Below are 56917 nucleotides of genomic sequence, written 5' to 3'. Positions count from 1 at the left end.
GCGAAACGGTTATCTTCGCTGACGAACCGGCCCAGAGTGGGGAGATAGCCCTGGTTGGGGTGGATCAGCAGGCACCCGCCTAAGGCGGGCCAAACCAGGCAAACCCGTTGTTCGTCTTGCCGGCGTCCCTCAGCGGGACGTCGGCAAGCGTCGTCCAGACGATGCCTGGCATCGCGCTAGATCGGGTAATGCCGCTCTCCCTGTTGAATGGTCACCCAGCGCACCTGGGTGAAGGCATCAATGGCCGTATTACTGCCGAAACTCCCATAACCACTGGCTTTTACGCCACCGAAAGGCATTTGCGCTTCATCGTGCACGGTAGGCCCGTTGATGTGGCAGATCCCTGATTCAAGACGCTGCGCCAGGGCCAGGGCCCGAGCGGTGTCGCGGCTGAAGATGGCGGAACTGAGGCCAAACTCCGAATCGTTGGCCAGCGCCAGCAAGGCTTCGTCGCCACGGGCGCGCAGCACGACCGCCACCGGCCCGAACGATTCTTCCCGGTAAAGCTTCATCTGGGAGGTGACCCTGTCGAGCAACACAGGCTGCATCAGGCTGCCGTGGCGATCACCGCCAGCCAGCAGTACGGCTCCCTTGGCGAGGGCATCGTCCACCAGGGCCTGGATGCGTTCGCCTGACGCGGCGTCGATCAGCGAGCCCAACGGTGCCTGAGCGTCGTCAGGGTCGGCGGCTCGCAAGGTTTTTACCTTTTCCGCCAACCTGGCAACGAACGCGTCGGCCACGGTCTCGTCCACGATCAGCCGCTCGGTGGACATACACACCTGGCCTTGGTTGAAGTAAGCGCCAAAAGCCGCCGCGGCCACCGCTGCACCCAGGTCGGCGTCCTCGAGCACGAGGAACGGCGCCTTGCCACCCAGCTCCAGCACGGCGGGTTTAAGGTGACGCGCCGCCAGTTGGCCAACGATGCGCCCGACATGGGTAGACCCGGTGAAATTCACCCGCCGCACCGCCGGATGAGCGATCAGGCGCTCCACCACAGCCGGGGCATCTTCGGGGGCATTATGGATAACGTTGACCACACCCTCGCCCAAGCCCGCTTCCTGCAGCACCTGGCCGAGCAAACCGTGCACCGCGGGACAGGCTTCGGAAGCCTTCAGTACCACGGTATTGCCACAGGCCAGGGGCATGGCCAGGGCGCGGGTGGCCAGGATCACCGGCGCGTTCCAGGGGGCGATACCCAGCACCACGCCACACGGCTGGCGAAGGGCCATGGCGAAGTTGCCAGGCACATCGGATGGGATAACGCTGCCCTGAACCTGGGTGGTCATTGAGGCAGCCTCGCGCAGGATATTGGCCGCCAGGCTCACGTTGAAGCCATACCAATCTGCCTTGGCGCCGGTTTCCCGGGCCAGGGCGAAGAACTCGTCGCGACGGGCCTCCAATGCAGCGGCGGCTTTCAACAAGCGCCCGCGCCGTTCGCCAGGGCCAAGGGCGGACCAGGCGGGAAAGGCCGCCCAGGCCGCATCCACGGCTGCGTCGACGTCAGCCAGGCTGGCCGCGGCGGCTACCGACACTACCGCGCCGGATACCGGATTCTTACGCTCGAAGGTGCGGCCATCACTGGCCTGGCGGGCCAATCCGCCGATAAGCAAGGGAACCTGAACAATGGATGGCTCGGTCATGTGCGTACCTGTTTTGGGGGGAGTCTGCAGCTTGGACAACCTTTTTCAAAATTGGGCTAAAGCAAACCACGATCAGGACGATAACAATTTCGAAGGTTCTCTCGGCCACGCCTGAACAAGCCAGGGTCGGATAGCCAAGTGAACAAACGCCACCCCTGAGGAATTCATCATGTCGTTGACCGTTAATACCAACATCGCTTCCCTGACCGTTCAAAACAACCTGAACAAGGCTTCGTCCGCCACCAGCACCTCGATGACCCGTCTGTCCTCGGGCCTGAAGATCAACAGCGCCAAAGACGACGCCGCTGGCCTGCAGATCGCTACCCGTCTGACCACCCAGATCAAGGGCCTGACCGTAGCCACCAAGAACGCCAACGACGCCACCTCGATCGCCCAGACCGCTGAAGGCGCGCTGCAAGAAACCACCAGCATCCTGCAGCGTATGCGTGAACTGGCTGTCCAGTCCCGCAACGACTCCAACAGCACCGCTGACCGTACCGCTCTGCAGTCCGAATTCAGCCAGATGAGCGAAGAACTGACCCGTATCTCCACGTCGACTACCTTCGGTACCGGCATGAAGCTTCTGGACGGTTCCGCTTCCGGCCTGCAGTTCCAGGTTGGCGCCATGACCGGTGACGACCAGCACATCGACCTGGGCATCAGCCTGAACGCTTCGGCTTCCGGCCTGGGCGTGGCTTCGGTCGCCATCACTGGCGGCAGCGTAAGCGCGGCCCACACCGCGATCGACTCGGCCATCAGCGCCATCGACGCTGCACTGAACACCGTGAACACCACCCGTGCCGACCTGGGTGCCAAGCAGAACCGTCTGGAAAGCACCATCAGCAACATCAGCAACATCATCGAGAACGCTACCGCTTCTCGCTCTACCATCCAGGATGTGGACTTCGCTGCTGAAACCGCTGAGCTGACCAAGCAACAAACCCTGCAGCAGGCTTCCACCGCGATCCTGTCTCAGGCCAACCAGATCCCGTCCGCTGTTCTGAAGCTGCTTCAGTAATATCGGCCGAAGGTCAACGAACGAAAGGGTGCGCGCAAGCGCGCCCTTTTGTCGTTTCAAGCTGCCGTTTCTCGGATGGGGATCAAAGGCCACCACGGGAACACAGGCTTGCTGAAACGCTTCACCCGCGCTATACAGGGCCTATAACACTAACAAAGGCTATGCGCATGAAACCTCTCCGCCTACTGGTCGCCCTCAGTGGCCTGGCCGCGACCTCCCCCGCCCTGGCTTGGGATTACGTCCTTCTCGATAGCGATAAACCCGCCCAAGCGTTCGAGCTGACCAGCGCCGAACTAGGCATCCACCCGGATGTGCCCTTCAAGATCAGCATGCGCTTGCTCCATGGTGGTCGCCAGGAGGGGGTAAGCCTGGTGGATATCGACAACGGCACGATGAAGATGACAGTAATACCTACCCGAGGCATGAATGTCCTCCAGGCATCGGTCGGGCCGGTACGGCTGGGCTGGGATTCACCGGTCAAGGAGGTGGTCAACCCGGCCTTCATAGAGCTCAACGGCCGCGCGGGCCTGGGCTGGCTGGAAGGTTTCAACGAGCTGGTGACCCGCTGCGGCTACGAGTGGGTGGGCCATCCGGGCATCGACAACGGCGAGCTGCTCACCCTTCATGGCCGCGCCGCCAATATTCCTGCCAGCAAGGTGGTGCTGCATATCGATGAGCAGCCTCCGTACGCCATCCATCTGCGTGGCGAACTCAAGGAACAGGCGTTCAAGAAGGTGGACTTCAGCGTAGTCACCGAGCTGGTCACCCTGCCAGGCAGCACCCGCTTCGAACTCCAGGATGTGCTGACCAACCAAGGCGACTACTCCAAGGAATACCAGGCGCTCTATCACAGCAACTTCAGCACGCCCTTGCTGGAAGAAGGCGCCCGTTTCGTCGCGCCGGTGAAACAGGTGTCGCCGTTCAATGACAAGGCCAGGGCTGATCTTCCCACTTGGGACAGCTACCGGGCCCCGACCAGGGACTACGACGAGACCGTCTACAACCTGGTGCCCTATGCGGACGCCCAGGGCTATTCCCTGGCCGTACTGCACAACAAGGCAGGTAGCCTGGGTGTCGCGGTGGGCTTCGATACCCGTACGCTTCCAGTATTTTCCCTTTGGAAGAACACCGATACCCATGGCCAGGGCTACGTGACTGGCCTGGAGCCCGGGACCAGTTTCTCCTACAACCGCCGTTACCAGCGCCCGCTGAATTTGGTACCGCAAATCGGACCTGGGGAAACCCGTCGCTTCGCCATCAGCTATGAACTGCTGCGCGACAGGGCTGGCGTAGACCAGGCCTTGGCCCAGGTCAGGCAGATCCAGGCCGGACGTCCTACCGAGGTGCGAGAGACTCCGCTGGTCAAGCTCGATCAATGAAAGCGTTCGCCGCGACACCCGCGCGCCGTTGGTCACGCAAGCGGCACTCCGCCGCTGCGTAAGCCTCTGAAGTCATGTGCGTAAGATCCACGCGCGTGATCGCAAAAGGAGAACGACCATGGTGAAAGACGACAACGGTCCGGCCAACCCTTATCCAGGCCCGGCTGGCGCGGATAGCGATGATGAGCTGATGTCCGATAACGGTGCCGCTGGCGGTGCTCAATCCCAAGACGAGCAGCCGAACAACCCTTCGGTGGACGAATCCGAGGAGCCTTCGCCGGGCAGCAGCGCCTGACCCCCACCGTTCCATGGCCCCGCCAACGGCGGGGTCTTTACCTAGGTCGTCGTGTGAACTCGCTGATGCCGATAACCGATTACAGGGCCCTGTTCGCCATCGTGCCGGCCCCCATGCTGGTCATCCTTCCTGACCCACCTCGTTTCACCATAGCCTTGGCCAATGAAGCCTATCTGGCTGCCACCTTGCGAACACCCGAAGCGCTTATCGGCAAGCCCTTGTTCGAAGCCATGCCGGACAATCCCGCCGATCCCCAGGCCAGCGGAGTCGCCAATCTGCGCGCGTCGATCGAAACGGTGATCACAACGGGCCGGGCGCATGCCATGGCCGTGCAGAAGTATGACATTCCCCATCCGGCCGGTGGCTTCGAGGCCCGCTGGTGGGCGCCGGTGAACACGCCGGTCCTGGAGGAAGGCCGGGTGGTGGCGGTAATCCATCATGTGGACGATGTCACCGCGCAAGTACGGGCCGACGAAGCACTGCGTCGGCACAATGAGACGCTGGAAAACGAGATCGCAAGGCGCACGGCCGAACGTGACCGCATTTGGGAACTGTCCCCTGACCTACTACTGGTGGCCCGGCTCGACGGCACCATCCTCAACGCGAATCCAGCCTGGGGAAGAATCCTTGGTTGGTCCCCCAACTGGCTGGCCGGGCGCAAGACCGAAGAATTCAAGCACCCGAGCGAACTGGCCAATGCGGCTGCGACCCTCGCCCAGATCGCCGCTGGTGGAGCGCCCCCCACCCACTATGAGGATCGTTACCGACACCGGGACGGCAGCTGGCGCTGGATCGCCTGGACGGTCAAGCCCGAGGGCGACCTTATCTATTGCAACGGCCGCGACGTGACCGCGGAGAAAACCCAGGCCCGTGTGCTACTGGAAGCACAGGAAGCCCTGCGCCACGCGCAGAAGATGGATGCCGTGGGCCAGCTCACCGGCGGCCTGGCCCACGATTTCAACAACCTGCTCGGCGGCATTTCCGGAAGCCTTGAGCTGATGCAAACCCGGCTGCTGCCCGAGGACGGTCGGAACCTGGGCAAATACCTGGCCGCCAGCCTGGGTGCCACCCGACGCGCCGCGGCACTGACCCAACGCCTGCTGGCGTTCGCCCGGCGCCAGCAACTCGACCCTCAGCCAACCGATGTTCCTATGCTGGTAGCCGACCTGCGGGAGCTGATCCAGCGAACCGTCGGGCCGGCGATCCGGGTGCAGGCCATAGCCCCCACCGAAGCCGCGGTGGCTTCCGTGGACGCCCCTCAGCTGGAAAACGCCTTGCTCAACCTGTGCATCAATGCACGGGACGCCATGCCTGGAGGCGGCGCAATCACCATAGAAACGCGGCGTCAGAGGCTATTGGCATCCGCGGCGGACGCGATGGCTCTGCCCGCGGGTGAGTATGTGGTATTGGAGGTAACCGATACAGGCCAGGGTATGACGCCGGAGGTCGCGGCCCGGGTGTTCGAGCCGTTCTTTACCACCAAGCCCATCGGCAAAGGGACGGGGCTCGGCCTGTCCATGGTCTACGGATTCGCCCAGCAATCCGGCGGCCAGGTGCAACTGCGCTCCGAGCCAGGCCAGGGAACCACGGTCACACTTTACATACCGTCTTGCGGTACCCTGCCCGCCCAGCAGCAGCTCGAGGGCCCTCCCGGGGGGCAACCGCCTGTCTTTCACGAACTGCTCAGGGTACTGATCGTGGACGACGAGCCCAGCATACGGCTGATGGTGAGCGATCATCTCAAGGATCAGGGCCACACGGTGCTTGAAGCCGAGGATAGCGGCAAAGGCCTGGCCCTGTTGCAGTCAGCCGCCAGCATTGACGTGCTCATTACCGATCTTGGCCTGCCAGGGGGCCTGACGGGCCAACAGCTGGCGAAAATAGCGCGTATCGTTCGCCCACGATTGAAGGTGCTTTTCATCACCGGATACACTGACCAGGCGGCCCCGTCATCGGCGCCGGGCACAGACGCACCCGTGGTGTTGAGCAAGCCGTTTTCGCTTCAGGCGCTGTCCGTCGCCTTGCAGACTGTAATCGCCCGCGCCAGTTAGCCCTCAGTCTCCGGCGTCGAGCCGCACATAGTGCCGCCTTACAATCTGGGCTCGATCCGAGTGCTGGAGCGTAATGGGTTCCAGGCCTTTGGCAGATCTCGAAGGAGCTTCTGGCAGGGTGACCAGTGGCACGACCTGTTGTATTTCGAAGTACATGCTCGGCAACCCTGAGCTACCCTCCACTCAGCGCCAGGGTCGACGTGCGGGGCCGAAACAGCCCCTCTGCGGTCGGAAGCAGCGAAAAGCCGCGTCGGCCACGAGTGCGTTTTAGTGCCGCGTCCAATTGCCTATGAGGGGTGACCGATGCTCGATAAAGACCTGGCCCAGGCTCGTGGCCAGTGCCACTGCGGCGCGGTGCGCTTCGAGGTCAAGCTTCGTAACGGCTTGCACAGTGCGCGGCGCTGCACCTGTTCCTATTGTCGTATGCGCGGTGCAATCGCGGTGAGTGCGGTCCTGGCCGACATCCGTTTCATCGCCGGGCAAGACAAACTCACCCTCTATCAATTCAACACCGGCACCGCCAAACACTACTTCTGCTCGACATGCGGCATCTACACACATCATCAACGCCGCTCCAGGCCAGACGAGTACGGTATCAACGTTGCCTGCCTGGAAGGCATCAGCCCCTTCGACTTCGAAGAGGTTCCAGTGCTCGACGGGGTCGCCCATCCGGCCGACCAGGCCAAGGGAACAGGGCCGCGTCGTGTCGGCACCTTGAAGCTCATTCCCTGGACAGAATGAACGGGTAACACGGGCCCAGCTGGGCTGGCCCCGCATAAACCCAGCCTGAATTCGATGGCGCTGGGGCAGGACGGGACAGTACGCGCATGAAAAGGACGAATCGCGCCGGCATTTGCCGGCGATTCTAATCTGTAATATTTCGTTTTCGACAAACACAGATAGTAGCCAGCCCGACCTGTATCCATGGAGGCTACACAGTGTTTCCCCGAATCCTGCACGCGATGTCCGCGCTGACCCTATCCATTAGCGCAGCCCATGCCGCCGACACCTACACCCTGGACACACCACGCCTGACCGGCATCGACAACTTCCGGGACGTTGCCGGAACCACCACCGCCTATACCACCGCGATGGATGGCACCTTGCGTTCCGGGGTGTTCTATAGGTCCAACGCTATTACCCCGTCCGCCGCGGATCTGGCCACGCTCAACGGATTGGGCATCAGCGCGGTCTATGATCTGCGCACGGCCAGCGAAATCGCCGCCACGCCGGATACGTTGCTGACCGGGGCTACCTATACCAACATCGACATCATTGGTAACGCGGCGTCAGGGTCGAACCTGGCGAGCATTTCCGTCGACAGCGCGGCCAGCGCCGTGGCGATGATGCAGGAGGCGAACCGCAGCTTCGTCAGCGATGCCGGCATGCGCAGCCAATTCGCCACGCTTTTCAATGAACTGGCCACGGTCGACGGCGCCGCCATCTTTCATTGTACCGCTGGCAAGGACCGCACCGGCTGGACCGCTGCCGTGCTGCTGAGCCTCGCCGGGGTGGACAGCAGTACCATCATGGCAGACTACCTGGCTACCAATGACTATACGGCAGCCCGGATCGCCGCGACCCTCGCCGCCATGCCGGCGAGCATGGCGTCAATCTATGCCCCGTTGCTGGGGGTAGAGGCCAGCTATCTGCAGGCGGGGCTGGACCAGGTCACGGCCGAATACGGCAGCATGGACAACTACCTCAAGCAAGGCCTGGGACTTTCGCAGGAAACAATCTACGTGTTGCGAGCCAAGCTGGTGTATTACAACAGCCTGCCCGGGCAGGCCGGCCTGGCGGGCAATAGCGCGGAAGGCGCGGCGCTGCTGCAACGGCTGCAGAATACGGACCTTTCCGGTCACTACACCGCCTACAACTATTATCTGCAGTCTGCATTGGACGCCGGCAGCCTGGGCGGCGTGGAGAGCACGATAGGTGGGCAAGCCCACGCCGATGCCGCCAGCTACCTGCTGCGCCAGCCCGTGATGATCGAGCAGGCCGCGGGTGGCTATGCCAGCGGCATTGAGCTCAAGGCAGGGCAGCGGCAACTCTGGGCCACGGGCCTTGCGGGTTACCTGGGCACGGACGGCTCCAGCCACGCTGCCAGCAGCAACGAGCATACCCAGGGTTCCTTGGTGGGCCTGAGCCAACGCTTTTCTGAGCGCCTGAGCGGTTATGCGGCATTCGGCTATAGCCGAGGTAGCATTGGCGGTGCGGGCGGTGAGGTCGACACCGACCTTACCCTAGGCACCCTGGGCCTGCGCTACGCGCCGGGAGGCCTGGAGCGGGGCCTGTTCCTGGCTGCCGACGCCAGCGCCGGCTGGGTGGACTACCATAGCAAGCGGGAACTGGGCGGCGGGTTAGGCACTGCAAAAGGTGATACCCACGGCAACCTGGCCAGCGCCGGCCTGGCCCTGGGCTATCGCTTGCCCAGCGCGGGCCTGACCCTGGAGCCAAGCCTCGGCGTACGGGTGAGCCGCCTGGAGCTTGCCGACTTCGACGAAAAAGGCAGCGAGATGGCGCTGGACGTAGACAGCCTGCGGCAGGTTCGGCGCAGTGCCTTCACTCGTGTGAAGGCAAGCTTCGCCCCTACCCTGCTCAGTGGCGGCTGGCAGTTGCTGCCGGGGTTGGAGCTGGGCTATGAGCATGTGCTTGGGGAGCGCAAGGTGGATAGCCAGGGGCAACTGTTCGGCCTGAGCGTCGAACAGCGCGCGGCCTACGCCAGTGGTGACCAATTCAGCGGCGCGGCAAACCTCACCGCCCGCCTGGGGCTTTTGAGCGTGACCGGGGAGATAGGCGCCAGCGGCGGTGGCGACAGCCATGGCTTCAACGGTGGGCTGAAGGTCAGCTATCCCTTCTGACACGCTACCCGGGCCGCTTGGTCGGCCCGGGTCGTACTCTCAAGGCCGCCCCAGCCCCTTGTAGACGTCCTGGGGCCTGACACCGTAGGCGTTCTGGAAGTACTGGCTGAAGCGGCCCGGGTTGGTAAAGCCGAACCTGAGGGCCACTTCGCTCACCGAGGCCGCGCTGCCCTGGCGCAACGCCTGGTAGGCGCGCTCGAGCCGCACCTGTCGCTGATAGGCGGAAATGGAAGTCCCTGCAAAGCGTCGGAAGCCCTCTTGCAAAGCCCGCAGGCTTACACGGCTGACAGCGGCCAATTCGGCTCCGCTGACGAACGTCTCTGGATGGGCCTGTAGATAGTCCATTGCTTGCCTGACGTGCCGCGGAGCCAGCCCGGGGCCGGGTTGCCGCAGCGCCTGGGTATAGCTGTGGGGCCATAGGTCGAGCACCGCATCCACCAGCATGTCTTGCAAGCGCTCGGGCATCAGGGCGCTGGCGTTGATCAGGGTGTCTGCTTCGGCGCTGGTGGCAAAGCCGATCAGGGCCTTGAGACCGTCGAAAACGCTGCCGCTCAGGTCCACCTGGGTTTGAAAGCGGATAGGACGCATCGCTGGCCTTCCCAGCAGCAAGGCCAGGCGTTCGGCAAACAGGCTTCGGCGGATCGACGCGCCATAATGGCTATGCTGATCCACCAGGCTGATGGAGCGTACGTGAGCCTTCTCCACCGCCAAGCCCAGGCGTGGCGTGCCCACCGCCGGGCTATCCAGATCGAAGGACACGCGCCCGGCGGTGGGTAGCACGAAGCTGATTTCGTCATCCATCCCCGGACTGAGGAAGCGCAGGTTGCCGGCATAGGTCATGCGCCTGAAGCTCACACCCTGATGGCGGCCATAGACTCCTGCGATGCGAACCGGGGTATCGGTTTTGGGGAAATGAGAGTAAAGGCTGCCGAACGCCTGGGTGAACAGCTCACCGAAGTCATCGGACCCCATGTTGTCGGAACGAATGATGATGGGCATGCGCGACGCGCGCGGTGGCATGGCTGGGTCGTCCTTGGAAAGAAGTACGCTGGGGGACTCGGCGATTGCCGGGCACGCTAACACCGCGAGGTGACAGGCCGGTGACACCTGTCGCAGACCGAGCCTACAGTCGGTGGTGTTCAACCAGAAAGTCCACGAATACCCTCACTCGGGCCGGCATGGCCGCGCCCCCTGCGAAGACCGCATGAATAGGCTCGCGATCGCCGGGGTTGTACGCTTCCAGCAAGGGCACGAGCTCACCTTGGGCAATGGCCTCGTTGACCGTGAAGGCTCCGATGCGGGCAATGCCGGCCCCGAGCAGAGCGAGTTGAGCCAGCGCCTCGCCGCTGCTGCATTCGATGCTGCCCTTCACTTTCAAGGAAAACACTTCACCGTCACGACGAAACGGCCAGTCCGGGGCGGCCCGGCGGAAGTTGAAACGCAGGCAGTTGTGCCTGGCCAGGTCCTCGGGTTGGCGCGGTGTACCGTGGCGGGCCAGGTATCGGGGCGAGGCGACCACCACCTGGCCGGTGTCGCCGATGTGGCGCGCGCTCAGGGGGCTGTCGGCCAACGGACCGAAGCGCAGGGCCACGTCTGCCTGGCCGCCAAGGATGTCCACGACCTCGTCGCCCAGGGAAAGGTCCACCAGCACCTGCGGGTAGCGCTCACTGAAGGCTACCACCAATGGCAGCACGGTCAGGCGGCCATGGCCCAGCGCGGCGCTGACGCGTAGCCGCCCCCGCGGCACACCACGGTCAGCGATGCCCTGCTCGACTTCGGTCATGTCCGCCAGGATTCGACGCGCGCCACGCAGATAGGCCTGGCCCTCGGACGTCAGGGCGATGGCGCGGGTGGTGCGCAGCAGCAAGCGAGTACCGAAGCGTTGTTCGATGCGGGCGATCACCCGGCTGACCGCAGAGGGGGTAAGCCCAATGCGCGGGCGGCGGCCGAGAGGCTTCCAGCTTCGATGACCTTGACGAACACTTCCATCTCCCCGGATCTACCGCCAAGGTCCATCTGTGCCTCCAGCGCAAAGGTGATTGCCACTTACACGGGCTACCGCATTCAAACCCGGGATCGTAGCATTCGCAGCACAGATGAGGAGATTTTCCATGCGTATCAACCCACCCCTTGCCGCACTTTCGATCGGGGCCTTCGGCATTGGGGTTACCGAATTCGCCCCAATGGGTATGCTCCCCAGCATCGCAGCGGACCTGGGCGTCTCCATTCCCGCGGCGGGCTTGCTGGTCAGCGCCTATGCCCTTGGTGTGCTCATAGGCGCCCCGCTGATGACCCTGGCTACGGCCAGGGTCCAGCGCCGCCACCTGTTGATCGGCCTGATGGCCATCTTCTCGCTGGGCAACCTGCTGTCCGCTCTGGCAACCAGTTATGAAAGCTTGCTGATCGCCCGGATCGTGACCTCGCTCAACCACGGCGCGTTCTTTGGCGTCGGGTCCATAGTCGCGGCCAGCCTGGTGCCGCCGGACAAACGCGCCGGCGCCGTGGCGGCCATGTTCATGGGGTTGACGGTCGCAACCATCGGCGGCGTGCCGCTGGCGACCTGGTTCGGTGAGATGCTGGGCTGGCGAATGGCATTCTGGGGCATCGCGGGCCTGGGCATCCTGGCGATGGTCGCCCTATGGTTCGCCTTGCCTGATGTGCCTTTGCCCGAAAACGAGGGGGTGCTGGCCGAGATCCGAGTGCTCGGTCGCGGCCCGGTCCTGGCGGCATTGGCGCTGACCGTAGTAGGGTCCGCGGCCATGTTCACCGTCTTCACCTATATCGCGCCCATTCTGCATAGCCAGGCCCATGCCTCCACAGCTTTCATCACCGCGATGCTGGTGCTCTTCGGCATAGGCCTGACCCTGGGCAATCTCTGGGGTGGCAAAGCGGCGGACCGCTCCATCGACCGCACCCTTGTGGTGTCCTTGGCCTCGTTGATCGCCGTGCTGCTGGTATTCACCGTGACCATGCGTTGGCCGGTGCTGGCTGCCCCGTCCATCCTGCTCTGGGGCATCGCCAGCTTCGCTCTGGTTCCTCCGCTGCAAATGCGTGTGATGGAGGCTGCCAAGGAGGCTCCGAACCTGGCTTCGGCGGTGAACATAGGGGCCTTCAACCTGGGTAATGCCATAGGCGCTGCCCTGGGCGGCGCGGTGATCTCTGCCAACCTGGGCTACCCTGCCATTTCCCTGGCCGGCGCGCTGATGGCAGCGCTGGGTCTGCTGATGGTGCTGGGGTTCATCCGGTCGGCCCGCAACGGTACGAAGATACGCGCGGCCTGATGGCAGGCCAGAGGTGAACCGGGCCACCGCCGCGGGGTATGATGCGCCCCCTCTTTCTGCTCCAGCGTGGCCATGTTCAAGCTCAGCCTGCACCTTCGTTCCCCTTCCGACGCTCTTGCCAGCCAGGTGCAACGGCTGGCGATGGACAACCTCACCACCCTGAGCAGTGTCGCCCTGGCACCCAGCAACCCTCTATACCCGCTGTACCAGTACGTGTTCGGCCTGGAAATCCATCATTATCTACAGGGCATGGCTGGTGCCGGTGACCAGGCCGTGGAACTGATGGTCGCCATGGATGAGCAGACCCCGGAGCGGATGTTGGGCTTCGCACTTTACTTGCCCGCCCAGGGCGCGCCCCAGGCCTGCACGCTGTTGTACTTGGCGGTCAGCCCTGGCCATCGTCGCCAAGGCCTGGGCGCAGCCCTGTTGGAAGAACTGACCGCTCGCTATCCTCACGCCGAGGCTGCCTGTGCTGTTGCCAGCTTTGACTGGTTCGCCGCCCAAGGCTGGCATGCGCTCGGCGCCAGCGGGCCCCAGCTAATGATCGGCACCCGGCACGACCGGGTTCCCGGTACGGTGCAGCGGCTGGACCTCGCTCCCTTGTTCGCGACCGTGGAGGTACGGCAGATCCACGCCTACCTGCTCAAGCAGCATGGCCGCAAGGCCATGGTCCAGGCAGAGAAACAACGGGATTACCGGCTGGACCAACTGACCTGGCAGGCTTCGCAACTGCTCAGGTTGCGGCAGGGGTAGGCCCGGCAGGCCTCCGGCGCTGTCTTACCCATGCCCAGCAAGCCACTGGTAAACCGACGCCTACGCTCTGTATGCTGCCGCTAAAGGAGGTGCCTGATTGAAGAGCTTCAACAACAGTATGCTGGCCCTTGGGCTGCTGGCGCTGGCCGCCTGCAGCCACCAGCCTCAAACCCAGGGGCCCACGCCGGAACAGGTGCGCAGCGCGATCGTCAAGCTCCTGCCACCCTCGGCCAGTGACCGCCAGGGCTGGGCGCAGGATATCCAGGCAGCCTTCGATACCCAGGCATTGACACCAACTGCCGACAACCTTTGCTCAGTGATTGCAGTGATCGAGCAAGAGTCCAATTTCCAGGTGGACCCTCAGGTGCCCGGCCTAGGCCGCATCGCTCGCCAGGAAATCGACCGACGCGCCGGCAGCGCCCATGTTCCGGGTTTCCTGGTCGATGCTGCCCTGGGCATCAAGTCCCCTACCGGGCGCACCTATGCCCAGCGCATCGCCAGCGCCCGATCCGAGCGGGAGCTGAGCGAGACATTCGATGATTTCATTGGCATGGTGCCCCTGGGACAACAATTGTTCGGCAACTTCAATCCGGTCAAGACCGCCGGCCCGATGCAGGTGGCGGTAGCCTTCGCCGAAGCCAACGCACGGGGCTACCCCTACCCTTACAAGGGCTCGCTGCGCCAGCAGGTATTCACCCGTCGTGGCGGCGTGTACTACGGCACCGCGCACCTGCTCGGGTATCCAGCGCCCTACACCGAGCCCCTGTATCGCTTCGCCGATTTCAACGCTGGCCACTATGCCAGCCGTAACGCCGCTTTCCAGGCGGCCCTGAATCGCCTGGTCAAGGCGCGCCTGGCACTGGACGGAGACCTGATCAACTTCAGCAGCGCCACCCCTGGCCAGACTGAACTGGCCGTACGCTCCCTTGGCACGCGCCTGAACCTGAGCGACAGCGAGATCCGGCGCAGCTTGGAGAAGGGTGACAAGCCGGACTTCGAGCAAACCTATCTGTATCGCCGGGTATTCGACCTCGCCGATCAGGTCACCGGCCGTCCGGTACCCCGCGCCATCTTGCCGGGCATCACCCTGGAAAGCCCGAAGATTACCCGCCATCTCACCACCGCCTGGTTCGCCAAGCGCGTGGATGAGCGCAGAGCGAGGTGCGTCGGGCGAGAGTGACGCAGCCCGCGGCCCGAATGCCCTACTCGGCGCGTTGTCAGCGGTTTTGATTGAAAGGGCTATTTGGTCAACGGTTTCGCGTGAAAACAGGCTTTTGCTGACGTTTTCGTGGGGTCGTCAACGTTTTCGCGTAGAACCCTTGCTATCATCCGTTCTCTGAAGGAAAACGGCTGGGAAGCAACACGCCATCATTCCTGAGCTTTTTGACACAATCGGCAACCCTGCCTATACCTGAGGCTTCCACCTCAGCATGCAGGGTAGCCCCATGGATAGCCGCAACCCTGGTCAGCCTCGGCAGTCGACCACCCTCCCCTTTTCCAGTGCAAGCCCCAGGTTCCGTCCCTCGCGCCTGGGCCTGGCCGTGGTCGCGGCGATCGGCCTGATGGCCGCTCAACAGGCGGAAGCCGGCGGTAGCTGCAGTGGCTCGCGCACCACCATCAGCGGCCCCATCAGCCAGGGCTGTACCTTGGGCCGGAATCAGTCGGTGACCCTTACCCAGAGCGGCGCCATCGAGGTGCAGGAAGGCGCGGCCGTGACTATCCAGCATGCCGCCGTCGGCACAAACCGCGTCATCAATAACGGGACTCTCAAGGGCGAACGCGGCATCCAGGTGGTCGAGACCCTGTTCACCGGGAAGCTGCAAAACACGGCCACTGGTGTGATCGAGAGCCGCGGCGACGGCATCGGCCTTTCTGGCAGCACGCTGACCGGAGACATCATCAATGCCGGGCAGGTCAGCACCACCCAAGCCGCTGCGCTGAGCATAGTCAATAGCACAGTCCAAGGCTCCGTCCGCAACAGCGGCACCCTGGCGGCTGAACGCGATAATGCCTACGGTCAGTATGGGTTGCAAATCCACGACAGCGTCATCACCGGTGACCTGCGCAACAGCGGTGAGATCTTCAGTGGTTCGACCCAGGTCAGCCTGCGCAACAGCACCCTTGGCGGTAGTTTTATCAACTCTGGCAACATTGGCGGGGCTACAAGCCCGCTGATGATCGATCAGCTAACGATCAAAGGGGATTTCATCAACTACGGTTCCATCCATGCGTTGGACGATGGCAGCAGCATGAACCGGCTCACCCTGGAAGGACGCTGGATCAACCAAGGCAACATCAGCGCCGGTATCACTGGGCTGGCCATGGCCAACAGTGATCTGCGCGGCGGCATGGTGAACGCCGGAACCCTGTCCGGCGGCTCCAATACCATCATCCGCAACAACACTATGGCCAGCTTCGAAAACAGCGGCACCATCGACAGCTACACCGGGGCGCTGGACTTCACTGGCAACCGGATCACCGGGAATTTCCTCAACAGCGGCACTATCAAGACCAACAACACTGGCTACGCCGCGATTATTCTGAGCGGGTCCACCATCGGCGGCAGTTTCGTCAATACAGGGACTCTCTATGCCGGGCGCCACGGCGGCCGGGCATTGCTAGCTCAGGGTGGCGGCGTGGAAGGTGATTTCGTCAATGCCGGCGTCATCGAAGGCAGCAACGGGCTGGTGCTGGATGGTTTCCGTATTGGCGGCGATCTGCTGAACCACGGCTCTGTCACCACGGGTGAGTTCAACGATAACGAAGGCGACAACCTCAATCTCAACAAGGTGTCCATCGAAGGCAGCTTCATCAACACGGGCCGCCTGGAAGCGGACCGGGACGCCATGTTCATCACCCAGAGCCAGATCGGCAAGGATTGGCTCAACACCGCAAGCATCCGCGGCGAAAACGGACTTTACCTGGCCCAGAGCCATATCCATGGCAGCGTCCTCAACCAAGGCACCGTGCAAGGCCAGGACAGGGGGCTTGCCGTAGTGAGCTCGCAGATCGACGGCCGGCTGGTCAATGAAGGCAGCGTGCAAGGAGGCGTGGACTCATTGACCGTATTCGAAAGCACCCTGGGCGGCGACCTGGTCAACCGAGGTCAGATCATGGGTGGCTCTGGCATGGCCATCAGTGGTAGCAGGGTCAGAGGCAGCTTCATCAACCAGGGCAGCATCCTGAGCAATCTCTCACCCACGGGCATCTACCGCAGCACCATCGAAGGCCGTACCAGCAATTACGGCGTGATCGGCAGTCAGTACAACGGTCCATACGACTACAGCGGCCTGTCTGTCAGCGGCAGCACGCTGATCGGCGAATTCACCAATGCCGGTGAGATTTTCGGCGCAGGCACCAGTACCTCCTTGGATATTCGCGATTCCACCTTGAGCGCGCGCCTGAGCAACCGCGGCACTATTTCCGGGGAAAGCGCCCTGGTCATTCGTGATAGCCAGCTGAACACCATCGTAAATACAGGCGCGCTCAACGGCCAGGCGCAGGGACTGCGCATCGAAGGAAACAGCAGCATCAATGGTGGGCTGGTAAATGCTGGCCTTATCGCCGGTAGCCGCTACGCGCTGTACGTAGCCCCGGAAAGCCGTCTGTCTGACTTGTATCTGGCAGGCAACGACACCGCCCGCTTCGCCGGAGCCGTATACGCGCCCGCTACAACCGCCACGCTCTATAGCAATGCCACCTATACCTTGCAGGCCCAGGACAGCTGGACGCTGGACACCTTCGTGAACCGCGGCACTTTGAACCTGGCGTCCCCCAGTGCCCGCGGGGCCAGCCCGGCCACCCTGACCGGGGACTACACTCAACGCGGCGGGTCCATCCTGCGCACGGAAGTATTGGACCAGACTCACTACGGCAAGCTGGTGGTAAGCGGCACCGCCACCTTGCCCAGCGATGCCCGGATCGACGTGGACGTGGCCAACGCCAGCCAACCCTTCAAGGTCCAGCAACTGGCGGACGTGCTCAGCGCTGGCACCCTGCGCTCGGACGGAACCTTCCGGGTAAGCACCAACTCGGCGTTGTTCGACTTCGCTGCGGTGAAGGATGGCAATACCGTGGACCTCGCCCTCGCGCCCAAATCGGCCAACGGCATAAGTGCCGCGGTAGCCAGCACAGGCCTGACCCAGGCCGCGGGCGCTGCCCAGGCGCTTGACAGCGCCTTGGGCCAAGGCAGCACCAGCGCCCTGGCGCCTTATTTCGTATCCGCCACCAGTAGCAGCGAAGTGGCCAGCGCAACACTCCAGACACTTCCGCTGGGTAATGCCAGCCTGCGGGCCAGCCAGGCCGCGCTGGGCGAGATCAGCCAAGCGTTGCAGGACCGCCTGGTACCGGCCAGCCCAGAGCGCCTGACTCTCGCACCCACCGCAAGCCTTTGGGCCAAACCCTTCCGCAGCCAGGCAAGCAGCGCTTCTGGCCGCAGCGGCGGCAGCTGTCAGGTGCTAGGCCTGGATACCCGAGCCTCTGCTACTCAACGCGTAGGTTTGGCGTTTGCCTACGCGGCCGGTGACACCCAGGACAACGCCTGGGGCGGCAGCCGGGGCAGTCGCGTAGACCTGTGGCAGTTCACAGGCTACAGTGCACATACTCTGGCACCGGCTACCGAACTGTTGTTGTATGCGGGCGCGGGCCGTGGCAGCGCTACAGGCCAACGCAGCATCAGCCTGGCCGGGGCCAGCGGCAAGGCCCGGGCCGAATACGCCAGCCTGGCGGCCACCTTCGGCGCCAGCCTGGGCCACGCCTACGCCCTGGGAAGCGGCACGCGAGTGGTGCCTTCGCTGCGGCTGGACTACAGCCATCTACGTGACGAGGCCTACCGCGAGCGCGGCGGGAGTGCCGTGTCGCCCTTGTTGCTGAGTGTGGACGCGCGTGAAACGGACCAGCTCATCATCGGGCTGGACGGGCGCCTGGAACATCACTTCGCTGAGCAAGGCGGCAGATTGCAGATTGACCTGGGCCTAGGCTACGACCTGATCAACGATCCGGGCACGGTGACTGCCCGCTTCGCTGGCGCCCCGGGCCAGCCCTTCGAGACGCACGGTAGCGACGCCAGCCCATGGGTAACTCGGGTGGGGCTCGCTTGGGTGACTCCCTTGACAGCGAGCGGCGCCGAGCTGTCGGTCAACTACAGTACCCAGCGGCGCAGCGATTACGAAGATTCGGCCGCGACCGTCAAGGTAGCGATGCCCTTCTGACGGCCCAAGTGTCGGCTTTCAAGCCTGCGGCATAGCGCCGCAGGCGCCGAAACATTATCGGACCGAATCGGCATAGGCAACGTCAACAAGGGGTGGTAGATTCCCCGGCCATGATTGTTGCCCGCTCATCCCTCGCCCAGACCGCCCGCTGGCTATGCCTGCTGGTGCTGGTCAACGGCTGGGTGTGTGCCCTGGGCCATGGCCAGATGCTTGCAAGTCTGTATGGTCAAGTAGAGCCGGCAACTCATCACGGCGCTGGCCTGCACATGGAAATGGCCGCCCTGCATGACACCGTGAAGGGCGCCACGCATAGCGAAATGCACGCCATGGTCGACAACGCAGCCATGGCCGACCTGCCCGGCCCGGCGGGCTCGCCGCCCGCCTCGATGGGCACCCTGCATGGTCTGTTCAGCGAATGTTTCTTCGCCGGCTCCCTGCCACTGGCGCTATTGCTGTTCACCGTGCTCGGCTGGCTGGCGCGAGACCGTCGTCCGCGTCCACCGGCTACTCGCCAGGCCTGGCGCCAGCCGCCCCGCTCGTTCTTCCCTGCGCTCAATCCACAGGCGCCTTGATCGTCCTCAGTCGTTCCCCGAACCGCGCTCCGTTCGCCTGGCATCGCTGACCGCGAGGTCAGAAGACGCGCACGATTTGATCGGCTTGCCGCCCATTCGCGGCAGAGCAGGCCACTGCTGAGCTGAAGCTTATGACCGCTTTACGTGTTACCCCCCTATTCCCGCAGGCAAGGCGCCTGCACCGGGCTGTAGTGCTTACCCTGGGCGCGGTTGCCGCCCTTCCTGCCCTGGCGCAGGGGCAAGTCGTTGAGACCGCCGAAGGTAGAAAAGAGAAAGCCGTACTGCTCGATACCACCGTGGTGACTGCGGTGCAGCAGCGCTCCCCGCTGACCGTGGTCACCCAGCCCAAGGAGCCTCGCCAGCCGGTGCCGGCCAGCGACGGCACGGATTATCTCAAGACCATCCCGGGCTTCGCGGCCATCCGCAATGGCGGCACCAATGGCGACCCGGTATTGCGAGGCATGTTCGGCTCCCGCCTCAATATTCGCACCGATGGCGGCCTCATGCTCGGGGCCTGCCCTGCGCGGATGGATGCGCCCAGCTCCTACATCGCGCCGGAAACCTTCGACCGGCTGACGGTGATCAAAGGCCCGCAAACCGTGCTCTGGGGCCCTGGCGCGTCGGCGGGAACCGTGCTGTTCGAGCGTGAGCCGGAGCAATTCGCTGCCCTGGGGAGCCGACTCGATGGCAGCGTGTTGATAGGCTCCAACGGCCGACTCGACCGCGTGCTCGACGGGGCGCTGGGCGGACCTGAGGGCTACCTGCGCTTCGTGGGCAACAAGGCCCAGGCCGATGACTATCTTGATGGCAGCGGCACCACCGTGCCGTCGCGCTGGGCCAAATGGAATGGTGAAATGGCCGCGGGCTGGACCCCCGACGCCGATACCCTGCTCGAATTCACCGCTGGCAAGGGCGACGGCCTGGCTCGCTATGCCGGGCGCGGCATGGACGGTACCCGGTTCCAGCGTGAAAGCCTTGGCCTGCGCTTCGAGAAGCGGCACCTGGGCCAGGTGCTGGAGAAGGTCGACGCCCGTCTGTACTACAACTATGCCGATCATGTGATGGACAACTTCCGCCTGCGTACGCCTTCACCCAGCAGCATGATGCCCATGCCCATGGCCTCCGAGGTGGACCGTCGCACGATGGGCGGCCGCCTGGCGGCTACGCTGGCGTGGTCCGACTTCCAGCTGGAGACCGGCGTCGATGCCATGCGCAGCGAGCACCGCAAGCGAAGCTCCACTTACAACATGATGACTGGGCAATACACTGACACCGACGCGTTCGCCTGGGAGCGGGACGCTACCATGCACGACTACGGCGTCTTCGGCGAGTTGACCTGGTACGCCAGCGAGCAGGGGCGAGTGATCGGCGGCCTGCGGCTCGATCGTGCCGACGCCACGGACTATCGCAGCTCGGTGAAGAGAATGGGCATGAGCATGGCGAACCCTACCGATGGCGAACGGCGTAGCGACACCCTGCCCAGCGGCTTCGCCCGTTATGAGTATGACCTGGCCAATTCCCCTACTACCCTTTACGCCGGACTGGGTCACGTGCAGCGCTTTGCCGACTACTGGGAGCTGTACTCGGCCACCCGTGGGCCGACGGGCTCGACCAATGCCTTCGAAGGGCTCAAACCGGAGAAGACCACGCAGCTGGACATAGGTGCGCAATACCATGGCGATGCTCTGGAGGCCTGGGTTTCTGCCTATGCCGGGGTGGTGCAGGATTACATGCTCTTCGACTACAGCACCGCCATGGGTATGAGTACCAGCCAGGTCCGCAATGTACAGGCGCGCATTCTGGGTGGGGAGCTGGGGGGCGGCTATCAGCTGGACGATCATTGGAAAGGCACGGCCAGCCTGGCCTACGCCTGGGGCGAGAACAGCACCGACCATCGCGCCCTGCCGCAGATTCCACCGCTGGAGGCACGCTTGGGCCTGACCTACAGCCATGATCGATGGAGCGCGGGCGCGCTCTGGCGCCTGGTCAGCGCGCAGCACCGCGTGGCCGTAGGGAGTGGTAATGTGGTGGGCCAGGACTTTGGCAGCTCGACGGGGTTCGGCGTGTTCTCCTTCAAAGGGACCTACCGGTTCAACAGCCACTGGAAAGTCAGCGCCGGGGTGGACAACCTCTTCGGCAAGACTTACACCGAGCACTTGAACCTGGCCGGCGACGCCGGCTTCGGCTACCCCGGCGACAAGGCCATCAATGAGCCTGGCCGAACGCTGTGGAGCAAGCTCGACTTCAGTTTCTAACCATTTACTCACGCGCGGGCCGGCTGAAGGCCGGAGCCCGCGCTTCATTGGCGGACGGACGCCCTAGACAATGACATTTCTGACACGACGCCAACTGCTTACCGGCAGTGGTGTACTGACCCTAGGCGCCCTGGCGGGGTGCGACGCGGGCAATAGCTTGAATTTCAAGTATGGCAAGAACCTGAGCAATGAAGTGATGGGCCGCACCTTCAAGCTGCAGGACCCCCAGGGCAACCCCAAGTCCATCTCCAGTTACTGGGGCCAGATGCCCATGGTGTTCTTCGGCTTTACCCAATGCCCAGCGGTTTGCCCCACCACCCTGGCCCGGGCGGCCCAGGCCAGGCGCCTCATGGGTCGTGATGGTCCGCGCCTGCAAGTGGTGTTCATCACCCTGGATCCGGAGCGGGATACGCCCGAGGTGCTCGACCACTACGTGAAAGCCTTCGACCCCAGCTTCGAAGCGCTCACCGGTACACCGGAGCAGATCGCCGCCACGGCCAAGGAATTCAAGGTGTTCTACGAGAAGGTACCGGTAGGCGACAGCTACACCATTTCCCATACCGCCACCTGCTACGTGTATGACTCTCGCGGCAACCTGCGCCTTGGCCTGCCGGCCTCCCTTAACGCACAGGAATGCGCTGAAGACCTGCTTACTTTGATGGAGTTGTGCTGATGACCCTGTTCAAACCTGCCCGCCTGCTCGCCTTGATTGCCCTGTTGTCGGCAACCCCCGCCTTCGCTCAGACCCAGGTCAGCGATGCCTGGGTACGCGCGGCGGTATCTGGCCAACCGGCCAGCGGTGCCTTCCTCACCCTGACCGCCGATACCCCCTCCCGCTTGCTGGACGTACAGTCGCCTATCGCTCGGGAGGCACAAATCCATGAAATGCATATGGAAGGGGATGTGATGCGCATGCAACGGGTACCTTCCGTGGCGCTTCCCGCCCATCAGCCGGTGGCCTTCACGCCTGAGGGTTACCACATCATGCTCATGGGCCTGACCGGCGCGGTGAAGGTCGGCGGCAGCGTGCCCCTGACCCTTACGGTGGAAGACGACAAGGGCGTACGGCAAACGCTCACTGTCCAGGCCCCGGTAAGGCCCCTGGACGCAAGTGGCGGCATGCATTCGATGCATTGAGCGGCTAACCGCCAGGTGGGTAGCCTCCTGCCAGTGGGAGCTAGCGATAGCTAGCGAACCTCGTGGAAGCAGCGGCAGTTGTCGAATCAGCGCAATTGTTCGACAGCGGTTCCCCAGCTGGCGCTGGGTCCCACAGTGTCCCGGTTCATGGGCGCCTTTAGCATACCGGGACAAAGCAGGCTCGCCCTGGAGGCGAAGCCTCAGGGCGCTACGGTAAACCCATACTGGCCGCTATGGTGGGTATCTACTGAGACCGCCCGCCACTCGCCAGGTGGGTAGCCTCCTGCCAGTGGGAGCTAGCGATAGCTAGCGAACCTCGTGGAAGCAGCGGCAGTTGTCGAATCAGCGCAATTGTTCGACAGCGGTTCCCCAGCTGGCGCTGGGTCCCACAGTGTCCCGGTTCATGGGCGCCTTCAGCATACCGGGACAAAGCAGGCTCGCCCTGTAGGCGAAGCCTCAGGGCGCTACGGTAAACCCATACTGGCCTTCGCTATGGTGGGTATCTACTGAGACCGCCCGCCACTTTACCTGATAGCGTCCCGGTGCCAGGGGTTTGTCCGGCGTCACCACTAGTTCCGTATTGTCACCCGGCGCGGTGGCGAGGGTCTTCACCGTTACCGGTTCGCCCTCAAGGCTCAGGGTAACGGTGGTGAAGGCGGGCTCCACCCCTTCCGAAAACTTCAGGCGCAAGACGGCCGGCGTCTGGGCGGTGCTGTCCGCGGCCGGAGTTTGCCCGGTCAAGTGCGCGTGTGCCAGGGCGGTTTGGCTAGCAAGGGCCAGCGCCACGGCAGCCACGCCAACGAGGCTTTTGAGCATCGAGAAATACCTCAGGGGTCAGGATGAAAGACCAGGCAACGGGGGTTGGCCTGGATACGGTTCCGTCAGTTGGAGCCGCCAGCGGCCATAATGACTCAACCGGATTCGCGCCAAAGGCTGCACATCGATCGAGTGGAATGCCCTTGGCGGCGCGCCGAGCACATGCAGCATCGCAGCGCGGATCACCATCGGATGAGTGACCGCCACCCAATGCCCGGGCCGGTCGAAACCGTCCAGCCAATCCCCCATGCGCTGGCACAACCGTGCAATCGATTCGCCGCCATGGGGAGCGGCCTGAGCGTCGCTAAGCCAGGCCGCGAGCTCGGCGGGCGATTCTCGCTGCAACGTCTTGAGCGACTTCCCCGCCCACTGGCCCAGGTCACAATCTCTCAAGGCATTGTCCACCTCGCCCAGCAACCCCAGCCTTTCTGTCGTTTGCAGCGCTCTTCGCTCGGGCGCGCTAAGGCATGATTGGGTCAGATCGGCCACCGGCCGTACCTGGGCCGGGGCGAGCAGGCCATCCTCCTCCAGATGGAAGCGCCCGGCGCGCTGGGGGCCGGTCAGACCGTGGCTGACCAGGGTCAGATGAAAGACTGTCATGCACGGATCTGCCTGCTTGAACGGTAGGTAGCGGACAGGATCGCATCCTCGGAGACCGTGTTCCAGGTCCACGACTTCGCGAGATGCGAATACTCATACCTTGTTCCGGGGCTGGCTCCAGGGGTCGATTCGGCCTCGGCGAGCGACTACCCGCGGATCAGCGAGCTCCTGGTAGTAGAGGTAGCTCAACACCGTGTGCCTGACGTCAGCGTCGTTCAGGTCCAACCGCCCTACCGGCAAGGGCTTAAGGTCATCAAGGCCGACAGGCTTGATGGCCTCGCTTGCCCAGAGGGTCCTGTGGTGTTTCTCGATCGCTCGTTCAAACAAGCCCGTATCTCGCAAGGGAGCGTAGCCTGGTATCGACTCGAAACCCTTCTGCGCCGCTTTCACACGCTGAGCATTGCGCACCATCACACCAAAGCTATCCTGGGTGGCCGAGAGCTGGGTACCGAGCAGCTTGTACATCTGTGTGGCGTCTTCGACCTGATGGGTAGCAAAGCGCAGAACCCTTCCGCTGTTGCCATATTTCAGCTCGACAGCACTGTAGACCTGCCGGGTCGATTTAAGCTTGAGCAGGAACTTGCCAGGAAGCCGGGTCCAACTGTCACCAGAAGCATCTCGCCTATTGATCGGTTCCGCGCCGCAATACGCATAGGCGTTCAGCCCGCCTCGACCGAATGGGCTATGGACGTCCGACGAGGCGAAGCGCCCTACCAGCGGCAGGTAGGCGCGGTAGCCATTGCCCAACAGATAGAGCCCCCGCTCACGCCACTGCCCGGTATAGGCTGTTTCCGCGCAGGCTCCTGGCAGAAAGCCGAAAGCACTGTAGGTGTGGGGGCCAGAGGCTCGTCGCAGCACCGAACCCGCGCTATCCACAGCGAGCGGGACCGTTTTCAACCCAACTCCAGACATTTGATGCTCTCCACGATGCATTGGAGTGCCCATTGAAACGTGCTCCACGCCATGACGTAACTGATATGGCTGTCAGGTTCTGATCGCGGCTGCCGCAGCAGAGCCGGGCCGCGGGCCGGTGCTGCGCCGAACCGTAGCCGGTTCCTTGAATCCAAGGTCGTACCGCCCCGGTCTACCTGCTAGGGCCATGCGTTTTGACTGGTCGGAAAAGAGGTTCATATGAAACTTCAATCGTTGGGCTTAGGCGCGTTAGGCGTGTGTGCATTGCTCTTTGGCTGCTCCACCGCCACTGTGGTCACCCTCCAGGATGGCACCGAATACATTACCAAGGACTATCCGAAAACCAGAACCCAAGACGGTTTCTACGAATTCGAAGACCTCTCGGGGCGACATGTAAAGGTGCGGCCGGAAGACGTAGCCACCGTGAAGGAAGAAGACTGACCCGAGCTTGCCTGCCGTACTGGACGTGGAAAGACCGCCAATGGATGTGTTCCGAATAGCCTCTTTGAATGGCGAATGGGCTCTGCTCAAGGCGCATGGCTACAAGCCGTTACTTACTGCTGCGAACCTGGCAGCGCTACTGGAGCACGTAGAGACCTTGACCGGTGGCAAGGGCGCGGTCGTACGGTTCGAGTCCGAGCATGGGCCTCGCTAACTTCGCATTGGCACTTTCGACGAACAAGACCCTACCGCGCTGGACTGAGCCCCAGGCTGGCCACCTTCGTTCACTTGACATTCGCCCGCCGGAGCCTGCCATGATCACCCGTCCACAGAACCCACCTGCTGCCACTCTGATGTTCTCGCTCAAGGGTTCGATCATCCCGGCGGTCTGGCGCAAGGTGCTATTTACCGTGGTCGTGAGCGCTGCGGTGGCTTCGCTTCATGGCACCTTGTTCAACTTCAAGTTCGTACTCACCGCCACACCTTTTACATTGTGGGGGCTAACACTGGCGATCTTCCTTGGTTTTCGCAATACCGTGGCCTACCAGCGTTACTGGGAAGCCCGTACCCTATGGGGCGAATTGCTGATCGTCGCTCGCAACCTGACCCGCCAGACCCTCGCCCTGCTTCCGAAAGCGAGCGCAACCTCCCGACGGGCCTTGGCGCTGAGCCTGGTCGGTTTCGCCTATCTGCTCAAATCCCAGCTCAGGGGTGAAGAACCGGAGGCCGCCTCGCTCGACCGGTTCGGCGTCGGGTCCGTGGTCAGGAACAAGCGCAACCCGGCCAGCGCCCAGTTGGGCCGCCTGGGTCGGGATTACCTGGACGCCGCCCGGCAAGCAGAGGCCGGCGAGCTGGCGCAGCTGAACATGGACCAGCAACTGTCGCGGCTATCCTACGTACTTGGCGGTTGTGAGCGCATCAAGGGCACTCCCATACCCTACCCCTATATCCTGCTGCTGCACCGCACTGTCTACGTGTACTGTTTCCTGCTGCCGTTCTGCCTGGTGGACAGCATTGGCTGGTTCACTCCCCTGGCGGTGTGCATCCTCAGCTACACCTTCTTCGGCCTGGATGCACTGGGCGATCAGATTTCCGATCCTTTCGACACTCTTCCCAATGACCTTCCCCTGAACGCCATGTGCCGCAACCTGGAAATCGCCGTGCTGGAGCTGCTCGATGAACCGGCGCCTGCGCCTCTGGAGCCGGTGGACGGCGTCTTGCTCTAGGCATCGGGATTGGCTGTTTCTAGGAGGCCTATGAACCCCAGACAACAGTCCAGGGCCCAGAACAGATCGAACTCAGTCGGTGGTAGCGGCCAGTCCGGGATCAGCCAACCCGAGCCGAGCACCCGGGCGCCGGGCTGAGCTCAGCTCGAACGCTGATAGCAGCGTAGCGGGCCCCTTCGATGTTAGGCTCCGTATGAAAAGTGGGTGAGTAGGCTGGGCGAGCCTGGTTTCAACGCAGCCTGGCCTAGCGCAGCCACTTTTCGTACAGAGCCTGAGCTCGCCTGCCATTCTGCTGAGCACGACCACGGATGATCACAGTTTTCGGACGTTACTCCCGCCCCGTCAATCTCCTGCTTACCAGTTCGTTCGTACTCACCTTGGCGCGAGCGATCAGCCTGCCGTTCCTGGTGGTGTACCTGTCTTCAAGCTTCGGACTCGGCATCGCCGCCATTGGTGCCATGGTGGGCGGCGCACTGGTCGGCGGCTCGCTGCTGAGCTTGTATGGCGGTTACCTGACCGATCGCTGCTCTAACTACAGCCTCATCCTGAGCTACGCGGTCTGCTTCATCCTGGGTTTCGTCGGGATGCTGCTGACGTCGGATGTACGCTGGTTCTTCGTGTTCCTGGTTGCGTTCAACTTTGCTTATTCAGTGATGGACGTAGTGGTCAAGGCGTCGTTTGGCCGGCTGTTGCCATCGGCCGAGCAGCCGAAGGTTTTTTCGGTGCGCTACACCTTGATCAACATGGGCTACGCCATCGGGCCGTTTCTTGGCGCCTGGCTGGCGCGAGGGCACCTGAAGCTGCCATTCGTGGTGTCGGCGCTGCTCGGCTTGGGTTTCCTGCTTGCCTATGCCCGCTGGGGCGAGCGCCATACAGGCCCGGCTGCCGATCTCGCCTCGCCCTCTTTCCTGGCGGTGGGTCGAGTGCTGCTGGCAGATCGCCGGCTGGTCTGCTTCACCTTGGGAGGTTTGCTCAGCGCCGTCGTATTCGGCCAATTCACCGCCTGGCTGTCGCAATACCTGGTCAGCACAGGGAGCGCCACGGCGGCCTATCCCATCATCAGTACTCTGGTGGCGGTGAATGCGGTGGTGGTGGTCACGCTTCAATATGGGGTGGGGCGGCGTATCGACCCCCAGCGGCTGCAAGCATGGCTCACGGCGGGGTTGGCGCTTTTTCTCATCGGCATCCTTGGCTTTGCCCTGGCCGAACAGGTCTGGCAATGGGGGCTGGCCATGGCGGTATTCACCCTTGGCGAAATCATCGTCTTCCCGGCCGAGTACATGTTCATCGATCGCATCGCACCGCCCCACCTGCGTGGGATGTACTACGGTGCCCAAAACCTGGCCAACCTCGGCGCGGCCCTGGGGCCTGTCCTGTGTGGCTGGGTGCTGGCCAGCCTTGCGCCGGGGTGGATGTTCGTGATGTTGGCCGGGTTTATCTTCGCGGGCGGGCTGGCGTACTCGGTAGGGGCAAGGCTGGCTGCCAGCCCTGCCTGAGCCTGGCTGCAAGCGGCGCGCTGCTCATCCTGAAGCAACCCCTGGCCATCGATGGGGGCTTGTACGCCAAGATAAAGTCGCTGTGGGACCCAGCGCCAGCTGGGGAATCGCTGCCGAACCATCGCGATCATTCGGCCGCTACCGCTGCGTCCCACAAGCATAGGATGTGACTTACGACGGCACCGCTTGCTCGGCTTCGATGTGAGCAGGCCGATAGCGAGGGTAATCGATGAAGCCTTGCTCGTCGCCGCCATAGAGGCCGACCTGTTGCAGGGGATTGAGCGGCCAACCATTGGCGATGCGCGCGGGCAGGTCCGGGTTGGCGATGAACGGCCGGCCGAATGCGATCATATCCGCCAGCCCGGTTTCCAGCATGCGCTCGGCGCGCTCGGCGGTATACAGGCCGGCATAGAGGATACGGCCAGTGAATGCCGCCCTGACCTCGCGCCGAAACGCTTCCGGCAGTTCCGGCGCATTGGCCCAGTCAGCCTCAGCGATGGACAGATAACCCACCTGCTGGGCCTCGAGCTCACGGATGGCGGTCAAGTACGTCTCGCGCGGATCGTCTTCGACGAACCCGATATAGACACGATCCTCAGCGGTGCTGGTGAACAACGGAGCGAAGCGCACGCCCAGGCGTTGCGGCCCCACCACGGCAGCGACCGCTTGCACTACTTCGCGCAGGAAGCGCAGACGGTTTTCCAGGGAGCCGCCATACTCATCGGTGCGTTGGTTGGCGTGGCTGGAAATGAACTGGTTGATCAGGTAGCCGTTGGCTGAATGAATCTCCACGCCGTCGAAGCCGGCCGCCAGCGCGTTGCGTGCCGCCTGGGCATAGAGTTCCACCAAGGCCTTGATCTCGGGAATGCTAAGCGCTCGCGGAATCGAAGGCTGCACCAGTTCACCGGTACCCACGCCGGTTTCGATGAACGCCTTGACGTTCTTCGCCTGGAGGGCAGAAGGCGCTACCGGAGCGGCGTTCCCGGGCTGCAGCGCCTGGTGGGATACCCGACCCACGTGCCACAACTGGGCAAAAATCAGCCCGCCTTCAGCGTGCACCGCCTCGGTTACGCCACGCCATCCTTCGATCTGAGCCTGGCTGTAGATGCCCGGAGTCCAGGCATAGCCCTTGCCACGGGGCTCGATCTGGGTGCCTTCGCTGATGATCAGGCCGGCGCTGGCGCGCTGTTGGTAATAACGGGCCATGAGCGCGGTCGGTACGTCGCCCGGCTGGCCGCTGCGCTGGCGGGTAAGCGGCGGCATGACGATGCGGTTTTTCAGCGTGATGGGCCCCAGGGTCAGGGGTTGGAACAGTACGGGGTGTTGCATGGGAGTGTCCTGTATGACGGAATTGGCCAGCGACCAGGCAGAGGCCCGGCCACTGAGTAATGGGGAGTCGCTGGGGCGCTCTCTTTTGGGGCTGCTTAGACGCGGGCGGTGAGCTGGTGGATCAGCACCCGCGCGGCTTCGCTCGACGAGCCGGGGTTCTGCCCGGTGATCAACAGGCCATCGCTCACTACATAGGAAGCCCAGTCATCTCCCTTGGAGTACAGGCCACCCTTGGCCTGGAGCATATCCTCGACCAGGAAAGGCACTACATCGGTCAGGCCCACCGCGGCTTCCTCGCTGTTGGCGAAACCCGTCACCCGCCTGCCCTGCACCAGAGACTCGCCGTCGGGCCTTTTGACGTGACGCAACACACCCGGAGCATGGCAGACCAGGGCAGTAGGCTTGCCCGCCGCATGGAAGGCTTCGATCAGCTCGATGGAGGTCGTGTCTTCGGCCAGATCCCAGAGCGGGCCGTGGCCACCGGGGTAGAAGACAGCGTCGAAATCGGCCGCCGAAACGCTGTCCAGTCGCACGGTGTCAGCGAGCCGCGTGGTCGCGACAGGGTCGGTTTCGAAGCGGCGAGTAAGGTCCGTCTGGAAGGAGGGCTCGTTGCTTTTCGGGTCCAGTGGCGGCTGGCCGCCTTTCGGGGACGCCAGGACAAGCTCGGCTCCAGCCTCGAGGAAGGCATAGTAAGGCGCCGCCAGCTCTTCGAGCCAGAAGCCGGTCTTGCGCCCCGTATTGCCGAGGGTGTCATGGGAGGTCAATACCATAAGAATTTTCATTCTGTAACTCCTTGGCTGCATAGGCGATAAGGGGGAAACCATTAATTGAATAGACCGGTCGTCTAATATCGATTCGCAGCTTGAGCCTGCAACCGTGACGAATCTCGCCCAATTACAGCGGCATCGAGCAGGCCACCGCTCCTGTACCAGCTCTTGCTGTTTCAACCAAGGCTACCCTACGCTCAATTAGACCGGTCGTCTAGGAATTTTTACTTCTGCCATGAGCAACCGATGGACCACGCTTGAGCGCTAGTCCTGGCTGAAATGAATTATCTGCTGTGTGGCAGCCAGGGCGGTTTCGAAGGGCTTCATGTTGCGAGCGATCTTCACCATCACGCTCGCGCCAACCCAGAGCTGATACAGGCTTTGCGCGACTGCATAGGGGTCGCCATCGATAGTCAGGGAGCCTTCGGCGATGCCGGCTTCGATCGCCAGGGCAAGTCGATCGGTGATACCTGAGGTACCCCGCTGGAGAACGGCCCGCATGGGTTCAGAGAGGTCGGCCACTTCGACCCCCAACTTGACTGCCAGGCACTTGCCCTGGCATTCCAGGAAGGACTGATTCTGCTGCCAGGCCTTCCAGTAGTTCATCAAGCGCTGGGCCATGCTCAACCCTGGCTGAGCGAGGATCTGGTCCAGTTCTTCGAGGTAATCCTGGAAGTAATCCTCCAGCAAGGCTTCGCCAAAGGCATCCTTGGATTCGAAGTAGTGATAGAACGAGCCCTTGGGCACGTCCGCGGCCGCCAGGATTTCTTTCAGGCCCACCGCGGAATAGCCCTTGGCGGCCATGATCCGCTGGCCTACCTCCAGTATTTCCTGGCGGGTGTCGGAGGATTCGCGTGTCTTGTGAGTGCTCATGCGCCTGATCTTATACCTGGCTAGGCGGCCGGTCTACTTGAGCCCTCGGGAACCGCCGTCTTCTGACCGGTGCAAGCACGGCTCCCGGTAGAGTCGAGCATTCTGAATCAAAATCGCTCCTGCGGCCCAAGGTACCGCCACTGCCCAAGCGGCAGCTTGCCCATGGACACGCCACCCAGGCGCAACCGCCTCAGGCTGACGACCGTCAACCCGACCGCCGTGCATAACTGCGCCACCACGCCCGGGGTCGGGGCTTTCAGGGCGATGCGCAGGTGGGTTTCGTTCTGCCAGCTGGCCTTGACCGGAGGGAGCGCCTGCCCTTTGGCGGCAACGCCGCGCTTGAGCCGCTCGAGGCCGTCGGCCTGCAGGGTCCCCTGCACTTCCACCAGGTATTCCTGTTCGAGCTTGCCGAACTCGGCGGTGAGCTTGCGGGCGGTGCGCCAGTCCTGGGTGAACACCTGTAGCCCGGTGGCGCCGGGCTGCAAGGGCGCCAGGCAGCGCAGCTGACGAAAATGTCCCTTGAGCACTCGCTTGCCGATGTCGAAGGCGGCCGCCTGGCTTTGCGGGGTGATTGAAGCCAGGGCGGCCGTTTCGTCAAGGCCCGGCGCCTGATTGAGCATCAGGGTCACCGGCTCGGGCGGTTCGGCCTTGGCGCCAGGCAATAACTGCACCTGCCGGTTCTGTACCGGAAACTGCGGCAGGTCCACTACTTCACCATCGACAGTGACCCAGCCGCCTTCGATGTACAACTCCGCTTCGCGTCGGGAACAGCCGATGGCCTCGATCAGGCAGCGGGACAGGCGTTTTGCTTCAGTCATCAAGGAGAGCTCGGCATGAAAACGCCATTGTACCGGCCTGCGGGCAATGGAGGTAACACCGTATGGCTACGGGCGGCAGGCCGAAAAAATAGTTCATGATGGCTCTTTCCAAAAACCGGCCAAGAGCGCAGATTAGCCAGCGCCCATCCCCTGGCACGAAGCAGGTGAGCCTACGCAAGCGAGGCGACACCGGTGCCGGGGCCATGTGCATCAACCCATGCCGCCGTGCCGGTAACCAGCCTGCGTTTCGCCAGCCATGTCAGATACCAATTTCTGTCTCTCTTGTGGTGCCTGCTGTTCCCATTTCCGTGTGTCCTTCTACTGGGGCGAATGCGCTTCGGCAGGAGGCAGCGTACCTGATGACCTCACGGTACAGATCAGCCCCAGCCGCGTGGCCATGCTGGGCACCGAGGGTGCTCGTTGTCGCTGCACGGCCCTCATGGGCGAAGTGGGCCAAGCCGTGGCCTGTTCGATCTACGAGCAGCGCTCCTCCACCTGCCGGGAATTCGATCAAGTGTGGCCGGACGGGACGATCAACGAGCAGTGCAACAGCGCCCGGGCGGCCTTTGGCCTGCCGCCGTTGCCCGCCCTGGGCTTTGCCTTGGCAAATCCTGGCGAGTCGTTGCTTCCCATCCCTGCTGGCCTGGCTGGATAAACACCAGTGACTCGTTCACTCAGCGCTCCGCTCCAGGATGCCAGCGCCAGGTCGGCTGCCCCAGATGCTGAGCGAAGAAATCCGACAGTATCTGCACCTTACGTGGTCGACTCCTGGCCGAAGGCGTGACGAAATACAGGCCGCCCTGGGTCATGTGCCAGTCCGGCAGCACCTGCTCCAGGCGCCCATCGGCCAGGTATTCGCTGCAGATGAATTCCGGCAGCTCGGCGATGGCCAGGCCCTCGAGCAAGGGCGGTAGCAGAGCATCGGAATTGGTTACGCGCAGAGGCCCCTTGGGAATGACGTCCTCTTCGCTGCCGTCTCGATGAGTGAAGCGCCAGACCTGGCTACGGGCACGGTAGGCATAGCTCAGACAGGCGTGGGCGGCCAGTTCGCGCGGATGCCTGGGCCGGCCATGGACGTCCAGGTACCCGGGAGCTGCCACCAGGTTTTGGCTTACCGCGCACAAATGCCGGGCGACCAGCGAGGAATCCGGCAAGGCAGCGATGCGCAGCGCGGCGTCGAAGCCGTCCGCGACCAAGTCGGCGGTAGCATCGCTAAGGTGCAGGTCTACGCAAAGGTTCGGATATTGACGCATCAATTCAGGCAGCAACGGCGCCACCCAACGCAAGCCAAAGGACATGGGCACAGCCAGGCGCACCAGACCACGGGGTTGCACGCCAAGGTCCTGCGCCTCGCTTTCGGCCTCTTCAGCCTGACGGTAGATATCTGCCGCGCGAGCCGCGAGGCTGGCACCGAACTCGGTCAAGGCCAGCTGCCGCGATGTGCGATTGAACAAACGCCCACCCAAGCGTTCTTCAAGCCGCGCCACTGCCCTGGAAACGGTCGGTACCGATACGCCCATCAAGCGCGCCGCGGCCGCGAATGACCCTTCTTCAGCCACCTTGGCGAACATGGCCAAGCCTTCAAAATCCGGCAGTCTGCTCATTTCAAATCTGCAATGATGGTTTTCGAACAATTCTATTTTGATCTTTTCCAGCCGTCGATAAGCTTCTCTCATACCACGCACAACCACCTCGGGAGAGACATCATGAGCCACAAACTTCAAGGCAAGATCGCATTGGTAACCGGCGGCACCAGCGGCATCGGTCTGGCCACTGCCAAGCGTTTCGCGCAAGAAGGCGCCGTCGTATACATTACAGGTCGCCGTCAGACGGAGCTGGACGCTGCGGTCGCGCACGTTGGCCAGGCCGTTGGCCTACAGGTCGATTCCACCCGCCTTGACCAGCTCGACAGCCTCTATGAACGCATCAAGCAGGAACAAGGCCGTATCGACGTGCTCTTCGCCAATGCGGGCGGCGGTAGCATGGTGCCCTTCGGCGAAATCACCGAAGCGCATTTCGACGATACCTTCGACCGCAACGTCAAGGGCGTGCTTTTTACCGTACAGAAGGCGCTGCCGCTGCTGGCCAACGGAGCATCGGTGATCCTGACCGGCTCCACTGCGGGCAGCTCCGGCACAGCCGCCTTCAGCGTCTACGCCGCATCCAAGGCCGCCGTGCGCGCCTTCGCCCGTAATTGGATACTGGACCTGAAAGACCGCAACATCCGGGTCAACACCCTTAGCCCAGGCGCGACCCGCACCCCCGGCCTAGTAGAGCTCGCAGGTCAGGACACCGCCCAGCAGCAAGGCCTGCTGGACTACTTAAGCGCGCAAATCCCCCTGGGCCGGGTCGGCGAGCCCGTGGAGATCGCCAACGCCGCCGTGTTCTTGGCCAGTGACGATGCCAGCTTCGTCAACGGCGCCGAACTGTTCGTCGATGGCGGACAGGCGCAGGTTTGACCAGGCGTCGAGGCCACTGCCTGAGCGACCACGGGCAAGAACCGGTCAAATGCTAGGCAGATTGAGAGGCCGTGGATCTGGCGGGGAACCGTTGCCGCTTTTTCTGGCCTCGCCTCCACCGAACGCTGGCCAACAGGCACCCGGCAACGATCAGCCCGCCGCCCAACCAGCCCTGATGAGAGATGCCCTCGCCCAACCACAGCACCGCGAACAGTGCTCCGAAGACAGGCTCGCTACCCATCAGCAGCGCCACCCGGGTCGGGCTGCTGCGTTTGAGGGCGTAGTTCTGAGCGAAAAAGGCGAACAGCGTGCAGGCGCCGACGAGATAGGCCAGGTAACCCCAGAACGCCACGGGGTTGGGTATTGCCAGCAACGCCTGCAGCGGCGCGGGTACGCTCAGTATCAACAGCAGCCCGCTGCCCAGCGCCACCATGCCCGCCTGTACGGCGGTTACGCTCAGGGCTGGCAGGTCCGTGTCCTGGGTTACCCGCTTGAGCAGGCAAACCTGCAGCGACCTGACCAGGGCCGCCGCCAACATCAGCGCGTCACCGACATTGAAGGCCCAGCCCGTGCCGCCGCCAAGCAGGGCGGCACCGGCCATAGACAGCCCCACCGCCGCCCATTCCCGCCCGCTCGGTCGGCGCTTGAGCCAGACCCACTCCACCAGTGGCGTCAGTATCACCGTAAGGCTGATCAGAAACGCGGCGTTCGTAGCCGTGGTATGCAGGATGCCGTAGGTTTCGCAAATGAATACCCCCAGCAGAAGCACGCCGGAAGCCATCAGCCCCATTAGCTTGGAAGGCGGAAGCTGCCTCAGGTGCGCCAAGGCCGGGCTCAAGAGTAAAAAGGTGATGGCAAACCTCAGCGCGAGCAAACCCAATACCGGGTAGAACATCAGCGCAGCCTTGACCACCCCATAGCTGGTTCCCCACACCACGGCCACCGCCAGCAGCATCAGGTCGCTGGTCAGCATCGATTTCCTCAACCCGCTCATTGCAAGCTCCTGCCTATCCGAGGCCGACAGTCTCGGTCAATGCAAGAGCGCTGATAATGCGGCGTCGATGCACATCATTTATGCTCGTGCCGCATAAGCCAGCGACCGAGCAACCCATGGGCCCTACTGAACTGTTCGAATCCCTACCGGATATGGCGGTCTTTGCGCGGGTCGTCGAAACGGGAAACTTTTCGAGCGCGGCTCGGCAACTGTGTACCCTGCCCTCTACCGTCAGCCGTCAGATCAAGCGCCTGGAAAACAGGCTCGGCGCCCGACTGCTGGAGCGCTCGACCCGGCGCATCCGCCTCACCGAGGCCGGCATGCAGGTATATGCGCACTGCCGCGTCATGCTGGAGGCAGCCAGCAACGCCGTGGACGCGGCCGGGCATTTGGCTTCGCAGCCGCAAGGACGCGTCAATCTAAGCGCCCCCACTGCTTTCGCCAAGACCGTTCTGCATCCTCTGATGCTGGATTTTCTCAAGGCTCATCCCCGACTGGACGTGCAACTGGTGTTCAGCGATTCGGACACCGACCCCTTGGTGGAGAACCTGGACCTGGTCATACGCCTGACGAACCATCCGCCCCCAGGCCTGGCGGGCCGTTCCCTGGGCAAGGTGCGCTGGCTGCTCTGCGCTTCGCAGGCATATCTTGACCAGGCCGGCGTCCCCGCCGCTCCATTGGACCTGGCGCAGCATCAGTGCCTCTACCTGGGCGAGCAGGCTGATGACAATCGCTGGCGGTTGCGTCGCAGAGAAGGTCCGGCCCCTCACAGCGAAACCGTGACTGTACAGGGCCGCTATATCGCCAATCACGCAGGCGCACGGCTGGAAGCGGCCATCCAGGGCCTTGGTATCGCCAACCTGCCAGATTTCGCGGCCCGCCAGGCCCTGGCCCGGGGCGAGGTGGTGCAGGTCTTGCCGGACTGGGAGCTGGAAGCTGCACAGTATGTGGGCGATATCTGGCTACTCTACCCGCCCAAGCGTCACCTGCCGCCCAAGGTCCGCCTGGTGATCGACTATCTGGTTGAGCGATTCAGCCTGTAGAAGAGCGCGAAACAGTCCAACACGGCTTGCAACAGGGTCTATCGGCCAGCGGGCTCTGGCTACCGCCAGGCCCGTTGTATTTCCCCTTGTCAGAGATAGGTGAACACTCGCTCCGCGGGCAGGCGGGACTTGGGCAGGCCGGCGTTGAAGTCGCTATCGGCGCGGTAGCCCAGCGCGACCAGCACCAGGCTGCTGTAACCCTGGGCACGCAGGCCCAGCTCTTCGTCCAGCTTCTTGAAATCGAAGCCTTCCATCGGGGTCGCGTCTACGCCAAGGGAGGCCGCGCCAAGCAGCAGCGTGCCCAAGGCCAGGTAGGTCTGCTTTTCCATCCAGTGCTGAAGGTCCTTTTGATCGAACCGGTGCAAGGCCACATAGCCACGGCGGGTATTGTCCTGGCCAGCCTGGGCTTCGGCCGTGGGGAAACGGCCGTCCCGGGCTTCCTGTGCCAGCAGTGCCTGCAAATGTTCCTCGGGCATGTCGGTGCGAGTGCAGAGCACGATCACATGGGAGGCGTTGACGATCTTGCTCACGTTATAGGCAAAGCCTCCCTCGGCGCCCTTGGCGATGCGGGCCTTGCCCTGTTCCGTAGCGGCTACCACGAAGTGCCAGGGCTGGGAGTTCACCGACGATGGGCTATGCCGCAGTTGTTCGACCAGCGCATCGACGGTTTCCTGGGGAACCTTGCGGCTGGGGTCGAAGGCCTTGGTGGTGTAGCGCTGCTTGGCCAGGTCAATCAGGTGCATGGCGGTTCTCCAATAAGGGGATCAATGAGTAGGTGCAGGCGCGGCGTCGATCTTCACGCGCAGCAGGCTGTAGGGTTTGCTGCGCAGGTCATGGCCACCGTTGAAGCCAGGCGAGCGATGCAGCTGGTTGGCGGTGAAGTACAGGTAGCCATCCGGGCCGATGGCCATGGTGTCCGGCCAGAGCACCCGGGGATCGTGGACAATGGTCCGCCACTGGCCGTCGGCCTGGCGCTTGCGGATGCCGTTGTGCTCGTAGTCGGTGGCATAAACCGCGCCGTCAGCGTCCGCTTCAAGCCCGTCGGAAGCGCCTTTCTCACCTAGGTCCTGGACGGCGGCTTGCAACTGCGCCTCGCTCAGGCTCGGATCGCGCAGCAAGGCAGTAGGCACGGCGTAAAGGTGGCGGCTGGAGAGTGGGCTGAAGTAGAGGGTACCGCCGTCCGGGGACAGGGCGATGCCGTCCGAAGCCACGCCCAGCGGCTTGGTTTTGCCATCCGCGCCCTTGCTCAGAAGCGCCGGCCTGCCCTCCACCACGGGCACGAAGGCAGGATCCACGGAAGTCTGGGGCGCGCCGCTCAGGCGCCGACTGGCCTTGCCGCTGGCGATGTCCATGACGATGATCCCGCCCGGCCCGGAGACGGACGAATCGGTGACGTAGACAGTGCCTTCCCGGCCCACCCGGAAATCGAAGCGCATGTCATTGACGTAGGTGCTGGGCAGGATCACCTCGGGGGGAAACACCAGCGTCTTCACCACTCGGTTGGTTGCCAGGTCGATGGCCACCAACTTGGCACCGCCCGGGTGGGGCGCGGAAAACTCAGGCGCGGCGGTGTCCAGTACCCAGAGCAGCCCTTTGCCATCGGCCACCACGCTCTGCACGCTGATGAAGCCCTTGGCCGGGTCCGAGGCGTCCTCGACATTGATGGCGGCGTTGGGGTATGGCTGCACCTGGCCGTTTCGCAGTTCGCCCACGGTGAAGGGCACCTCGTCGCCCCAGCGAGGGAAGTTCACGAAGATGCGCCCGGTTTCGCTCACGGTGACTCCGGTGGGCATGGCGTCATGGAAGGCATGCACCAGGTCCAGTACGCCGACGGGTTTTTCCGCGGCGGCGCTGGCCGGCAATGGCTGCACCTGCACGGCGAAGGCGGCCGGGCTCAGAAGGGCCAAGGCCAGGGCGGAGCGGCGAAGCAAGGTTTCGATCAGCATGACAGGTTCTCTACATTGGCAACGAGAAGGCTGGGAAAGGCAGGTCAGAAGCCTTCGAGGACGATCTTGCCTCGGGCCTTGCCGCTTTCGATCAGGGCGTGGGCGCGCCGCAGGTTAGCCGCCTCGATACGACCGAAGTGTTCGCCCAGGGTGGTCTTGAGCACGCCGCTGTCGATCAGCCGCGCCACGCGCTCGAGCAATTCGTGCTGCTTGATCATGTCAGCCGTCTGGTACAGGGAACGGGTGAACATCAGTTCCCAGTGCAGCGCGAGCGACTTGCGCTTGAGCGGCACCACGTCCAGTACCGCCGGATCGTCGATCAGCGCCAGGTTGCCCTGGGGCCGCAGGATGTCGATCAGTTGCGGCAGATAGCTATCGGTATGGGTGAGGCTGATGACATGGTCCACCGCATCGATGCCGATCTGGCCCAGTTGCTCGGCCAGTGGCTGGCTGTGGTCGATCACGTGATGAGCACCCAGGGCGCTGACCCATTCGCGGGTTTGCGGCCTCGACGCGGTGCCAATGACGGTCAGCCCTGTGAGCTGGCGGGCCAGCTGGGTCAGGATGGAACCCACGCCGCCGCCAGCACCGAGAATCAGCAGGCTTTGCCCTACGCCACCCTTTTCGGCGATGCCGAGACGGTCGAACAACAGCTCCCAGGCGGTAATGGACGTCAGGGGCAGAGCCGCGGCGCTGGCGTCGTCGAGGCTGAGTGGCTTATGACCCACAATGCGCTCGTCCACCACGTGAAGTTCGCTGTAGCTGCCAGGTCGATCGATGGCACCGGCATAGAAAACCTCGTCACCCGGCTCGAACAGCGTGACCTCGCTGCCCACCGCCCGCACCCTGCCGACCGCGTCCCAGCCGAGCACCTTCGGCTGACCGGTGCTGCCGGAGCCGGCGCGCACCTTGGTATCGACCGGGTTCACCGCAATGGCCCGCACCTCCACCAGCAGGTCGCGGGGGCCGGGAGTGGGTGCCGGCAGCTCGCTGTCGTAAAGGGCGCGCGGGTCGTCGATGGGCAGACCGTGTTCGGTGAAGACGATAGCTTTCATGGGGGCAATCCCTGTAGATAAAAGGCGAAGCGGAATGTGGGGCCATCTTCAGCTTCCCAAGCCTTTTGAAAAAGTCGCAAAATTGGCTAACACTTTCACTCGCGGAATGAAGATGGTTCGCTTCGAAGACCTCCAGCTATTTGTGCGCACCGCCGCCCTGGGCAGCTTTTCGAACGTGGCGCGTGAGGTGGGCTTGCTGCCTGGGCAGGTTGCCGCCGCGATCAAGCGCCTGGAGCGCGACCTGGACGTACGCCTGTTCGCCCGCTCGACCCGCAGCCTGCGGTTGACCGCCGAAGGGGAGCAGTACCTGCCTTTTGCGCGGGAAGTACTGGCCACCTTGCAGGAAGGCGAGGACCGCATGCGTCGAGAAAACACCGAACTGCAGGGGCTGCTACAGGTATCGGCCCCTTCGGACCTGGGTCGTAACCTGCTACTGCCCTGGCTCTGCGAGTTCCGTCGGCAGCACCCGGCGCTGGACCTTCGCCTGCTGGTGTCCGACCAGGTGGCCGATGTGTTCAAGGACCCGGTCGACATCGCCCTGCGCTACGGAGTGTTCGACGACGCCAGCTATGTGGCGCTGCCCTTGGCCCTATGGAATCGCCGCGTGTTGGTCGCCGCGCCGGACTACCTGCGGCGCCACGGGAAACCCCGCACGCCGGAAGAGCTGCGCCAGCACCCCTGCCTGTTGTACTCGCTCAGTGGCCGCCTCTATGACCGCTGGCGGGTAGGCGATGAAACGGTGCAGGTTGCCGGCCCGCTGTTCAGCAATGACGCCGAGATCGTGCGGCGGTGGGCAATCGCCGGCGAGGGGCTGGCGTACAAATCCTGGCTGGATGTGCACCAGGATATCGAGGCGGGGCGGCTCGAGCCGGTGTTACCCGAGTACAGAGGTGAACCGACGCCGCTCAATCTCGTCTGCCCCCACCGCAAGCAATATTCTCCGGCGGTGCAGCAGCTGCATGCGCTGCTGCGGGCCCGGCTGGAGCCACTGCACGCCCGGTTGGCCGCTACAGGTGCTTGGCAACAAACGCCCGAATGACCGGGATGATGTCGCTGGCTACGGGACAAGTTCGTACGCCAGTGCGAGGCTCCGGCGGCGCTGATGCAGCCTAACCACCTGCGCAATTGAATGCCTGTCGCTAGCATCCCTGCCCTGCCCTGCCCTGCCCTGCCCTGCCGCCGCTGGCCTCCATAGGCGCGAAAGCTAGGCATCTGCCACCCGAAGGCAGCTAGATGAACCATTCAATGTCAAAATCCCTCCAACGGCATCATGTTGGAGACCCTTATGCTCCGTTTCTTCCCCCCCGATGAACTTCCCCCGCCGCCCCAAGGGCTGGTACGTTTTCTTTGGGCCTGCACCCGAGGCGCGCGGGGCTATGTACTGGCATTCGCGATACTCAGCGCCAGCGTGTCGCTCTATGAAGCCTGGCTGTTTTCCTTCCTCGGCCAGGTGGTCGACCTGCTCTCGACCTGGCAAGCCGGCGGCGAGGCGGCCGCCGGGCAGGAACGCCGAGTGCTTTGGGGGATCGGCCTGGTGCTGGTGGCCAGCGTCGGACTGGTGGCGCTGCGTACCATGGTTCAGCACCAGATCCTGGCGATCAACCTGCCGCTGCGCCTGCGTTGGGATTTCCATCGCCTGATGCTGCGGCAGAGCCTGTCGTTCTTCTCCGATGAGTTTTCCGGCAGGGTCACGACCAAGGTGATGCAAACCGCATTGGCGGTGCGCGAGGTACTGTTCACCTTGATCGAGATCGTGCCGGGCATCGGCGTCTACTTCGTCGCGATCATTGCCCTGGCCGGTGGCTTCGACCTGCGCCTGATGTTGCCCTTCGTGGCGTGGCTGGTGCTGTTCGGCCTGGCGATGGGGTACTTCGTGCCGCGATTGGGCAAGGTAGGCCAGGAACAGGCCCATGCCCGTTCGACCATGACCGGCCGCGTGTCCGACGCCTACACCAACATCACCACGGTGAAGCTGTTCTCCCACTCCAAGCGCGAGGCGCATTTCGCCCGGGCCGCCATGGAAGACTTCAAGCTCACCGGCTTTCGCCAGATGCGCCTGGTGAGTCAGTTCGAGATCGTCAACCAGGCATTGGTGGCGGGCCTGATCATGGCCGGGGGTGGCTATGCCTTGTGGCTGTGGCATGCCGGCCAGGTGGGCGCGGGCGCGGTGGCGGCGATCACCGCCATGGCCTTGCGGATCAACGGCATGTCCCACTGGATCATGTGGCAGATGACCTCGTTGTTCGAAAGCATCGGCACCGTTGAAGATGGCATGTCTACCCTCACCCATTGCCCCAAGGTCGTGGATGCGCCCAACGCCAGACAGCTGGGGACCCAGGGCGGCGCGGTGACCTTCGACCATGTGAGCTTCAATTATAATGGCGAGCGTCAGGTGCTTGACGACCTGTGCCTGTCCATTCGCGCGGGAGAGAAGATCGGTCTGGTCGGGCGTTCCGGCGCTGGCAAATCCACGCTGATCAACCTGTTGCTGCGGTTCTATGACGTGGACAGCGGCGTGATCCGGATCGATGGCCAGAACATCGCCGAGGTTACCCAGGATAGCCTGCGTAGCGCTATCGGCATGGTGACCCAGGACACCTCGCTGCTGCACCGCTCCATTCGCGACAACATCAGCTACGGCCGGCCGGATGCCACCGATGAGCAGCTCCGCGCCGCGGCGGTCAACGCACAGGCCGACGGGTTCATCCAGCAACTGAGCGACCGCCAGGGCAATACGGGCTATGACACCCTGGTCGGCGAACGCGGGATCAAGCTCTCCGGCGGCCAGCGCCAGCGCATCGCCATTGCCCGGGTGATGCTCAAGAACGCGCCCATTCTGCTGCTGGACGAAGCCACCAGTGCCCTGGATTCGGAAGTGGAAGTGGCCATCCAGGAAAGCCTCGACGAAATGATGCAGGGCAAGACGGTCATCGCCATCGCCCATCGTCTCTCGACCATCGCCGCCATGGACCGGCTGATCGTCATGGACCAGGGCCGCATCATCGAAGAAGGCACCCATGCGCAGCTGTTGGCCAGGAACGGCACCTATGCGCGACTGTGGCGGCACCAGAGCGGCGGTTTCCTCGGCGAGGACCAGGACGAAGTCGTGGCGGTAGAGTGACCTATCCAAGGCGCGGGCAGTGCTTTCCGACGAAGCACCGCCCAGCCTGGCGCCATGGGCCTAGGCTCTAGGGACCTGCCTTCCTTTGGGCCTGGAGATCGTCATGGACACTGTCACGCTCATCCCCCCTGCTACAGCGTCAACCGAACCCTCACGCCTCAGCGCCAGCGCGCCCTCTATCGTCGGGTCAGACGGTAAGGATCTGCTGGTCGGCACCGCCGCCGGCGAGACCCTCTACGGCATGGGCGGCAATGATCTCATCGACGGGGGTGGCGGCCGAGATGTACTGGTTGGCGGCGCGCGTAATGATGTGTTCCGGTTTTCCTCCCGGGAAGACAGCTACCGCACCGACAGTGAGAGCTTCAGTGACCATATCCGGGGCCTGGACCCGCTTCGCGAGTCGCTGGACCTGATCGACCTGGGGTTCGCCGGCCTGGGTGACGGTTATAACAACACCCTGGCCTTGCGGGTCGACGCGCAAGCGAACCGAACCTACCTCAAGAGCTTCGAGGCGGATGCCAACGGGCATCGTTTCGAGGTTGTGCTCGAAGGGGTGGTAGCCACCGCGCGCCTGGATCTTTACTTCATCCGCCCGGTGCTCAATGACGGCAGTTATGGCGATACCTTGATCGCTGGCAACGTTGCCGGCGAACTGCTTGGCAATCGAGGCAACGATCGTCTTCATGGCGGCCTGGCCAATGATCTGCTCGATGGCGGCGAGGGCCGAGACCGGCTGTTTGGCTCGCTGGGGTTCGATACCTACCGCTATACCTCGATACGCGACAGCTACCGCGACGACACCCAGACCTTCAGCGACCGCATCCTGGGCTTCGACCCAGGCAACGACCGCATCGACGTCTCTGCCCTGGGCTTCACTGGCCTGGGCGACGGACACGACGGCACCCTGGCAGTGTGGGTCAACGAGGCCGGCGTGACCTACCTGAAGGACTATGACGCCGATAGTCTGGGCCGACGCTTCGAGTTGACCCTCAGTGGGGACTTCAGCAATACCCTGACGGCGGACAATTTCGTATTCGCCGACCCGGCCAATGCCCAGGTACCTGTGGCCTTGCTGGGCGCGCCTGATCAGACGCTGCCCATGTGAGTCGCGCAGCGCATCTGGCGACGCAGGCCCGCCTTTGCAGTGGCCTGAGCTTATAGCGCCGGTCAGCGATCGCTACCGGCCCGGCTGGCTGAACCCTGGGCCATTCTGAAGAAACACCACATAGCCTCTAAACCAGGGGCTGCGCTCCAGCGCATCCAAGGCTTTCCATTGGCCGCCCTGGACCAGCCCAACCTTGAAGGGCAACCCAAGGCGCGCCAGGCGCGGGAGGTAGGCGCCATAGTCAGGAATGCTCTGGCGGCCCTGATAGGTCTGTACTACCACCTCGTCCACCACGCCCTTGAGCTGGGCAATGGCGTCGGGGTCGGCGTTGCTGCTCCAGTCCATCAATCCGGTAATGCTGAGCCGGTAGTGAGACGGCAGGCGCTGACGCAGGTCATTGAGAAAGGCGACGTACTCGGAGAGATAACGCGTGCGCGCATCGAAATCGATCTGGATACCCACCACAGCGTTACCGGCCGCCTGCCAGCGTTCAACCTGGCTCAATACCTTCTTGTAAACGGGCTCCGGCCAGCGCAGGGTATGTGCCCGATACACGACCCAGAGTTCGGGTTGAGGTAAACGGGACACGCCCGCGCCCTGGGCGATCAGCTCCACCCGCTGCTGGCCTCGCCGGGTGCTGACCTGGCCCTGGAGCAGGTAAAGCGTACGTGCCTGCTTCAATACCGGCTGAGCCTGCACGCCGCTCCACAACCAGAAGGCGTCATGCTCTGCCGCATCGACGCCGGCCACCGCCGGGCTGGCGAAGAGCAGGAACAACAGCCCAGCCGCCAGGTGCCTGATGGTCACCAGTAGTACCGCTGCGCCTTGGCCCAGGGGGTGCTGGCGTAGGTGCCCTTGAGCTGCTTGAACCACGCCTTGCGCACCGGCTGGTCGACCTCGCTGCCGCCGCACCCGTTGTAGCCTGAGGGGCCATAGCAGTTGATCGCCCGGTACAGGGCATAGGCTTTGTCATCGCGGTCCGCGGTCGGGTCGGCGATCACCTGCTTGTATCCCTCCAGCCGCGAATAGACGGTTCCCTTGAATGCCGGCTCGGTGCCACCGAGCTGATCCGCCTCCGGGCGCTGGTCCAGTGGCATGCCATCCAGCCCGTTACGATGGATGAACTCGCCCAGGCAATTGAGGCCCTTGGGGTCATGCTCGCGTGCCTGCAAGGCGGCGGCCGTCTCCTTCAGGCTCGGGCAGCTGTAGCCTGACGGCCCCTTCCCGCCTGCCCAATTGAACAGGGCCAAGGTCTGGGCCGGCCCATAGGCGTAGCCCAGGGCGCTGTCGAGCTTTTCCTCGGACGGGGCGGCGCCCAGGGCGGCCAGGTCGTCGGCGAAGGCCGCGTACTGGCCGCGCATCAGGTCCTTGTAGAGCAGCACGAACTGCGCCGTGGCTTTTTCCTTGGCGCTGACGCCCTGGACTGCCTGGCGCCGCAGCAGCGGCGCGTCGGCCACCTTGGCCAACAGGATCAAGCGTACCTGCTCGGCGGTGATGGGAGAGTTAGCTTCGAAGACCTTGGCCAGCTCGCCGCCACGCTCGTAGTTCATCGCCAACAGCAGCTGCAGCAGGTCGTTCTGCAAGGGCGCTGTCGCCCGAGCTATCAACTTCAGCCACAAGGCCTGCCCGGCGGCCCGATCGCCCTGGACCTCCAAAGCCAGGCCGCGCAGCACCTGCTGGCTGAACGCAAGATAGTCCAGCTGCTCCGGGATGGCCTCGGGCAGATGCTTGAGCGCCTCGCCAGGCTGGTTGTCGACGTAGAAGGCACGCGCGGCTTGCAGGTATTCGTACAGGCCGGGGTGTTGGTCGAAGGTCGCCTTCTGCGCCTGCAACTGCTCTGCGCTGAACGGGGTCTCACCCTCCGGGCGGAACAGCATCAGGTCGGCCACGGCGGCAAGCAGCGGCGCGCCCTGGGCGTCCGGGGTCGGACTGAGCAGCTTGTTGTCCAACTCCTGGATCAATGCCTCCAGCGGCACGCTGCGTTGCTCATTACTGGCTTCGGTGAGCTGCCAGGCATAGTCGGCGGCCAGGGCTTGCCTGTCGCCCGCCAGCCAGTGCACCCGCCGCACCAGCCCCTTGGCGGACGCGGCATAGCGGCCGTTCGGGTAGGCCTCCAGGTAATGGGTCAAGGCCTCGCTGACCGGGGCGAAGCTGGCGGCATCGCGCTCTTGCCTGAGCCCACCGTATTCGTCGAATACGTCCGCCTGGGCGGCGTTGAGGCGTGTGCGCGCGACCATATAGGTGCCTACTTCCTTCAGCCACGGCTGGGCTTGCCCCGTCAGCGCGGCAAATCCTGCTTCCGCTTCGCTGAAGCGGCCGCTGTAGAAATCCGCGGCTGCTTTCAGATAGGCCGCGAAGGCCTCAGCCTCGGGGGAGCCCAGGCCTTCAGGCAAGAGCGTCGCCTGCTGCTGAGGTTCCCAAGCGCAGGCTTCCAGCAGCTTGAGCCGCGCCTGCGCCAGGGCCTGACGCTCGGCGTTGGCCAGGTTCGGGCTTTTCGCAACCTGCTCGACAAATGCGGCCGCGCTGTCATCGGTGTTGCTGCGACAGCGGCTACCCTCTCCGTCCAGGAAGGCTTCCCCCGCGGTTTCAAGGCTTGCGCGCTCAACCCCCAGCTGTTGCAGTTGCTCCATCAAGCCCGCCGTAACGCTGTCATCGCTGGGTTTGCCCAACGACTCATCCTCGGCCAGGCGCGACACGGGAAACGGCACCGGGCCGTAGCCGGTGGCGCGCTCATCCTCGGCCACGCCATTGGGCGAAAGCGGCAGCACCTTTCGATCCGACAGCAACAACCGCAGGTTCACGCGGCTGTCGTTGCCAGGGCTGAGAAAGGGAAAATTGTTGCAGGATTCCAGCGAGCGCTTGGGCGGTGACCAGTCCGGATAGCAGCTGTCATCGCCGCTGGCACTCGCCTGGGCACAGGCGAAGGTGCTGATGATCAGAGCCAGAGGGGTAAGCAGGCGGGTACGCATGAACAATCCTTGTGGTGCGTTACGGGGGTACAGGTGCGCCATGGTACATGGGTGTTTCAAGGTGGACAAAATGAGCGACCTCTGGCTCATTGACCCTACACGCGGACATATCCATAAGCGTGTCAGGCTCCCAGCGCTAAACGCGCCATCAGCATTTCCAGGGCTTCCTCCACGCAAAGCGCCGCTGTGTCGAGCGTAAATGGCGCCCCTGCCCAAGGCTCGAATTCATGGGACTGAACCGAGCTCCAATCAGGCAGTGTCAGGCCAGGCACATCAGCCGTGCGGGTTTCGACCCGCCGACGATGTTCGGCGGCATCCGAGCACACCAGCTGTACATCGATCAACTGGGCCTCCACGGCGGATGCAACCCGATGCCACGCCTCGCGGCTCTCTGCCACGGGATTAACTCCATCCGCGACGACGCTATTGCCCAGTCCAAGGTTGCCCAAGGCAACTTCATTGGCGACTTCATAACCGGTCGCGCCTATCTCAGCCAGGTTGCCACGTCGCAGGATCGCCTGTTCGATGGCATCGATACGCAGATACACCCAACCCGTGCTGGCCACCAAGGCCTTGGCGAGTGTCGTTTTTCCCGTGCCAGGTAAACCGCTGAATACCACCAATATTGGGTTCATTACTGCTCCCTGCGCTTTGATCTCAAGGGGTTTATTACGCCAGCTTCGCTGCGCGATTGCGAACCTGGCAGTGCGCAGAAATCGGTGGGAGCCAGCATAGCTGGCGAAAGGGGGCCCGCGTCTTGGCCATTCGGCAGCTGGCGCTACCTCCCACAGGCCGCCAGCGCCTACACCAACCGCTTCAACCTGACCACCATCCCGACCGCGAGCACGACCATGCCTACGATCAGTGTAGGGAAGGACACCCACCAGGGCAGGCTGCCGGTCATCATGCTGAATTCGGACATACCGCCGATGCTGGCAACGAGATTCAGCGGCAGGAAGACCACGTTGATCAGGGTCAAGTTGCGCAGGGCCTGGTTCATGCTGTTGTTGGCCAGGTTGTCACGGGCGTCGATCAGGTTGTTGAACACCCGAGCGTGGATTCCTGTGGCGCGGCCAGCTTGCTCATGGCCATGGCTGCTCTGCACCCCCAGCGGCCCATCGCCCAGGGCGAGGAGATTCAAACCTGGCGCGAGGCGGCCACTGTATTCATTACCGCCCGCCACGGCGGTTGCCGCCTGGATGGGATGCGCAATTCCAATGAGAAGGCGGTAATGCGGCGGGTGGAGGCCGGCAGCGCGCTCGGGCCGCTGCATTGCTTTACGCACTGGCGTCGTAACGGCCAACAGCCCGGCCTGGTCCCCGATTCTTTTTTTTACGCAAGCTTTACGCCTGGGCGCCGTTTCGCAATCGTTCCTTTACGCCCTTCTCTCGAACAATGGTGCCATACCAGTTCGGTATCGAGGAGGGACACATGAGCATCATGCAAGGGGTTTCGCTGCTATTGGCAGTGGGGCTGTTCGTTTATCTGCTGGCCGCGCTGTTGCGCGCGGACCGGGGGTAACGGCAGCCATGCATAGCTACGACGGGTGGTTGATCGTTCTGTTTCTGGCCTTGGTGGCGGCGCCCGCGCCACTGCTGGGCCGTTTTTATTACCGGGTCATGGAAGGCCAGCGCACCTGGCTGCATCCATTGCTAGGCCCGGTGGAAGCCGGCTGTTACCGATTGGCCGGGATCGATGCCGGGCAAGAGCAAAGCTGGCAGCGGTACACCCTGGCCCTGCTCGCTTTCAACCTGGCGGGCCTGCTGTTCCTGTTCGCCGTGCTCATGGGCCAGGGCGCGCTGCCGCTCAACCCCCAGGGCTTGCCTGGGTTGAATGCTTCCCTGGCGTTCAACACCGCGGTGAGCTTCGTCACCAACACCAACTGGCAGGCCTACAGCGGCGAAGCGTCGCTGAGCTACTTCAGCCAGATGGTCGGGCTCACCGTGCAGAACTTCGTCAGCGCCGCCACCGGCCTGGCCGTGCTGGTGGCGCTGAGCCGCGGCATCGCCCGGCGCTCGGCCCGTACCCTGGGCAACTTCTGGGCGGACATGACCCGCGCCACCCTTTACGTGCTGCTGCCGTTGTGCCTGGCCTTCGCCCTCTTCCTGGTATGGCAGGGCGTGCCACAGACCTTCGCCGCCTACGTAGACGCGCATACCCTGCAGGGGGCCACCCAGAGTCTGCCACTCGGCCCAGCCGCCAGCCAGATCGCCATCAAGCAGCTGGGCACCAATGGCGGCGGCTTCTTTGGCGTGAACTCGGCGCACCCCTTCGAGAACCCTACCGCGTGGAGCAACCTGTTCGAGGTGGCGGCCATCCTGATGATCCCGGCTGCGCTGGTGTTTACCTACGGTCATTATGTGAAGGACCTACGCCAGAGCCGCGCCATCTTCGGCTCGATGCTGGCCTTGCTGCTGATCGGTGGCGCCATCGCGCTCTGGGCCGAATATCAGCCAGCGCCGGGGCTGCAGGATGCCCTGGTGCAAAGCGCCGCGCCGCTCGAAGGCAAGGAAAGCCGCTTCGGCCCGGGCGGGACGGCATTGTGGGCGGTGGTCACCACGGCAGCGTCCAACGGCTCGGTCAACGGCATGCACGATAGCCTCAACCCCATCACCGGCATGGTCGCCCTGATCAACATGATGCTCGGCGAAGTCATCTTCGGCGGCGTGGGCGCGGGTCTCTACGGCATGCTGCTGTTCGTGCTGATCGCGGTTTTCCTGGCTGGCCTGATGATCGGTCGCACCCCGGAATACCTGGGCAAGAAGCTGGTCGCCCACGACGTGAAGCTGCTGGTCGCCACCCTGCTGGTGATGCCGGTGGGGGTGTTGGTGCTCGGTGCCATTGCCGCCTGCCTGCCCAGCATCGGCTCGGCCGTGGCCAACCCCGGCCCGCACGGTTTCAGTGAACTGCTGTATGCCTATACCTCGGCCAGCGCCAACAACGGCTCGGCGTTCGGGGGCTTCGGCGCCAACACGGACTTTCACAACATCATGCTGGGCCTGGGCATGTTGATCGGCCGTTTCGGCTACATCCTGCCGGTGTTGGCTCTGGCCGGCAGCCTGGCCGCGAAGAAAGCGCTGCCGGTAGGGCCCAACAGCTTCCCTACCCACGGCCTGCTGTTCGTTGTGTTGCTCACCGCCACCATCGTTGTGGTCGGCGGCCTGACCTTCCTGCCCACCCTGGCCCTGGGCCCGATCGCCGATCAACTGAGCGCGGGCTTCTGAGGACTGATCATGAACATGCCTGTCAATAACACCCAGCCGGCCGCCACCCATCCCACGGTGAGCCAGACCGGCTTGCTCGCCCTGTGGCGCCCTGCCCTTGTGCAAGCGTTCGTCAAGCTGGACCCGCGCCAGCTCAAGCGCGCGCCGGTCATGCTGGTGGTGGAACTCACTGCCGTGCTGACCACGGTGCTGTGCTTCGTGCCGGATGCGGAAGTGCCCCTGGGCGTGGGGCTGCAGATCGCCCTGTGGCTGTGGTTCACGGTGCTCTTCGCCAACTTCGCCGAAGCCCTGGCCGAAGGCCGTGGCAAGGCGCGCGCGGATAGCCTGCGTGCCGGCAGCGCCGACCTCAAGGCCCGTCGTCGTCGCGCTGATGGCAGTTTCGAAATCGTCTCGGCCACGGCCCTGCGCCAGGGCGATGTCGTTCGGGTGCAGGCCGGCGAGATGATTCCCAGCGACGGTGAGGTGCTCGCAGGCATCGCGGCGGTGGACGAAGCGGCCATTACCGGGGAATCCGCCCCGGTGATCCGCGAATCCGGCGGCGATCGCTCAGCGGTGACCGGCAATACGAGGTTGGTGTCGGACTGGCTGCTGGTACGCATCACCGCGAACCCGGGTGAATCCACCCTGGACCGGATGATTGCCCTGGTGGAAGGCGCGCGTCGGCAGAAGACCCCGAACGAGATCGCCCTGGACATCCTGCTGATCGGCATGACCCTGATCTTCTTGGTAGTGGTGGTCACGCTCCAACCCTTCGCGGCCTTTGCCGGCGGCAATCTGCCGGTGGTCTTCCTGGCGGCGCTGCTGGTCACGCTGATCCCCACGACCATCGGCGGCTTGCTGTCGGCCATCGGCATCGCCGGCATGGATCGCCTGGTGCGCCTGAACGTGATCGCCAAGTCTGGCCGCGCCGTGGAGGCCGCCGGCGACGTGCATGTTCTGCTGCTGGACAAAACCGGCACCATTACTTTCGGCAACCGCCGCTGCACTGGGCTGTTCGCCGCCCCGGCGGTGACCAAGGCGGAAATCGCCGAGGCCGCCCTGCTCGCCTCTATGGCCGACGACACCGCCGAGGGCAAGTCAGTGGTGGAATTCGTGGCCCAGCTAGGCGCTGCCCGGGCGCCTGAACTGCCAGGGGCCCAGCCAGTCCCCTTCACCGCCGAAACCCGGTTGTCCGGCCTGGATGTCGAAGGCAGGCGCTACCGCAAAGGCGCCGTGGACGCGGTGCTGGCGTTCATTGGCCGCAGCCGTGCCGAACTGCCAGGGCAAATGGCCAGGGAAATCGAGCGCATCGCCCAGGGCGGCGGCACGCCCTTGCTGGTGGCCTGTGACGCGCGCCTGGTCGGTGCCATCGAGCTGACCGACGTAGTCAAGCCGGGCATTCGCGAGCGCTTCGATGAGCTGCGCAAGCTGGGCATCCGCACGGTGATGGTGACCGGCGACAACCCCCTCACCGCAGCGGCCATCGCCGCCCAGGCCGGCGTGGACGACGTGATCGCCGAGGCGACTCCGCAGAAGAAACTCGACCGCATCCGTCATGAGCAGGACCAGGGCCGCCTGGTGGCCATGTGTGGTGACGGCGCCAACGATGCTCCAGCCCTAGCCCAGGCTGACGTAGGCATGGCCATGAACGAAGGCACCCAGGCCGCACGCGAGGCGGCCAACATGGTGGACCTGGACAGCGACCCCACCAAGCTGCTGGACGTGGTGCAGATCGGCAAGGAACTGCTGGTGACCCGTGGGGCCTTGACCACCTTCTCGGTGGCCAACGACGTGGCCAAGTACTTCGCCATCCTGCCGGCGCTCTTCGCCGGCCTGTACCCGCAGTTGGGCCTGCTCAACATCATGGGCCTGCAAAGCCCACAGAGCGCCATTGTCTCGGCCATTGTCTTCAACGCCCTGATCATCATCGCGCTGATACCCTTGGCCCTGCGCGGCGTGCGGGTGCAGGCCAAGGACGCCGCGAGCCTACTGCGACGCAACCTATTGATCTACGGTCTGGGCGGCATCCTGGTGCCCTTCATCGGCATCAAGGCGATCGACCTGCTGCTTACTGCCCTGCATCTGGTTTGAGGAACCCCTATGAACAGTCTATTGCGCCCCGCCGTCACGCTTCTGGCCGCCATGACCCTGGTTACTGGCGTTGCCTATCCGCTGGCGGTCACGGCCATCGCCCAGGTGGCCTTCCCTACCCAGGCCGGTGGCAGCCTGGTACGTGACGACAGCGGTCAGGTTCGCGGCTCGGCCTTGATCGCCCAAGGCTTCGAAGGTGAACGCTGGTTCCAGCCGCGCCCTTCGGCCGGCGCCTTCGCTACCGTGTCCAGTTCGGCCAGCAACCTGGCCACGACCAACCCAGCCCTGGCCGAGCGCGTCAAGGCGGACGCGGCCAAGCTGGCCGGCCAGGGCGACGGGCCAGTGCCCCTGGCCTTGGTCACTACCTCCGGAAGCGGACTGGACCCGGATTTGCCGCCCCAGGCCGCGCTCTGGCAGGCCAGGCGCATCGCCGCGGCCCGGGGCATGAATGTCGAGGCAGTGGAGCAACTGGTGCAGGCTCAGGTACGCTCGCCTCTGGTCGGCCCGCCCACTGTGAATGTGCTTGCCTTGAACCTGGCGCTCGAGCAGGCCACCACCCCTTGAAGGATGCTGTAACCGATGAGTGATGCCGCCCGCGCCGATGCGCTCCTGGCCGCCCTGCCCAATGGGCGCGGCCGCCTGAAGGTCTACCTGGGCGCATCGGCCGGGGTCGGCAAGACCTGCGCCATGTTGCGCTCCGCCCAAGCGCTGCAGCGCCAGGGTGTCAAGGTACTTGCGGCCATGGTGGAAACCCACGGCCGCAGCGATACCGAAGCCTTGCTGGTGGGCCTGCCACGCCAGCCCCTGGCGCGGGTTCACTACCGCGAGCGCATCCTGGAGGAGATGGACCTGGACGGGGTGCTGGCCGCGCGACCGCAATTGGCGCTGGTGGACGAGCTGGCGCATACCAACGCACCTGGTAGCCGTCACGGCAAGCGCTGGCAGGACGTAGAGGAGTTACTGGCCGCCGGCATCGATGTGCATACCACCGTGAACGTGCAGCACTTGGAAAGCCTGAACGACCAGGTGCACGGCATCACCGGCGTACGCGTACAGGAAACCGTGCCGGACTGGGTGCTGCTCGAAGCCCAGGAACTCATTCTTATCGACCTGCCACCACGCGAGCTGCTCGAGCGCCTGCGCGACGGCAAGGTCTACATGCCGGAACAGGCCCGCGCGGCCATCGAGGCGTTTTTCATTCCCACCAACCTGGCCGCGCTGCGCGAGCTGGCCATGCAAACCGCCGCTGCCCAGGTGGACAGCGACCTCGCCCAGGGGTATCGCCAGCAGGGCCAGGCAGCGCCCAGCGTGCGCGGGCGCTTGCTGGTTGCGGTCAAGGGCGACGGCCAGGCCGAACGCCTGGTGCGCCACGCCAGCCGCATCGCCCAGCGCCGCCACCTGCCGTGGGCCCTGGTACATGTGGACACTGGCCGACAGGGTGACGAGGCTGGCCGCCAACGCCTGCTGCTGGCACAGCAACTGGCCGAACGCCTGGGCGGCGAAGTGGTGACCCTGCGCGCCAGCGAAGTCGCCGCGACCCTGCTCCAGCATGCCGCGGAACGGCGAGCCAGCGTGCTTCTTCTGGCCGCCAGCCGACGGCGGCCCGGGCCACTGCGCTGGCTGCGACCGGCTGGGGGGCTGGGCTTGGCGGGTCGCTTGCTGGGCCAGGCCAAGGGGCTCGAGGTCGCCGTCCTCGACCGCGACGCTTCGGTGGAAGCGCCTGGCCGTCCGCTGCGGCCTTCAAGCAGGCCTGGTCACTACGCCTTGGCGGTAGGCGTGTCGCTGCTGGCCGCAGCCCTGTCCTGGGGTGTTTCCCATTGGCTGGTGCTGCCTAATATCTCGCTCGTGCTATTGGCCGGTGTGCTACTGGTCGCCTTGGCCGGTGGGTTGGGCCCGGCTCTGCTCAGCGCGGGCCTGTCCTTTCTGCTCTACGACTTTCTTTTTATCGAGCCGATTTTTTCGCTGTCCGTCGACCTGCGGGAAGACTTCCTCACCCTCCTGTTCTTCCTGTTCATGGCCGCCTTGACGGGCAACCTGGCAACGGCCCAGCGCCGCCACCTGCATGCCCTGCGCGATACCCAGGCTCATACCAGTGAGCTGCTGGACCTGTCGCAGCGCCTGGCCGCCGCCAGCGAGCGGCGAGACGTAATGGACGCTGCGCAACGGCATTTCGAAGCCTGGCCGGATGTGCGAGTGACCCTGCACGAACGTGACGCCAGTGGCCGCCTGGTACTGCCTTCGGAGGCAACGGAGAGGGACCGCGCCGCGGCCGATTGGGCCTGGAAGCATGGCCAGGCGGCAGGCTGCGGCACCGGCACGCTGCCTGCCAGCCAAGGGTGGTGGTGGCCCTTGGTCAGCGAACCGGGCACCTTGGCGTTGATCGCGGTCTGGCCCAAGGCAGGCGGGAACATTCCGGACGCCCGACGTCGCCAGGTCATGGCACTGGGACAGCCTCTGGCCCAGGCGATTGCCCGGGCGCGCCTGGCGGAGGATCTGGAAGCCGCCCGTTTGAAAGGCGAAACCGAAGAGCTGCGCAGCGCCTTGCTGGCATCGGTGTCCCACGACCTGCGCACCCCCTTGACCGTCATGCGTGGCAGCATCGAAAGCCTCCAAGCCTTGGGTGATGCCCTCAGCCCGCAGGACCGGGAACAATTGCTGGAAGGCACCCGTCTGGAATGCGAACGCCTGGATCGCTATATTCAGAACCTGCTGGACATGACCCGCCTGGGCCACGGCACCCTCAGCCTGGCGCGGGACTGGATCGCCCCGGCCGATATCATCGCCTCGGCGGTGCAACGGCTACGCGGGGTGCTGGCGCCCTTGCAACTGGTAGTGGAAGCCAGCAGCACCTTGCCACTGCTCTACGCCCACCCGGCGCTGATCGAGCAGGCGCTGGTCAACGTCCTGGAAAACGCCGCCCGCTTTTCCCCCGCGAACGGCCGTGTGCGGGTGTCGGCCCGTGCGGTAGATGGCGAACTGCGGTTGGCGGTCAGCGACCAAGGCCCTGGTATTCCGGAGGACGAACGCTCCAGGATCTTCGACATGTTCTACACCGCCGCCCGGGGCGACCGCGGCGGCCAGGGCACGGGCCTGGGCTTGGCCATTTGCCAGGGCATGGTGGGCGCTCACGGTGGCCACGTCAGCGTGGCCGAGGGTGAAGACGGTGGCGGGACCTGCATCACCCTGCACCTGCCCTTGCATCCGCAGCCAGAGGACCGGGCATTGGCGGGGTGAGCCGCGGCCAGGGCTCGCCCCCAATGATCAGCTCCGGCTGGAATGGCCTGGCCAGAACCCACGACACCATTTGAACAACCGCACGATGTAGGTCCGGTTGCGCGCCTCTCCGTACAGAGCCTAGGCACAATCGGCGCCCGTGCTTGATTTACCTCAGATGCCTGCTATTGATGCAGAACTCGCCCCAGGCCGTGGACGCGGCAGAGACGGCTTCCTGATAACGATCATGCTCGGCCCAGTCCTCTTCGGACGCTGGATAGGATGTAGATTCCAGATGCTTACGATAAGCCGCGTAGGCATCAGCAAAGGTCTGCTCAAGGCGCTGAGCTTCTGATCGATAAGCTTCACTCACGGTATTTTCCTCGCAAGGATGGTTGAGGCCCACATCTGCGGACTTCGAGTGTGCAGGCGGCGAGAGGTTCGTTTGTCTTCCATGGCTGACCCTATGGCCCCTGGCCTATGCCATGCGGCATGAGGCCCTGTGCAGAGGCGTCGCGCCCTGGCCTGCCGCTTGTCGTCTAGTAACGCCGGACCCGGCTAGAAGATTGACGCCAAAGATTCTTCGGTATAGCTTGTTGATAGCACATGGCTACCATCCCTGACGCGATGACTGCCTGCAAGCTGTAGACCTCGCCCTACGCCGGCAGAACCTGCAGCCGTTACGCCTGTCTGCAATCGTTCAAGACCCAGGCAGTGATGCCGCCCTACTTCTCCACCGACCTGACAGGCTATGACGATCAAGGCGGGCACCTTCGCAAAGCGCCTCTATCTTCCCCGGATCCTCGGCTCTGCCGCCGGTTTCTGGGCTGTGGCCGCGGTCCTGACCTCCTATTCCCTGCCGGTCTGGGTCTGGGTGCTGCTGGTCTTCCACGGGTTCATATGGCCTCATGTGGCTTATCTCCTGGCGCGCACAGTACGGGTGTCCTATCACGTGGAGCGCCGGAACATGATCGTCGAGTCCGCGTTTGGCGGGCTCTGGGTCGCTGCCATGCAGTTCAATGCGCTAGGCTGCACGCTATTGATGTCCATGTTCTGCATGAACTGTATCGCGGTAGGCGGCCCTCGCCTGTTGGCCATAAGCCTGCCGGTGATGGCAACCGGCGCCCTGGCTTTCACCTGGCTGCTTGGCTCAACGTTTCTCCCCCAGACCTCGACCGCCCAGGTGTACGCCTGCCTCCCCATGCTTGCGGTCTACCCCATGGCGGTGGCCTTCGCTGCCTACCGATTGGCCGCACAGCTCGCCGAGCACAAGCGTCAGCTGAAGGAAGCCAACCGGATGGACAGCCTCACCGGTCTGCTGAACCAGGGTGCATGGAAGCGCTTTCTTGGCGAAGAATTCACAGCCGCGCAGCAGCGCCCCCTACCCACTACCCTGGCACTGATCGACATCGACCATTTCAAGGCTATCAATGACGTACACGGGCACCTCGTGGGCGATGATGTCATTCGGCTGCTGACCGTTACCCTTCGCCAACGGTGCCGCCCTACTGACGTGGCCGGTCGGATAGGTGGCGATGAGTTCGGCCTGGTACTGCGAGATACCGATGGCGAGCAGGCAGAGGCTATTCTGGCCAGGCTCAAGCACCATATGCTCCAAGCCTTCGAAGCCAGAAAGGATTTGCCACCCATGACCTTGAGTATCGGGGTTTCGGAGCATGGCGCAACCATGAACCGGGTCGAAGACTGGGTCATGGCCAGCGACAATGCTCTCTATCAGGCCAAACGGGAGGGCCGCAACCGGGTCGTCCTGGCTGAGCAAGTCAGCGCTGCACAGATATGACTCACGCCGAGCACGGCCGCCGGTAGGCAGACGGAAAACCTTCAAGAATTTGTAAGAACTCCTCCATGGCGCGAGACACAAACTTGTTCCGATGATGCACCTCATAAAAAGGCCGCGTCAGCGCTGGCAGGCCGTGACGCAACACCACCAGTTGCCCTTGGGCGATGAGATCCCCCACCACCCGACG

51 protein-coding genes and 2 pseudogenes (2 of these 53 only partly in view) are annotated in these 56917 nt (G+C 63.7%); 32 read left to right on the top strand and 21 right to left on the bottom strand.

Features of this window, described 5'->3' with window-relative positions:
• Positions 1-83: the final stretch of a hypothetical protein gene (locus BN1188_RS17060; RefSeq protein WP_040262556.1), read on the top strand. Its footprint begins 1945 nt before the window's first position; the window shows 83 of its 2028 coding nt (coding positions 1946-2028); its start codon lies beyond the left edge, outside the window; it ends in the stop codon at positions 81-83.
• Positions 84-176: 93 nt separating this feature from the next.
• Here the strand turns inward: BN1188_RS17060 and BN1188_RS17055 are convergent, their stop codons facing one another.
• Positions 177-1625 (bottom strand): aldehyde dehydrogenase, encoded by a 1449-nt coding sequence (locus tag BN1188_RS17055; RefSeq protein ID WP_040264141.1) that lies wholly within the window; start codon positions 1623-1625, stop codon positions 177-179.
• Between the two features lie 184 nt (positions 1626-1809).
• Here BN1188_RS17055 and BN1188_RS17050 point away from each other — a divergent pair, with 184 nt between their 5' ends.
• The 6 genes from BN1188_RS17050 to BN1188_RS17030 all read left to right on the top strand — a co-directional run bounded on the left by BN1188_RS17050 (position 1810) and on the right by BN1188_RS17030 (position 9244).
• Positions 1810-2658 carry a flagellin domain-containing protein gene (locus BN1188_RS17050; protein ID WP_040262555.1) on the top strand — a complete coding sequence of 283 codons (849 nt, stop codon included), beginning with the start codon at positions 1810-1812 and terminating at the stop codon, positions 2656-2658.
• Positions 2659-2825: 167 nt separating this feature from the next.
• Positions 2826-4037, top strand: coding sequence for an aldose 1-epimerase family protein (locus tag BN1188_RS17045; protein ID WP_040262554.1), 1212 nt, complete (start codon positions 2826-2828; stop codon positions 4035-4037).
• A gap of 118 nt (positions 4038-4155) precedes the next feature.
• The gene (locus BN1188_RS21635; protein WP_157395820.1) at positions 4156-4332 is read left to right on the top strand and encodes a hypothetical protein; all 177 of its coding nucleotides are present in this window, start codon (positions 4156-4158) and stop codon (positions 4330-4332) included.
• A gap of 65 nt (positions 4333-4397) precedes the next feature.
• Positions 4398-6383 (top strand): hybrid sensor histidine kinase/response regulator, encoded by a 1986-nt coding sequence (locus BN1188_RS17040; RefSeq protein WP_084596261.1) that lies wholly within the window; start codon positions 4398-4400, stop codon positions 6381-6383.
• A gap of 303 nt (positions 6384-6686) precedes the next feature.
• Positions 6687-7124, top strand: coding sequence for a GFA family protein (locus BN1188_RS17035; RefSeq protein ID WP_040262553.1), 438 nt, complete (start codon positions 6687-6689; stop codon positions 7122-7124).
• Between the two features lie 221 nt (positions 7125-7345).
• Positions 7346-9244 carry a tyrosine-protein phosphatase gene (locus tag BN1188_RS17030; protein ID WP_408633630.1) on the top strand — a complete coding sequence of 633 codons (1899 nt, stop codon included), beginning with the start codon at positions 7346-7348 and terminating at the stop codon, positions 9242-9244.
• A 39-nt stretch (positions 9245-9283) separates the two neighbouring features.
• On the opposite strand, the gene BN1188_RS17025 is transcribed toward BN1188_RS17030, so the two are convergent.
• Both BN1188_RS17025 and BN1188_RS17020 read right to left on the bottom strand, forming a co-directional pair.
• Positions 9284-10264, bottom strand: coding sequence for an AraC family transcriptional regulator (locus BN1188_RS17025; RefSeq protein WP_040262551.1), 981 nt, complete (start codon positions 10262-10264; stop codon positions 9284-9286).
• Between the two features lie 103 nt (positions 10265-10367).
• Positions 10368-11260 (bottom strand): annotated as a pseudogene (locus BN1188_RS17020) (LysR family transcriptional regulator).
• A gap of 95 nt (positions 11261-11355) precedes the next feature.
• Here BN1188_RS17020 and BN1188_RS17015 point away from each other — a divergent pair.
• From BN1188_RS17015 to BN1188_RS16980, 8 genes are all read left to right on the top strand, one after another.
• Entirely contained in the window at positions 11356-12525 is a 1170-nt protein-coding gene (locus tag BN1188_RS17015; protein WP_040262550.1) for an MFS transporter, read from the top strand.
• A 72-nt stretch (positions 12526-12597) separates the two neighbouring features.
• The gene (locus BN1188_RS17010; protein ID WP_040262549.1) at positions 12598-13278 is read left to right on the top strand and encodes a GNAT family N-acetyltransferase; all 681 of its coding nucleotides are present in this window, start codon (positions 12598-12600) and stop codon (positions 13276-13278) included.
• A gap of 118 nt (positions 13279-13396) precedes the next feature.
• The gene (locus BN1188_RS17005; RefSeq protein ID WP_040264137.1) at positions 13397-14458 is read left to right on the top strand and encodes a DUF1615 domain-containing protein; all 1062 of its coding nucleotides are present in this window, start codon (positions 13397-13399) and stop codon (positions 14456-14458) included.
• A gap of 265 nt (positions 14459-14723) precedes the next feature.
• Positions 14724-18488 carry an autotransporter domain-containing protein gene (locus BN1188_RS17000; protein WP_040262548.1) on the top strand — a complete coding sequence of 1255 codons (3765 nt, stop codon included), beginning with the start codon at positions 14724-14726 and terminating at the stop codon, positions 18486-18488.
• 110 nt (positions 18489-18598) lie between these two features.
• On the top strand, positions 18599-19060 hold the full coding sequence (locus tag BN1188_RS16995) for a hypothetical protein (protein WP_052469331.1): 462 nt from the start codon (positions 18599-18601) through the stop codon (positions 19058-19060).
• Positions 19061-19191: 131 nt separating this feature from the next.
• Positions 19192-21315 carry a TonB-dependent copper receptor gene (locus tag BN1188_RS16990; protein ID WP_040262547.1) on the top strand — a complete coding sequence of 708 codons (2124 nt, stop codon included), beginning with the start codon at positions 19192-19194 and terminating at the stop codon, positions 21313-21315.
• A 70-nt stretch (positions 21316-21385) separates the two neighbouring features.
• A complete protein-coding gene (locus BN1188_RS16985; RefSeq protein WP_040262546.1) occupies positions 21386-21988 on the top strand; it encodes an SCO family protein in 603 nt (200 codons plus the stop codon).
• Positions 21988-22452: a copper chaperone PCu(A)C gene (locus BN1188_RS16980; protein ID WP_040262545.1), complete on the top strand. Its 465-nt coding sequence runs from the start codon at positions 21988-21990 to the stop codon at positions 22450-22452. Before BN1188_RS16985 ends, BN1188_RS16980 begins: the two co-directional genes overlap by 1 nt.
• Positions 22453-22908: 456 nt before the next feature.
• Here BN1188_RS16980 and copC read toward each other — a convergent pair whose 3' ends face one another.
• The 3 genes from copC to BN1188_RS22345 form a co-directional block, all read right to left on the bottom strand.
• Positions 22909-23268 carry a copper homeostasis periplasmic binding protein CopC gene (copC, locus tag BN1188_RS16975; protein ID WP_040262544.1) on the bottom strand — a complete coding sequence of 120 codons (360 nt, stop codon included), beginning with the start codon at positions 23266-23268 and terminating at the stop codon, positions 22909-22911.
• Between the two features lie 18 nt (positions 23269-23286).
• The gene (locus tag BN1188_RS16970) at positions 23287-23868 is read right to left on the bottom strand and encodes a histidine phosphatase family protein (protein ID WP_052469330.1); all 582 of its coding nucleotides are present in this window, start codon (positions 23866-23868) and stop codon (positions 23287-23289) included.
• Between the two features lie 93 nt (positions 23869-23961).
• Positions 23962-24765 (bottom strand): RHS repeat-associated core domain-containing protein, encoded by an 804-nt coding sequence (locus tag BN1188_RS22345; protein WP_052469329.1) that lies wholly within the window; start codon positions 24763-24765, stop codon positions 23962-23964.
• 234 nt (positions 24766-24999) lie between these two features.
• Here BN1188_RS22345 and BN1188_RS16960 point away from each other — a divergent pair, with 234 nt between their 5' ends.
• The 4 genes from BN1188_RS16960 (at position 25000) to BN1188_RS16950 (ending at position 27943) form a co-directional block, all read left to right on the top strand.
• Positions 25000-25221: a YgdI/YgdR family lipoprotein gene (locus tag BN1188_RS16960; protein WP_040262543.1), complete on the top strand. Its 222-nt coding sequence runs from the start codon at positions 25000-25002 to the stop codon at positions 25219-25221.
• Positions 25222-25261: 40 nt separating this feature from the next.
• The gene (locus tag BN1188_RS21760) at positions 25262-25435 is read left to right on the top strand and encodes a hypothetical protein (protein ID WP_187375335.1); all 174 of its coding nucleotides are present in this window, start codon (positions 25262-25264) and stop codon (positions 25433-25435) included.
• A gap of 100 nt (positions 25436-25535) precedes the next feature.
• A complete protein-coding gene (locus tag BN1188_RS16955) occupies positions 25536-26447 on the top strand; it encodes a bestrophin family protein (protein ID WP_040262542.1) in 912 nt (303 codons plus the stop codon).
• A gap of 308 nt (positions 26448-26755) precedes the next feature.
• The gene (locus BN1188_RS16950) at positions 26756-27943 is read left to right on the top strand and encodes an MFS transporter (RefSeq protein ID WP_040262541.1); all 1188 of its coding nucleotides are present in this window, start codon (positions 26756-26758) and stop codon (positions 27941-27943) included.
• A 171-nt stretch (positions 27944-28114) separates the two neighbouring features.
• Here the strand turns inward: BN1188_RS16950 and BN1188_RS16945 are convergent, their stop codons facing one another.
• From BN1188_RS16945 to BN1188_RS16930, 4 genes are all read right to left on the bottom strand, one after another.
• On the bottom strand, positions 28115-29272 hold the full coding sequence (locus BN1188_RS16945) for an alkene reductase (protein ID WP_040262540.1): 1158 nt from the start codon (positions 29270-29272) through the stop codon (positions 28115-28117).
• A gap of 95 nt (positions 29273-29367) precedes the next feature.
• Positions 29368-30054 (bottom strand): type 1 glutamine amidotransferase domain-containing protein, encoded by a 687-nt coding sequence (locus BN1188_RS16940; protein ID WP_040262539.1) that lies wholly within the window; start codon positions 30052-30054, stop codon positions 29368-29370.
• A 249-nt stretch (positions 30055-30303) separates the two neighbouring features.
• Positions 30304-30912 (bottom strand): TetR/AcrR family transcriptional regulator, encoded by a 609-nt coding sequence (locus BN1188_RS16935; RefSeq protein WP_040262538.1) that lies wholly within the window; start codon positions 30910-30912, stop codon positions 30304-30306.
• 107 nt (positions 30913-31019) lie between these two features.
• Positions 31020-31730 (bottom strand): rRNA pseudouridine synthase, encoded by a 711-nt coding sequence (locus BN1188_RS16930; RefSeq protein WP_040262537.1) that lies wholly within the window; start codon positions 31728-31730, stop codon positions 31020-31022.
• A 256-nt stretch (positions 31731-31986) separates the two neighbouring features.
• Here BN1188_RS16930 and BN1188_RS16925 point away from each other — a divergent pair, with 256 nt between their 5' ends.
• Positions 31987-32385: a YkgJ family cysteine cluster protein gene (locus BN1188_RS16925; RefSeq protein WP_052469328.1), complete on the top strand. Its 399-nt coding sequence runs from the start codon at positions 31987-31989 to the stop codon at positions 32383-32385.
• A gap of 19 nt (positions 32386-32404) precedes the next feature.
• Here the strand turns inward: BN1188_RS16925 and BN1188_RS16920 are convergent, their stop codons facing one another.
• Positions 32405-33334: a LysR family transcriptional regulator gene (locus tag BN1188_RS16920; protein WP_040264128.1), complete on the bottom strand. Its 930-nt coding sequence runs from the start codon at positions 33332-33334 to the stop codon at positions 32405-32407.
• 102 nt (positions 33335-33436) lie between these two features.
• Between BN1188_RS16920 and BN1188_RS16915 the strand changes: the two genes are divergently transcribed.
• The gene (locus tag BN1188_RS16915) at positions 33437-34189 is read left to right on the top strand and encodes an SDR family NAD(P)-dependent oxidoreductase (protein ID WP_040262536.1); all 753 of its coding nucleotides are present in this window, start codon (positions 33437-33439) and stop codon (positions 34187-34189) included.
• Positions 34190-34241: 52 nt separating this feature from the next.
• Here BN1188_RS16915 and BN1188_RS16910 read toward each other — a convergent pair whose 3' ends face one another.
• Complete coding sequence (locus BN1188_RS16910) at positions 34242-35183, bottom strand: DMT family transporter (protein ID WP_040262535.1); 942 nt, start codon at positions 35181-35183, stop codon at positions 34242-34244.
• A 116-nt stretch (positions 35184-35299) separates the two neighbouring features.
• Between BN1188_RS16910 and BN1188_RS16905 the strand changes: the two genes are divergently transcribed.
• A complete protein-coding gene (locus BN1188_RS16905; RefSeq protein WP_040264126.1) occupies positions 35300-36226 on the top strand; it encodes a LysR family transcriptional regulator in 927 nt (308 codons plus the stop codon).
• An 89-nt stretch (positions 36227-36315) separates the two neighbouring features.
• Here BN1188_RS16905 and BN1188_RS16900 read toward each other — a convergent pair whose 3' ends face one another.
• The 3 genes from BN1188_RS16900 to BN1188_RS16890 are packed head-to-tail and all read right to left on the bottom strand — an operon-like array spanning position 36316 to position 39227.
• Positions 36316-36969 (bottom strand): oxygen-insensitive NAD(P)H nitroreductase, encoded by a 654-nt coding sequence (locus tag BN1188_RS16900; protein ID WP_040262534.1) that lies wholly within the window; start codon positions 36967-36969, stop codon positions 36316-36318.
• Between the two features lie 21 nt (positions 36970-36990).
• On the bottom strand, positions 36991-38172 hold the full coding sequence (locus tag BN1188_RS16895; RefSeq protein WP_088776218.1) for an L-dopachrome tautomerase-related protein: 1182 nt from the start codon (positions 38170-38172) through the stop codon (positions 36991-36993).
• 44 nt (positions 38173-38216) lie between these two features.
• The gene (locus BN1188_RS16890; protein WP_040262533.1) at positions 38217-39227 is read right to left on the bottom strand and encodes a zinc-binding alcohol dehydrogenase family protein; all 1011 of its coding nucleotides are present in this window, start codon (positions 39225-39227) and stop codon (positions 38217-38219) included.
• A 112-nt stretch (positions 39228-39339) separates the two neighbouring features.
• On the opposite strand from BN1188_RS16890, the gene BN1188_RS16885 reads away from it, so the two are divergent.
• The 3 genes from BN1188_RS16885 (at position 39340) to BN1188_RS16875 (ending at position 43453) form a co-directional block, all read left to right on the top strand.
• A complete protein-coding gene (locus tag BN1188_RS16885; protein ID WP_052469449.1) occupies positions 39340-40266 on the top strand; it encodes a LysR family transcriptional regulator in 927 nt (308 codons plus the stop codon).
• 231 nt (positions 40267-40497) lie between these two features.
• Entirely contained in the window at positions 40498-42348 is a 1851-nt protein-coding gene (locus BN1188_RS16880; protein ID WP_040262532.1) for an ABC transporter ATP-binding protein, read from the top strand.
• 103 nt (positions 42349-42451) lie between these two features.
• Positions 42452-43453, top strand: a complete 1002-nt coding sequence (locus BN1188_RS16875) for a M10 family metallopeptidase C-terminal domain-containing protein (RefSeq protein WP_052469327.1) — start codon at positions 42452-42454, stop codon at positions 43451-43453.
• A 72-nt stretch (positions 43454-43525) separates the two neighbouring features.
• Here BN1188_RS16875 and BN1188_RS16870 read toward each other — a convergent pair whose 3' ends face one another.
• The 4 genes and pseudogenes from BN1188_RS16870 to BN1188_RS22025 all read right to left on the bottom strand — a co-directional run.
• The gene (locus tag BN1188_RS16870; protein WP_040264119.1) at positions 43526-44254 is read right to left on the bottom strand and encodes a DUF3142 domain-containing protein; all 729 of its coding nucleotides are present in this window, start codon (positions 44252-44254) and stop codon (positions 43526-43528) included.
• 2 nt (positions 44255-44256) lie between these two features.
• Positions 44257-46422, bottom strand: a complete 2166-nt coding sequence (locus BN1188_RS16865) for a PA5441 family protein (protein WP_040262531.1) — start codon at positions 46420-46422, stop codon at positions 44257-44259.
• 122 nt (positions 46423-46544) lie between these two features.
• Complete coding sequence (locus BN1188_RS16860) at positions 46545-47048, bottom strand: P-loop nucleotide/nucleoside kinase family protein (RefSeq protein ID WP_040264117.1); 504 nt, start codon at positions 47046-47048, stop codon at positions 46545-46547.
• A 176-nt stretch (positions 47049-47224) separates the two neighbouring features.
• Positions 47225-47485: pseudogene (locus BN1188_RS22025) on the bottom strand (CorA family divalent cation transporter); the annotation flags it as partial.
• A 21-nt stretch (positions 47486-47506) separates the two neighbouring features.
• Here BN1188_RS22025 and BN1188_RS22020 point away from each other — a divergent pair.
• Genes BN1188_RS22020 through BN1188_RS16830 form a run of 6 tightly spaced genes read left to right on the top strand, consistent with a single transcriptional unit; the run spans position 47507 to position 54950 of the window.
• Positions 47507-47857 carry a peptidase C39 family protein gene (locus tag BN1188_RS22020; protein WP_325062745.1) on the top strand — a complete coding sequence of 117 codons (351 nt, stop codon included), beginning with the start codon at positions 47507-47509 and terminating at the stop codon, positions 47855-47857.
• Complete coding sequence (gene kdpF / locus BN1188_RS16850) at positions 47854-47943, top strand: K(+)-transporting ATPase subunit F (protein WP_148485265.1); 90 nt, start codon at positions 47854-47856, stop codon at positions 47941-47943. Before BN1188_RS22020 ends, kdpF begins: the two co-directional genes overlap by 4 nt.
• 8 nt (positions 47944-47951) lie before the next feature.
• Entirely contained in the window at positions 47952-49646 is a 1695-nt protein-coding gene (gene kdpA / locus BN1188_RS16845) for a potassium-transporting ATPase subunit KdpA (protein ID WP_040262529.1), read from the top strand.
• A gap of 9 nt (positions 49647-49655) precedes the next feature.
• Positions 49656-51716, top strand: coding sequence for a potassium-transporting ATPase subunit KdpB (kdpB, locus tag BN1188_RS16840; RefSeq protein WP_040262528.1), 2061 nt, complete (start codon positions 49656-49658; stop codon positions 51714-51716).
• A gap of 9 nt (positions 51717-51725) precedes the next feature.
• Positions 51726-52280, top strand: coding sequence for a potassium-transporting ATPase subunit KdpC (kdpC, locus tag BN1188_RS16835; RefSeq protein WP_040262527.1), 555 nt, complete (start codon positions 51726-51728; stop codon positions 52278-52280).
• 15 nt (positions 52281-52295) lie between these two features.
• Positions 52296-54950, top strand: a complete 2655-nt coding sequence (locus BN1188_RS16830) for a sensor histidine kinase (protein ID WP_040262526.1) — start codon at positions 52296-52298, stop codon at positions 54948-54950.
• Between the two features lie 148 nt (positions 54951-55098).
• On the opposite strand, the gene BN1188_RS21630 is transcribed toward BN1188_RS16830, so the two are convergent.
• A complete protein-coding gene (locus tag BN1188_RS21630; RefSeq protein ID WP_148485264.1) occupies positions 55099-55302 on the bottom strand; it encodes a hypothetical protein in 204 nt (67 codons plus the stop codon).
• Positions 55303-55680: 378 nt separating this feature from the next.
• Between BN1188_RS21630 and BN1188_RS16825 the strand changes: the two genes are divergently transcribed.
• Entirely contained in the window at positions 55681-56730 is a 1050-nt protein-coding gene (locus BN1188_RS16825) for a diguanylate cyclase (protein WP_040262525.1), read from the top strand.
• A gap of 1 nt (position 56731) precedes the next feature.
• Here BN1188_RS16825 and BN1188_RS16820 read toward each other — a convergent pair whose 3' ends face one another.
• Positions 56732-56917 carry the end of a LysR family transcriptional regulator gene (locus tag BN1188_RS16820; protein WP_040262524.1) on the bottom strand. 723 nt of this gene lie beyond the right edge of the window, so the window shows 186 of its 909 coding nt (coding positions 724-909); the start codon falls outside the window, past its right edge; its stop codon occupies positions 56732-56734.

Origin of the sequence: Pseudomonas massiliensis (assembly GCF_000826105.1) — a bacterium.
Taxonomy (GTDB): Bacteria; Pseudomonadota; Gammaproteobacteria; order Pseudomonadales; family Pseudomonadaceae; genus Aquipseudomonas; species Aquipseudomonas massiliensis.
This window is presented reverse-complemented; position numbering and strand designations above follow the sequence as displayed.

Excerpts from the sequence above, each read along its gene's own strand:
- BN1188_RS17050 (WP_040262555.1), top strand. The coding sequence starts at position 1,810 with ATGTCGTTGACCGTTAATACCAACATCGCTTCCCTGACCGTTCAAAAC.
- BN1188_RS17045 (WP_040262554.1), top strand. The coding sequence starts at position 2,826 with ATGAAACCTCTCCGCCTACTGGTCGCCCTCAGTGGCCTGGCCGCGACC.
- BN1188_RS21635 (WP_157395820.1), top strand. The coding sequence starts at position 4,156 with ATGGTGAAAGACGACAACGGTCCGGCCAACCCTTATCCAGGCCCGGCT.
- BN1188_RS17040 (WP_084596261.1), top strand. The coding sequence starts at position 4,398 with ATGCCGATAACCGATTACAGGGCCCTGTTCGCCATCGTGCCGGCCCCC.
- BN1188_RS17035 (WP_040262553.1), top strand. The coding sequence starts at position 6,687 with ATGCTCGATAAAGACCTGGCCCAGGCTCGTGGCCAGTGCCACTGCGGC.
- BN1188_RS17030 (WP_408633630.1), top strand. The coding sequence starts at position 7,346 with ATGTCCGCGCTGACCCTATCCATTAGCGCAGCCCATGCCGCCGACACC.
- BN1188_RS17025 (WP_040262551.1), bottom strand. The coding sequence starts at position 10,264 with ATGCCACCGCGCGCGTCGCGCATGCCCATCATCATTCGTTCCGACAAC.
- BN1188_RS17015 (WP_040262550.1), top strand. The coding sequence starts at position 11,356 with ATGCGTATCAACCCACCCCTTGCCGCACTTTCGATCGGGGCCTTCGGC.
- BN1188_RS17010 (WP_040262549.1), top strand. The coding sequence starts at position 12,598 with ATGTTCAAGCTCAGCCTGCACCTTCGTTCCCCTTCCGACGCTCTTGCC.
- BN1188_RS17005 (WP_040264137.1), top strand. The coding sequence starts at position 13,397 with ATGCTGGCCCTTGGGCTGCTGGCGCTGGCCGCCTGCAGCCACCAGCCT.
- BN1188_RS17000 (WP_040262548.1), top strand. The coding sequence starts at position 14,724 with ATGGATAGCCGCAACCCTGGTCAGCCTCGGCAGTCGACCACCCTCCCC.
- BN1188_RS16995 (WP_052469331.1), top strand. The coding sequence starts at position 18,599 with ATGATTGTTGCCCGCTCATCCCTCGCCCAGACCGCCCGCTGGCTATGC.
- BN1188_RS16990 (WP_040262547.1), top strand. The coding sequence starts at position 19,192 with ATGACCGCTTTACGTGTTACCCCCCTATTCCCGCAGGCAAGGCGCCTG.
- BN1188_RS16985 (WP_040262546.1), top strand. The coding sequence starts at position 21,386 with ATGACATTTCTGACACGACGCCAACTGCTTACCGGCAGTGGTGTACTG.
- BN1188_RS16980 (WP_040262545.1), top strand. The coding sequence starts at position 21,988 with ATGACCCTGTTCAAACCTGCCCGCCTGCTCGCCTTGATTGCCCTGTTG.
- copC (WP_040262544.1), bottom strand. The coding sequence starts at position 23,268 with ATGCTCAAAAGCCTCGTTGGCGTGGCTGCCGTGGCGCTGGCCCTTGCT.
- BN1188_RS16970 (WP_052469330.1), bottom strand. The coding sequence starts at position 23,868 with ATGACAGTCTTTCATCTGACCCTGGTCAGCCACGGTCTGACCGGCCCC.
- BN1188_RS16960 (WP_040262543.1), top strand. The coding sequence starts at position 25,000 with ATGAAACTTCAATCGTTGGGCTTAGGCGCGTTAGGCGTGTGTGCATTG.
- BN1188_RS21760 (WP_187375335.1), top strand. The coding sequence starts at position 25,262 with ATGGATGTGTTCCGAATAGCCTCTTTGAATGGCGAATGGGCTCTGCTC.
- BN1188_RS16955 (WP_040262542.1), top strand. The coding sequence starts at position 25,536 with ATGATCACCCGTCCACAGAACCCACCTGCTGCCACTCTGATGTTCTCG.
- BN1188_RS16950 (WP_040262541.1), top strand. The coding sequence starts at position 26,756 with ATGATCACAGTTTTCGGACGTTACTCCCGCCCCGTCAATCTCCTGCTT.
- BN1188_RS16945 (WP_040262540.1), bottom strand. The coding sequence starts at position 29,272 with ATGCAACACCCCGTACTGTTCCAACCCCTGACCCTGGGGCCCATCACG.
- BN1188_RS16940 (WP_040262539.1), bottom strand. The coding sequence starts at position 30,054 with ATGAAAATTCTTATGGTATTGACCTCCCATGACACCCTCGGCAATACG.
- BN1188_RS16935 (WP_040262538.1), bottom strand. The coding sequence starts at position 30,912 with ATGAGCACTCACAAGACACGCGAATCCTCCGACACCCGCCAGGAAATA.
- BN1188_RS16930 (WP_040262537.1), bottom strand. The coding sequence starts at position 31,730 with ATGACTGAAGCAAAACGCCTGTCCCGCTGCCTGATCGAGGCCATCGGC.
- BN1188_RS16925 (WP_052469328.1), top strand. The coding sequence starts at position 31,987 with ATGTCAGATACCAATTTCTGTCTCTCTTGTGGTGCCTGCTGTTCCCAT.
- BN1188_RS16920 (WP_040264128.1), bottom strand. The coding sequence starts at position 33,334 with ATGAGCAGACTGCCGGATTTTGAAGGCTTGGCCATGTTCGCCAAGGTG.
- BN1188_RS16915 (WP_040262536.1), top strand. The coding sequence starts at position 33,437 with ATGAGCCACAAACTTCAAGGCAAGATCGCATTGGTAACCGGCGGCACC.
- BN1188_RS16910 (WP_040262535.1), bottom strand. The coding sequence starts at position 35,183 with ATGAGCGGGTTGAGGAAATCGATGCTGACCAGCGACCTGATGCTGCTG.
- BN1188_RS16905 (WP_040264126.1), top strand. The coding sequence starts at position 35,300 with ATGGGCCCTACTGAACTGTTCGAATCCCTACCGGATATGGCGGTCTTT.
- BN1188_RS16900 (WP_040262534.1), bottom strand. The coding sequence starts at position 36,969 with ATGCACCTGATTGACCTGGCCAAGCAGCGCTACACCACCAAGGCCTTC.
- BN1188_RS16895 (WP_088776218.1), bottom strand. The coding sequence starts at position 38,172 with ATGCTGATCGAAACCTTGCTTCGCCGCTCCGCCCTGGCCTTGGCCCTT.
- BN1188_RS16890 (WP_040262533.1), bottom strand. The coding sequence starts at position 39,227 with ATGAAAGCTATCGTCTTCACCGAACACGGTCTGCCCATCGACGACCCG.
- BN1188_RS16885 (WP_052469449.1), top strand. The coding sequence starts at position 39,340 with ATGGTTCGCTTCGAAGACCTCCAGCTATTTGTGCGCACCGCCGCCCTG.
- BN1188_RS16880 (WP_040262532.1), top strand. The coding sequence starts at position 40,498 with ATGTTGGAGACCCTTATGCTCCGTTTCTTCCCCCCCGATGAACTTCCC.
- BN1188_RS16875 (WP_052469327.1), top strand. The coding sequence starts at position 42,452 with ATGGACACTGTCACGCTCATCCCCCCTGCTACAGCGTCAACCGAACCC.
- BN1188_RS16865 (WP_040262531.1), bottom strand. The coding sequence starts at position 46,422 with ATGCGTACCCGCCTGCTTACCCCTCTGGCTCTGATCATCAGCACCTTC.
- BN1188_RS22020 (WP_325062745.1), top strand. The coding sequence starts at position 47,507 with ATGGCCATGGCTGCTCTGCACCCCCAGCGGCCCATCGCCCAGGGCGAG.
- kdpF (WP_148485265.1), top strand. The coding sequence starts at position 47,854 with ATGAGCATCATGCAAGGGGTTTCGCTGCTATTGGCAGTGGGGCTGTTC.
- kdpA (WP_040262529.1), top strand. The coding sequence starts at position 47,952 with ATGCATAGCTACGACGGGTGGTTGATCGTTCTGTTTCTGGCCTTGGTG.
- kdpB (WP_040262528.1), top strand. The coding sequence starts at position 49,656 with ATGAACATGCCTGTCAATAACACCCAGCCGGCCGCCACCCATCCCACG.
- kdpC (WP_040262527.1), top strand. The coding sequence starts at position 51,726 with ATGAACAGTCTATTGCGCCCCGCCGTCACGCTTCTGGCCGCCATGACC.
- BN1188_RS16830 (WP_040262526.1), top strand. The coding sequence starts at position 52,296 with ATGAGTGATGCCGCCCGCGCCGATGCGCTCCTGGCCGCCCTGCCCAAT.
- BN1188_RS16825 (WP_040262525.1), top strand. The coding sequence starts at position 55,681 with ATGACGATCAAGGCGGGCACCTTCGCAAAGCGCCTCTATCTTCCCCGG.